Here is a 54,235-nt window from a genome sequence, read left to right on the forward strand (position 1 = left end):
GATGCGGACCCGCGCCGAGACCCCCGCGCTGCTCAAGGGACTGTTGTTCGGGCCGGACGGCGCCGCGTTCTCGCCCACCCACACACGCAAGGGCGACCGGCTCTACCGCTACTACGTCAGCCAGACTGTGCTGAAGCACGGCGCAGGATCCTGCTCGGTCGGCCGTGTGCCCGCCGGCGAGATCGAGGCCGCCGTCATCGACCAGCTACGCGCCGTGTTCCGCCAGCCTGAGATCGTGGCGGGCACATGGAAGGCGGCGCGCACGCATGCCGACGACATCACCGAGGCCGATGCGCGCACGGCCCTGCAGCGGCTCGATCCGCTGTGGGACGAACTCTTCCCTGCCGAGCAGGCGCGTATCGTGACGCTGCTGGTCGAGCGCGTCGACATCGGCACGGATGGACTGAACGTCCGGCTGCGCGTGGACGGCCTCGCGGGCCTCGCACGCGAGATGCTGGCCGGTGACATGGGCGCTGCTGCATGAGCCGCGCGACGCCGATCCCGGAGACTGTGACGCTCCATGTCCCCTTCCGCATCGTGAAGCGCGGCGGACGGAAAGAGATGCAATTGCCGGATGGCGCGATGCTGTCGCGGCGGACCGACAACACGCTGGTCAAGGCGCTGGCGCGGGCGTTCCGCTGGAAGCGCATGCTGGACTCGGGCGACTTCGCAACCATCGCCGATCTCGCTGAACATGAGCGCATCGCTGCGCCGTACCTGACCCGCACACTGCGGCTGGCGTTTCTCGCCCCGGATCTGGTGGAGGCGATCCTTGATGGGCGTCAGCCCAGCAACCTGTCGCTCGAGATGCTGCGCAAGCCATTGCCGACCGGCTGGTCAGAGCAGAGGGAGGTGTTGTCATCCGATGGCCACTGCGACAATCCCAAGTGAATCAAGGGATTCACGAGCCGGAGTCCCCGTGTTACGGTAGGAAAAACGAGGCAGGCATGAGCGTACTCTTCACAGTTGGCTACGAGGGCACCGATATTGATCGGTTCGTCAGAACGCTGAAGGCGGCCGGTGTACGGCAGTTGGCTGATGTTCGTGCGGTACCCGTCTCCCGCAAGGCGGGGTTCTCGAAGAAGAAGCTGGCGGCGCGCCTAGCCGAAGAGGGCATCGAGTATTTCCATTTCGTCTCCCTCGGAGACCCCAAACCAGGTCGGGATGCAGCGCGTGCCGGGGAGTTCGATCTGTTCCGGTCGATCTATGGTACCCACATGCAGACCGAGCCAGCGCAGGACGCTTTGCGCGACCTCACCGACACGGTGCAGGCGGCACCGACCTGCCTCCTTTGCTTCGAGCGAGATCCCGAAACGTGCCACAGGACGATTGTCGCACGCGAGATCTCGGAAGAGGTTGGATTCGACATTTTCAATCTGTTCGCTGACGATCCTGATCGCTATGTCCGTAACGCTGCAAAATTGCCGCGTTTCCATTCTGGTGAAGGCGCTACCGCAGCGTAGTACCGCTCACGGGGAAACGGTCTGCTGCGCCGGGGTGACTGCCCGAGGCGAGTTCAAGCGGCTTTATCCTGTGCGATTCCGCCACCTTTCCGATGAGTCCGCCTTCAAGCGTTGGGATTGGGTGGATTTCAAGTACCGCAGACCGACACGAGACAATCGTGGCGAAAGCTGTCATGTCGCCGAAGAGTCGATCAAGCGGGATGGGCGCATGCCGCGCAAAGATCGAGCCGCCTTCCTTAACCCGCTTGTCTCGAAGTCCGTGGCGGAAGCTGCGGAAGCCGGTAGGTCCTTGGCGTTGATCCGACCAAGAAACACACGCTTCTACTATAAGGCGAAATCGCCCGAACAGATTGAGGCGGAGCGCGAGACTTATCGGCAGGCCGCAAGCCAGGGCGATTTTTTCGACGAAGAACTAAAGGCGCTGGAGCCAAGCCCCTACGAGTTCCGGTTCAGTTTCGAGGACGGCACTGGGCCGCACGATTACGCGAACGGCGATTGGGAAGCCCATGCCATGTTCTTCTTTGGAAAACGTCGCGAGGGGTCAGAGCGCGCGGCGCTTGAGTGGATGAGCACGACTTTCAACGATGAATACCCAAAGAAGGGCATGCTCTTCTGCGTCGGGAACAAGGCCAAACACCCAAAGACCTGGCAGCTGCTGGGGGTTCTGCGGGTGGACGACACGGGCCAGGACGCGCTTCCCCTGTAGCCGTGAGACGCCGAGCGAGGATGAAATGCGCGACGTCATCGGTTCCGAAGCGGCTTCGTCTGGCCATTCGACTTGCGGAAGGAGGCCGGCGCGGCTTAGTCTGCAGGCGTAAACGGCGGGAATGTCAGCTCAAATCCGGGGCGTCCGGCAATGCCGCCGCCTGCTGGGAAATGAGAGCGACCACGATGACCGCCATGCGCGCGATCCCTCCAGCCTCGTCCGATCTTGGGCCAGCCAGCCCAAGGGTCTCCGCGCGTCGGGGCGCCACGGACCTGCTGGCGTCAAGGCGCATGGTGGCCATCCTGGTCAGCAAGTATTGAGAAAGAAGAGGTTTCAGCGTGTCGCGACTGACGGATCTGATCGCACGGGCGAAGGCGAAGGATCGAGCTCTCGGAGACGAGCTGGAGCGTGAATTCAAGGCGCTGGCGTCGCGGCGCGCCTTTGGTCTCAACTTCGAACGGCACCGGCCCGAGAGCGTGGAACTGCCGGGTCGGCCGATCCGCCGGGGGGACAAGGTACGCATCCTGCCGCCGCGCGGGTCCACGGCCAAGGGCGACGCGCGGCTGTGGAAGGTGCTCCGCATCGACGAAGCCGACGGCAAGCGCACCGCGCATGTCTCGCTGATCGACGCCGCAGAGCCCGAGACGGCCGACGTCGCGACCGACGACATCGTCGTTGTCGCGGAGTTCCGCGACTACATCTATCCGGGGCTGGTCAGCACCGGGAAGGTCGAGCGCGGGGCCGACAAGCCCTACCACACCGTGATCAACGGCGAGAATTTCCATGTTCTGGAGGCGCTGACATTCACACATCGAGGAAAGATCGATGCCATCTACATAGATCCGCCCTACAATACCGGCGCGCGAGACTGGAAATACAATAACGACTACGTCGAGGAAGAGGATCTATACCGTCACTCTAAGTGGCTGGCATTCATGGAACGTCGACTTTTGGTCGCGAAGCGGTTGTTGAACCCAGACGCAAGCTGCTTGATTGTGTCGATTGACGAGAAGGAATACCTGCGCCTCGGCATGCTTCTCGAGCAGATGTTTCCAGAGGCGAGCATGCAGATGATTTCAAGCGTAATAAACCCGAAGGGCACTGGCAGGTTCAACGAATTTTCGCGAACAAATGAATACATCTATATGCTTTGGTTTGGCGATGAACGTGTCAAACCCTTGAAGGTTACGGCAGCGGGGAAAGCTCCGAAGGTAGAATGGCAGACCTTCAGAAGGCGTGATTTATCGTCTGTGCGGCATACCCGGCCGGGGCAATTCTATCCAATCTACGTGAACGAGGAGTCCGGCGAAATCGATCACATTGGGGAGCCGTTGCCCCACCATGTGCCAAGAGACGAAGCCCCAAAACGGAAAGGCTGCATTGCCGTATTTCCCGTGCGCCCTGATGGGACAGAAATGAACTGGGCGATTACAGTTCCAGCTCTGAAGAATAGGCTTGCAAAGGGGTATGCGCGCGCCGGAAAGTTTACTGGAGAGGCACAACCTTACATCATTCAATATCTGAAGTCTGGTCCGATCAAGGATATCGAAGAGGGGCGAGCAACCATTGTTGGCAGAAACCCGGATGGTTCGGTCATAGCTGAATATCAGCAAGGCACCAGAAAGCTCCCGACGACACAGTGGGAGTTTACGTCTCACAGTGCAGAGCATTATGGGACAAACCTCCTGAAGAGACTTCTTCCAGACCGACGTTTCCCATTTCCGAAATCGATGTATGCGGTAGAGGACTGCCTCCGTTTCTTCATTGAAGACAAGCCGCACGCTATCGTGCTCGACTTCTTCAGCGGCTCCGGCACCACGGCCCATGCCGTCATGCGCCTCAATCGCCAGGACGGTGGCAGACGCCAGTGCATCTCGGTCACCAACAACGAGGTCGCCGCTGACGAGCAGGCCGCGCTCCGGATGTCAGGCCTTCGTCCTGGCGATCCCGATTGGGAGAAGTGGGGCATCTGCGACTACATCACCAAGCCCCGGATCAGAGCCGCTATCACAGGCAAGACGCCCGAGGGCGAGGACATCGACGGCGACTACAAGTTCACCGACGAGTTCCCGATGGCCGAGGGCTTCGAGGAGAACGCCGAGTTCTTCACGCTGACCTACGAGACGCCGGTCGCGGTGCATCACAACCTCGCCTTCCAGCGCATTGCGCCGCTCCTCTGGATGCGTGCGGGCGCGGAGGGACCCCGGATCGATGCGCTGCCGGATCAGGGCTGGGCCGTCGCCGAGACGTATGGGCTGCTGGTCGACCTGGACCGCTCGGCGGAGTTCTGCGACGCGGTCGATGCCTGCGAGAGGCTGCGCATCGCCTATATCGTTACCGACGACGACCGGCGCTTCCAGTCCGTCGCGCGCAGGCTGCCCGACTCGGTCGAGCCGATCCGGCTCTACGAGTCGTACCTTTCCAATTTCCGCTTTTCGATGGGCCGCTAACCCATGAAGTTCACGCTCAAAGATTACCAGGAAGATGCCGTCAAGGACGTGCTCACCAACCTCCGCAAGGCCGCTAAGCGCTGGCACGAGGATGGGGATCGGCACGCCTTCTCGCTCACGGCGACTACCGGCGCCGGCAAGACCGTCATGGCCGCGGCCGTGTTCGAGGCACTGTTCCACGGCGATGACAACTTCGACTTCGAGCCCGATCCCGGCGCGGTCGTGATCTGGTTCAGCGACGACCCTGCGCTGAACGCCCAGTCGCATTTCCGTCTGCGTGAGGCATCCGACCGTCTGACGCTGTCGGATCTTGTGATCGTGCAGAACACCTTCAACCGCGAGAAGCTTGAGGCTGGGAAGGTCTATTTCCTGAACACGCAGAAGCTGAGCAAGTCGAGCCTGCTGGTGCGCGGCCACGACCCTGACGACCCGGGCGTCGAGACGGACGGCCGCCAGACCGTCATGCCCGACATGCGCGCCTTCACGATCTGGGACACGATCCAGAACACGATCGAGGATCCCGATCTGACCCTCTACCTCGTCCTCGACGAGGCACACCGCGGGATGAAGGCCTCGGGCGGGAATGGCGGCGGCGAGAAGCCAACCATCGTGAAGCGACTGATCAACGGGTCCGGCTCGGTGCCCGGTATCCCGATCGTCCTCGGCATCTCGGCGACGGTCGAACGCTTCAACGCCGCCATGGCCGACATGCAAAGCCGGGCCACTCTTCCCAACGTGGTGGTCGATTCCGGCAAGGTGCAGGCCTCGGGCCTGCTGAAGGACACGATCATCCTCGACGTGCCCAATGAGGTCGGCCAGTTCGATACCGTGCTGGTCCGGCGCGGCACCGACAAGCTGAAAGAGATCACGGCCGCCTGGGAGGAGTACGCAAAGCAGCAGGATGACGCGGACACCGTGGCGCCGCTCATGGTCCTGCAGGTGCCGAACTCGCCAGACCCCGATGACATTGGGCGCGCTCTCGATACGATCTACGAGCGCTGGCCCGAGCTCGGCGACGACGCGGTGGCCCATGTTTTCGGGGACCACACGACCCAGACCTTCGGCAGCCACTCGATTCCCTACATCTCGCCGGAGCGCGTTCAGGAGTCGATCTGGGTGCGCGTTCTGATCGCCAAGGACGCAATCAGCACCGGCTGGGACTGCCCGAGGGCGGAGGTGATGGTGTCGTTCCGTCCCGCGAAGGACAGAACGCACATCACGCAGCTTCTCGGCCGGATGGTCCGTACGCCGCTTGCGAGGAGGATCCCTGGTAACGAGCGGCTCAACGCCGTTGACTGCCTCTTGCCGTTCTTCGACGCGCAATCGGTGAAGGATGTAGCCAAGGCGCTGATGTCCGGCGGCGACGGGGGCGAAGAGCTTCCCGGCCGGCGCGTGCTGGTAAATCCCGACGAAATGAAGCCGAATCCGGCCATTCCGGAGGCGGTCTGGGGCAAGCTGCTCTCTCTCCCGTCGCAGTCGCTGCCGAAGCGCCAGGCCAAGCCCGTGAAACGCCTGACCTCGCTGGCCCACGAACTCGCTGCTGACGGGCTCCTGCCGGGAGCCGGCAAGAAGGCCCACGCCGAGATGCACAAGGTGCTGAACGCCGCGCGAGAGCGATACAAGTCGGAGATCGCGAAGGCGCGCAAGACGGTCCTGACGGTCGAAGGCAAGAGCCTCAAGACCGATCTGGAGACACGAGAGATGTCGTTCGACGACTTCCTCGAGGCTGCGGATTTCGCGGTGATCGATGATGCATACCGCCGTGCAGGGCGCACCATTAGTCCGGATCTTGCAACGTCCTACAGTGAAGCTCTCGCGAAGGCAGAGGGCCACGATGACGACCTTGAAGCCGCGTTGATCGAGGCGCGCGTCACGGTAGCGGCGCTCGGGTTGGTACCGGAAGTGAAGGAGTACCTAGAGTCAGAGGCAGAGAGCCTCGCAAACAAGTGGCTCACGAAGCACCGGATCGAGATCAAGAGCCTCTCGGACGAGCGCCAGGAGGTCTATCGCCAGATCCGTGAGATGAGCGCTCATCCTCTGGATGTCGATCTGGCCAAACCAACTTCGTGGATGCAGCCCACTACCGTGCGAGAAGCGGATGGCTCGGAGACCCCGCTGCCACGCTTCGAACGGCACCTGCTTTGCGCAGCGGATGGCATGTTCCCAGAGGATTTTAACTCGTGGGAAGGAGACGTTGTGTCCGCAGAGCTGAAGCGCGCGGGAACAATCGCCTGGTATCGGAATCCGTCTCGGTCCAGCCAGGACTCCCTCGGCGTGACTTACGAGGACGGCGGAGACGTCAAGATCGTGCGGCCGGACTTTATCTTCTTCGCGGAGCTGGCAGATGGGTCCATTGCCGCCGACATCGTCGACCCGCACGGGACACAGTTCGGTGACTCGATCCCGAAGCTGAAGGGGCTTGCGAAGTACGCTGCGACATACGGCGAAACCTTCCGCCGGATAGATGCGGTCGCGAAGGTGGGCGAGAGTTTTCGCGTTCTGGATCTTAAGGAAGAGGCGGTGCGAGCCGCCGTGGAAAGCGCGACGTCCGTCAAGGCGCTATACGAGAGTGCCGTCGCGGATGACTACACCGTATGAGCCCACGGGTTCGTTGTCGGTCGCGAACGCAGAGAGACGGCCCATTCGAACCAGCCGATCCCGCGGCTGCGGGAATACGCCGCAAAATCAGATGCTTGGGGCTCTTAACCGCCGGGGCGCGGTTAAGAGGTCGGGAGAAACCGGGAAAATAGAGACGCCAGACCCGGCGCTCTTGGGCTCTGCCGGTTAAGAGCCGCACCTGCATAACCCTCGAAAACAACGAGAAAATCCGGCCGCGGCCGGATCGGGAGAACGCTTTCGCGAGGGCAAGTGGCGGAGACGATGGGATTCGAACCCACGAGACCCTTTCGGGCCTACTCCCTTAGCAGGGGAGCGCCTTCGACCGCTCGGCCACGTCTCCGCCGACGGTCTTAACCGTCATGGCGGCAGGAGCGCAAGGCATCATCGTCCTGCCGGTCGCGGAGGTGGTGGTATGGGGCCGCAAGGCCTGCGCGGTCCGGCCGTCGCGGCATGGCTGCGTCGGCGAACCGTCTGCGCTCACCTGGCCTTGGCGCCGCGGTGAAAGCTGCCCGCGGCGGCAAAGCTTCCGCCCGCGATGCGCCGCCGTGTGATCTAGACATCCTCCCGCGGCGCGAGGCCCCCCGAACGCGCGGAGTCGGCGGCGAGTTCTTCCAGCAGGTCGAGCAGCCGGTCGAGGCGCTCGCGCCCGTAGCGGTCCTCGAGCTCGGCGAGAATGCGGTTGCTCTCGTCGAGGTGGGCCGCGATCAGTGCCTCGCCCGCCTCGGTGATGCGCACCCAGAAGGTGCGGCGGTCGCTCTCGTGCGGCGTCCGCGCGACAAGGCCCTTGGCCTCGAGGCCGCGCAGGATGCGCGTGAGCGAGGGCATGAGCAGGCAGGCGTCGCGGGCGATGCTGGCCGGATCGCTGGGTCCGCGCTCGTGCAGAACGCGCATCACGCGCCATTGCTGCTCGGTCACGCCGGCCTCGGCCAGCATCGCCCGGATCGGCACCATGACGGCCTCCCGCGCGCGCAGCAGCGCGATGGGAAGCGAGCGCGAGGTCGCGCGCGGCGGAGGGCGGGTCGAGCTGTCCATGGCGGCGGAGTATCGCCGAAGCGGGTTTCGTTAACAAGTGCATGAAATCGGGCTTGACGATGCGACGCCACCCTCATTAACACGTTAATGAGTTGCGCAGGGAGCCGCGGGCCATTGCCGCATATCTGCTTCGAATATTCGGCCAATCTGGAGGAGCTGGTGGACCTTTCGGCCCTCGCCGGCGCGTTGCGGTCGGCCGCGCTCGAGACCGGCCTGTTCCCCGAGGCGGGCATCCGCGTGCGGGGGCTGCGGGCCGATCATGTCGCCATCGCGGACGGGCATCCCGACAACGCCTTCATCGACATCTCCATCCGTCTGCGCGCCGGCCGCCCGCAGGAGGCGAAGGCCGCCGCGGCGGCGCATGTCTTCGAGGCGGCGCGTCGGTTTCTCGGCGAGGTGATCGCGCGGCATCCGATCGCGCTCTCGCTCGAGATGCGCGACATCGACCCGGAGCTGAGCCCGAAGCTCAACACCATTCGCGACCACCTGAAGGAGCGGCGCTAGATGGCTGATCTCGAAACCAATCTCGCCAGGCTCGACGACCATCTCGGGCGCTTCCGTTCCGAAGGCGTTCTCAACCGCATCGCCGGCGCGGACCGCGCCGCAGCCTCCGGCGCGCGGTTCGAGACCCGCTCGCCAGTGGACGACAGCCTGATCTGCGAGGTCGCGCGCGGCGGCGCCGAGGACATCGACGCGGCGGCGCGCGCGGCAAGGGCGGCCTTCCCGGCGTGGCGGGACATGACAGGCGCCGAACGCAAGCGGATCCTGCACCGCATCGCCGACCTGATCGAGGACCGCGCCGAAGAGATCGCGCTCTGCGAATGCTGGGACACCGGGCAGGCCTGGCGCTACATGTCGAAGGCGGCCCTGCGGGGGGCCGCGAACTTCCGCTTCTTCGCCGACCGCGCGCCGGCGGCGCGCGACGGGCAGGTGCTGCCCTCGCCCACGCTGATGAACCTGACCACGCGGGTGCCGATCGGACCGGTGGGCGTCATCACGCCGTGGAACACGCCCTTCATGCTCTCGACGTGGAAGATCGCGCCGGCGCTCGCCGCCGGCTGCACTGTGGTGCACAAGCCGGCCGAGTTCTCGCCCGTGACCGCACGGATTCTCATGGAGATCGCCGAGGAAGCCGGCCTGCCGCCGGGCGTCTGGAACCTGGTGAACGGCTTCGGAGAGGATGCCGGCAAGGCCCTGACCGAGCACCCCGACATCAAGGCCATCGCCTTCGTCGGCGAATCGCGCACCGGCTCGATGATCATGAAACAGGGCGCCGACACGCTGAAGCGGGTGCATTTCGAACTGGGCGGCAAGAACCCGGTGATCGTCTTCGACGACGCCGACCTCGACCGCGCCCTCGATGCCGCCATCTTCATGATCTACTCGCTCAACGGCGAGCGCTGCACCTCGTCGTCCCGCCTGCTGGTGCAGGACACCGTCGCCGGGGACTTCATCGCGCGCCTCGCCGACCGCGTGAGGAAGATCCGCGTGGGCCATCCGCTCGACCCCGACACCGAACTGGGCCCGCTCATCCACGGGACCCATTTCGACAAGGTCACGGGCTATTTCGATGTGGCCCGCGCCGAGGGCGCGCGGATCGCCGCGGGCGGGCGGCGCCACGGCGAGACGGGCTGGTATGTCGAGCCCACGCTCTTCACCGGCGCGACGCCGGAGATGCGCATCGCGCAGGAAGAGATCTTCGGCCCGGTGCTCACCGCGATGACCTTCTCGACCGAGGCGGAGGCGCTCGAGATCGCCAATGGCGTGCCCTACGGGCTCACCGCCTATGTCTGGACCAACGATCTGACCCGCGCGCTGCGCTTCACCGACGGGCTCGAGGCGGGCATGATCTGGGTGAACTCGGAGAACGTGCGCCACCTGCCCACGCCCTTCGGCGGCATGAAGGCCAGCGGCATCGGCCGCGACGGCGGGGACTGGTCCTTCGAGTTCTACATGGAGCAGAAGCATATCGGCCTGGCGACCGGCCGCCACGCCATCACGCAGCTGGGGATGTGACCAGCGCCCGAGGGAGGAACCGCCATGCCCGTGCCCGCGCCCAATCTCTACCCACCGTTCAACATCGTGCGTCTGAGCCATGTCGAGTATCGCGTGACCGACCTTGAGGCGGCGCGCGCCTTCTACGTGGACACGCTCGGGCTTCAGGTCAGCGGAGAGGGGCCCCGTGCGCTCTACCTGCGCGCGATGGAGGAGCGGGGCCATCACTGTGTGGCGCTGCGCCAGTCCGCGGAGCCGGGCGTGGGCGCGCTCGCCTTCAAGCTCTTCGACGAGCCCGATCTCGACCACGCCGAGGCCTTCTTCCGCGCCAGGGGGCTGCCGGCCGAATGGGTCGAACGGCCCCACCAGGGCCGGACCTTGGCCGCGCGCGACCCCTGGGGCATCCCGCTCGAGTTCTACGTGCACATGGACCGGCTCGAGCCGATCCATCAGAAATACGGCCTCTACCGCGGCGTCAAGCCGCTGCGCATCGACCATTTCAACATGTTCTCGGCCGACGTGGACGCCTCGGTCGCCTTCTACAACGAGATGGGCTTCCGCACGACCGAATACACCGAGGATGCGGAAACGGGGCGTCTCTGGGCGGCCTGGATGCACCGCAAGGGCGGCGTGCACGACGTGGCCTTCACCAACGGCATGGGGCCGCGGCTGCATCACACCGCCTTCTGGGTGCCCACGCCGCTCAACATCATCGACCTGCTCGACCTGATGTCCACCACCGGCTGGGTCGGGCACATCGAGCGCGGGCCGGGGCGGCACGGCATCTCGAACGCCTTCTTCCTCTACGTCCGCGACCCCGACGGGCACCGGATCGAGCTTTACTGTTCGGACTACCAGACGGTCGATCCCGACCACGAGCCGATCAAATGGGATCTGAAGGATCCGCAGCGCCAGACGCTCTGGGGCGCGCCGGCGCCGCGGTCATGGTTCGAGGAGGGCAGCCTCTTCGACGGCGCGGTACCGCAGGAGGCGGCGCTCAAGGCGCAGCCGATCGTGGCGCCCTGACATGAGGTTCGCCACATACACCGCTGATGGCGCGACATTCTACGGCGCCGTGGCCGACGAGGGAATGATCGCGCTCTCGCCCGATTTCCCGGCCTGGCCCAGCCTGCGCGAGGTGATCGCGGCCGACGGGCTGGACGCGCTGGCCGAGGCCGCCGCGGACCTTTCGGTCACGCACCCCGAGGGCAGCTTTCGCTACGCGATTCCAGTGCCTTCTCCGGAAAAGATCATCTGCGTGGGCGTGAACTTCCCCGCGCGCAACGAGGAGTACAGGGATGGCCAGGATCTGCCGCCCTATCCCTCGCTTTTCGTGCGCTTCCCGCGCAGCTTCACCGGCCACGGCCGGCCGCTGATCCGGCCGAAGGCCAGCCGACAGCTCGACTACGAGGGCGAGATCGCCGTGGTGATCGGCAAGGGCGGCCGGCACATCGCCGAGGCCGAGGCGCTCGACCACATCGCGGCGCTCACGCTCGCGAACGAGGGCACGCTGCGCGACTGGGTGCGGCACGCGAAGTTCAACGTGACGCAGGGCAAGAACTTCGACGCCTCCGGTGCCATGGGCCCCTGGATCGTGCCCTTCGAGGACCCGGCGCAGATCGCGGACGTGCGGCTCACCACCCGCGTCAACGGCGAGACGCGCCAGGACGACCGGACCTCGCGGATGATCTTCCCCGTGGCGCATCAGATCGCCTACATCTCGACCTTCACCACGCTGGTGCCGGGCGACATCATCGTGACAGGCACGCCCACCGGTGCGGGCGCGCGGCTCGACCCGCCGCAGTATCTGCAGCCCGGGGACGTGGTCGAGGTCGAGGCCGAAGGCATCGGCGTGCTGCGCAACACGGTCGCGGACGAAACATGAGCCTCGACGCGCAGTCCATTGAAAAAGCAGCTTCTGACCTGCTGGAAGCCGAGCGCACGCGACGCCAGATCGGGCTGCTCTCGCTGCGCCACCCCGGACTGACGATGGACGACGCCTACGCCATCCAGACCGCGGCGATGGAGGCGAAGCTGGCCCAGGGCCGCCGGATCCTCGGCTGGAAGATCGGCCTGACCTCGCGCGCCATGCAGGACGCGCTGCAGATCGACACGCCCGACAGCGGCGTGCTCTTCGACGACATGGCCTTCGCGGACGGCGCGACGGTGCCCGAGGGCCGCTTCATCCAGCCGCGGATCGAGGCGGAGATCGCCTTCGTGCTGAAATCGGACCTGGCCGCAGAGGGCGTCACCCGCGACGCGGTGCTGGCCGCGACGGACCATGTGGCGCCCGCGCTCGAGATCCTCGACACGCGCATCCTGCGCGCCGACCCCGAAACCGGCCAGCCCCGCCGCGTGACGGACACCATCGCCGACAATGCCGCCAATGCCGGCGTCGTGCTGGGCCAGCAGCGCCACGACCCCCGCGCCGTGGACCTGCGCTGGACCGGCGCCATCGTGAAGCGTGACGGCGTGGTGGAGGAGACGGGCCTCGGCGCGGGTGTGCTCGACGACCCCGTGGCCGGCATCGTCTGGCTCGCCAACCGCATGGGCGCCTACGGGCAGCGCATGAAGGCCGGCCAGGTGATCCTGTCGGGCAGCTTCATCCGGCCGGTCGAGTGCCCGCCCGGCAGCCGGATCGCGGCGGATTTCGGCGCCTTCGGCGCGGTCTCCGTGGCCTTTGCCTGAGCCGCGCATCCGGCGTATCCCTGTCGCATGGCGGGACAGACCGAGATCATACTGGCGGCGATCGTGGAGCGGATCGAGAGCGGCGCGCTCGCGCCGGGCGATCCGATCGACGAGGCGGAGCTGATCGAGACCTACGGCGTCTCGCGCACGCCGCTGCGCGAGGCGCTGATCCGGCTCGACGCCGCGGGGCTGATCCGCCGCGAGAAGCGCAAGGGCGCGACGCTTTTCCGCCCGACGCTGGAAGAGTTCCTCGCCATTCTGGAGGTGCACGCCAAGCTCGAGGGACAGGCCGCGGCGCTGGCGGCGCGGCGGCTGTCGCGCGCCCATCATGCCGCCATCGAGGCGGCGGTTCAGGCCTGTGAACAGCACCACGCGCGGCTTGGCGACGGGTCGCCCGACGCCTACTACCGGCTCAACCTGGCCTTTCACGCGGCGGTGGCCGAGGCGGCGGGCAATCCCTTCCTGCTCGAGATGATCAAGACGAACGCGCGCAAGCTCATGGCCTATTACCGCGCCCGGTATCACTATGCCGGCACGATCGGCGCCTCGGCGCAAGACCATCGCGCGATCGCGCAGCGCATCTTCGCGCGCGAGCCGGACGCCGCCGAGGCGGCGATGGCGCGGCATGTGCAATTCGACCAGGTCACGGCGATGGACCTGATCGCCGCGCTGGGCTAGGCGCGTCGGGCCGCGCCTTCGAAGAAACGCGCCACCCAGCCGGCGAAGCGGTCGGTCTCGGCCGCGCCGCGCGCCAGCGAGGCGCGCGCCTGCGCGATCACCTCGGCGGGCAGCTCGTCGGCCAGTTCCTCGACCAGCCCGGACATGAAGTCGTGCGACATCTCGGGGTGATACTGGGTCGTGAAAACGTGATCGCCGATGGCGAACCCGCTCACCGGGCAGTCGGGCCGGCCGGTCAGCACGGTGATCCCCTCGGGCGGCTCCAGCACCTGCTCGGAATGCGAGGCGTAAAGGCGAATCGCGCCCCCCTGCCCGTCCATCCAGGGCGCGGCATGCCGGATCTGCGCGTCGGTGAGCCCGAAGACCCAGCCGCCGGGGTTCCTGCCCACCCGGCCGCCCAGCGCCCTGGCCACCGCCTGATGCCCGAAGCAGGCGGCGAAGAGCGGGATGCGTCGCGCCACGGCGTCCCGGATCAGCTCCTCGAGCCGCAGCATCCAGTCCTCGCCGTCATTGACCGAGGCGGGGCTGCCCGTGATCATCAAGCCGTCGAAACGGCCGATGTCGTCGGGAAAGATGCCGTCCTTCACCCAGAAGCCTTCGACCCGCCAGTCGGGCCGCGCGCGATGGACGAGCTCGGCGAACTTGGCGTCGTCGCGCGGGTTGCGATGGGCGAAATCGGATTCGTCGGTGTTCGTGACGAGCGTGGCGAGGTGCATGGGCGCTTGACCTGTGGATTTTTATGGGGCCTATATGAATACATTAACATGTGAACGACAAGCCCCTTCAGGGAGGGCGCCGATGACGATCTGGGTGCCGGAGGACGACGGCCACGCCGACCTCGCCAGCCACGATACCTTCGCCGCGGGCGCGCCGCACAACACCTTCGCCCGCCTGCGCCGCGAGGCCCCGCTGCACTGGCAGGACTGGGAGGGCGGCGAGGGCTTCTGGAACGTGACGCGGCATTCGGACGTGGCGCGGCTGATCGCGGACTGGAAGCGGCTCTCCTCGGCCCGCGGCATCCGGATGGAGGATCAGAGCTACGAGGAGTATCTCGCCCGCCGCACCTTTCAGGAGACCGACCCGCCCGAGCACACGCGCACCCGCGCCAAGCTCGTCCGCGCCTTCTCGAAGAACACGATCGCGGGATTCGAGGACCAGATCCGCGAGCTCTGCGCGGAGATCCTCGACGCGGCGCTCGAAAAGGGCGACTTCGATGCCACGAAGGAGATCGCGCGCGAGCTGCCGATGCGGATGCTGGGGCGGATCATCGGCACGCCCGACGCCGACCTGCCCTGGCTGGTGGAAAAGGGCGACGCGCTGATCGCCAATACCGATCCCGACTTCACCGATCACGTGCTCGACAAGCTCGAGACCGACGAGTTCCGCATGATGCCCTTCAATTCGCCGGCGGGCGCGGAGCTTTACGCCTATGCCAAGGATCTGATGGCCTCCAAGGCGGCGCGCGGCGACACCGAGGGTGTGCTGCACCTGATCCTGCAACCGGACAAGGACGGCAGCGTGATCTCGGAGACGGAGTTCCGCAACTTCTTCTGCCTGCTGGTCGCCGCCGGCAACGACACCACGCGCTATTCCATCGCCGCCGGAATCCACGCGCTCGCGCACCGGCCCGAGCTGCTGGCGCAGATGCAGGCCGGCGAGGTCTGGGAGACCGCGGCCGACGAGATCATCCGGTGGGCGACGCCCACGCTCTACTTCCGCCGCACGGCGACGGAGGATTTCGAGATGCATTCGGCCCGCGTGCGCGCGGGCGACAAGGTGCTGCTATGGTTCGCCTCGGCCAACCGCGACGAGACGGCGTTCGACGACCCCTTCGAGGTGAACCTCGCACGCGACCCCAACCCGCATCTCGCCTTCGGCCAGGGCGGCCCGCATGTCTGTCTGGGCAGCCATCTGGCGCGGCTCGAGGTGCGCGTCCTTTTCCAGGAACTCGCGCGGCGCGTCCGCGCGATCGAGCCGGCCGGGCCGCACCGCTTCCTGCGCTCCAACTTCGTGGGCGGCATCAAGGAGCTTCCGGTGCGCGTGACGGCGGCATAACCAAAAGACGGCACAACAGGGATCAAGGGACATGACGGAACGGCTGCGCCCCCTCTTCTGCGACCACCTGAGCATCATGCGGGGCAAGTATCTGCCCGCGACCTACCACGCCTCCGAGGCGCGCTTCTGCCGCTCGGCCTTCGGCGTGCATTTCGACAAGGATCTGCTCCCCGCGCCGGGCTCGATGATGATGGAGGGCCTGCCGGACATGGTGCTGAAGTGGGAGCCCACCCATGTCCGCGACAGCTGGCACGAGGACGTGCGCGTGGTCGTGGGCGACCTCTACGACGAGCACGGCGCGCCCCTGCCCCTTTGCGGGCGCGGCGCGCTGCGCCGGGCGGTCGAGGCCTGGAAGGGGCTGGGCTACACGCCCAGGATCGGCATCGAGTTCGAGTGCTTCGCGCTGCAGCGCGCCGAAGACGGCTCGCTCGTGCCCTACGACAATCCGGGCGGCGTGGTCTATGGCACGGGCCCCTTCACCGATCCGGCGCGCTTCATGGACGCGATCTGGGAGACCGCCGAAGAGCTCGATTTCCGCCTCGAGATGATGACGGCGGAATACGACGCCCCGCAGTTCGAGTTCACCCTGCGCCACGACGACGCGCTGGCCGCGATGGACGAGGCGGTGCTCTTCCGCCTCATGGCGCGCGAGATCGCGCTCGAGCACGGGGTGCTGCTCACCTTCCTGCCCAAGCCGCTCGAGGACCGCGGCGGCTCGGGGCTGCATTTCAACGTCTCGCTGGACGACGAGCGCGGCGAGAACGCCTTCGCCACCGGCGCCAAGGGCGGGCCCGGGCACATGACCGACCTGATGAAGGGCTGCGTCGCCGGCCTCGTGCATCACCACAAGGGGCTCGCGGGGCTGCTCGCGCCCACGGCCAATTCCTATCACCGGCTGCAGCCGGCCTCGCTGTCGGGCTACTGGAAGAACTGGGGCGGGGATCACCGCAACGTCACCACCCGCGTGCCCGCCGAGGGCGGCGCCAAGGCGCGCTTCGAGCACCGAATGGCCGACGCCGCGGCGAATCCCTATACCGCCGCCGCCGCGGTGCTGCAGGCGGCGCGGCTGGGCGTGACCGAGGGATACGATCTGCCCCCGAAGGAAACGGGCGACGGCTTCGAGCACACCGACGCGACCGAAGGCGTGGCCGGCTCGCTGGCCGAGGCGCTCGACGATCTCGAGGCGGACACGGCGCTCGCCGAGGCGGTGGGCGCCGATCTCGTCGCCAACCAGCTCTTCATGCGCCGGCAGGAGGTCGAAAAGACCGGCGGGCTGGAGGGCGCGTCGCTGCGCGACTTCTACGTCTGGTATATCTGAGCGGCCAAGGCCGCTCAGAGCCCCAGCCGGTCCCGCAGAAAGGCCAGCGCCACGCTCAGCCCGTCGGGCGCGATGCCGTGGCCCGTGCCCTTCATGACGTGGGCGTAGACCTCTTCCCAGCCCGCCTTCTGCAGCGCCTCGGCCGCCTCGGGCAGCGCCTGCACCGGCACCACGTCGTCGGCGTCGCCGTGCACCAGCAGCACCGGCGGGCGCACGCGCACCTCGTCGGCCAGAAGCTCGGGGCTCAGCAGCCGCCCCGAGAAGCCGACGATGCCCGCCACGGCGTCCTCGCGCCGCGGCGCGACGTGCAGCGCCATCATGGTGCCCTGGCTGAAGCCCAGGAGCGCCACCTGCTCGGGCAGCAGATCCTCGTCCACCATCACGCCGTCGAGGAAGGCGTCGAGATCGGCGACGGCCGCGCGCATCCCCTGCTCCGCCGCCTCCTCCGAGGAGCCGTCGATCCAGGGGATCGGGAACCACTGGAAGCCCATGGGCGAGGCCGCGCAGGTCTCTGGCGCGTCGGGCGCGATGAAGAGCGTATCGGGCAGATGCGGGGCCAACGGCTCCGCGAGGCCCAGAAGATCGGCGCCGTTGGCGCCATAGCCGTGCAGGAAGATCACCGCCGAGCGGGTGGCGCCCGATTGCGGCTCCACCCTGCCTGCCTGCAACGCTCGCGTCATGCCACGCCCTCCCGGTCCTTCTCGACGCGGTAGTAGGCCCACAGCGCGCGGGCCGCAACCGCCCGCCAAGGCGACCAGGCGCCGGCCATCTCGCGCAGCGCGCGTTCCTTCGGCCGCTCGGGCAGGCCGAAGAGCATCCGCGCCGATTCCTGCAGCGCGAGATCGCCCGGCGCGAAGACATCCGCCCGGCCCAGCGAGAACATGGCGTAGATCTCCGCCGTCCAGACGCCGATGCCGGGCACGGCGGTCAGCACCTTCACCACCTCGTCGGTCGGCGCCCGCCGCAGCGCGGCGTAGTCGATCTCTGCCGCCGCCAGCGCCCGGGCATAGCGGATCTTCTGCCGGCTGAGGCCGGCGGCCCGGAGCGCCTCGTCCTCCGCGTCCAGGATCGCGGCCGGCGTGGTCAGCCCCGCCGCCTCCATCCGGCCCCAGATCGCGCGCGCGGCGGCCACGCTCACCTGCTGGCTCACGATCGCGCCCAGAAGCTGGTCGAAGCCGTCGGGCCTGCGCCGCAGCGGCAGGGGTCCCGTCAGCTCCAGCGCGTGGGCGAAGCGCGGCTCGGCGCGCGCGAGCCAGTCCGCGCCCTCGGCCACGCAGGCCTCGGTCTCGATGATCCGTCCCACCATGGCGAACTCCCTTTCGCGGCCGGACCATAGCGGCCCGGCGCGCCCGCGGCCATCGCTGCGGCGACGCATCGCATATGCTGCATGTGACGTCTTGCCACCGCGCGCGCGACGGCGTAGGCCTCGGCCATGACCGACGCCACCGCCCCCGCCATCGACGACTCCCGCGCCAGGCGCAACGTCGCCGTGCTCGTCGCCGCCCAGGCGCTGCTCGGCGCCCAGATGCCGATGATCTTCACCGTGGGCGGGCTCGCCGGGCAGTCGCTCGCGCCCAACGCCTGCCTCGCGACGCTGCCCATCTCGCTGATCGTGCTGGGCTCGATGCTCTCGGCCACGCCGCTGTCGGCCGCGATGCAGCGCTGGGGGCGCCGGGCAGGCTTCTTCATCGGCGCCTCGGGCGGCGCGGCGGGCGGAATCATCGGCGCGACCGGCCTCTGGCTGGGCTCCTTCCCGGTCTTCCTCGCCGGCAGCCTGCTCACCGGCCTCTACATGTCGGCGCACAACTTCTACCGCTTCGCCGCGGCCGACACCGCCTCGGCCGCGTTCCGGCCCAAGGCGATCTCCTATGTCATGGCCGGCGGGCTGCTGGCGGCGATCATCGGCCCGCAGCTCGTCAAGGTGACGAGCGATGCCTTCGTCATTCCCTTCCTCGGCACCTACATGGCGGTGATCGCGGTCAACGTGCTGGGCGCCTTCCTCTTCTTCGGGCTCGACATCCCCCGCCCCCCGGTGCCCTCCGAAGACGCGCCGCGCGGCCGCAGCCGGCGCGAGCTGATCACGACGCCCGCCATCGCGGTCGCCGTGATCTGCGCGACGGTCTCCTACGCGCTCATGAACCTGGTGATGACCTCGACGCCGCTCGCCGTCGTGGGATGCGGCTTCGGGGCCAACAACGCGGCCGATGTGGTCACGGCCCATGTGCTGGCCATGTATGTGCCGTCGTTCTTCACGGGCCACCTGATCGCGCGCTTCGGGACGCGCACCATCGTCGCCACGGGCCTCGCGATCCTGGCCGCGGCCGGGGCGGTGGCGCTCTCGGGCGTCGAGCTCGAGCATTTCTTCGTCGCCCTCGTGCTGCTCGGCATCGGCTGGAACTTCGGCTTCATCGGCGCCACCACCATGCTCGCCGGCCAGCACGAGCCGCACGAGCGCGGGCGGATGCAGGGGCTCAACGATCTGATCGTCTTCGGCGGCGTGACCTTCGCCTCGCTGTCGTCGGGCGGGCTGATGAACTGCACCGGCGGCACGCCCGAGGCGGGCTGGACCGCGGTGAACCTCGCCATGGCGCCCTTCCTCGCGCTCGCGGGCGGCGCGCTCATCTGGCTCTGGCTGCGCCCGCAGGCCCGGCCGATCTGACGCCGCCGGCGGCCGCCCGCACCGCCGCCGCAAGGCGGCCCCAGTAAAGCTGTCGCGCCGCAGGCGCGTCCGCTCGATAACCGCCCGCTACCACCGGCCGGCCGCCGCCGCGATCAATGCCAGCCGCGCGCGCATCGGGCCCGAGCGCAGACGCCCCGCGGCGACGCGTGCGGGCTCGGCCGCCGCCCGCGCCAGCATCGCGCCGGCGCCGCCCACGTCGATCAGGGCCGCGCGCGCCGCGCGCGACACCCGCGCCCGACGCCTGCGCGCATGGGCGAGCCGGGCCAGCCCCTCCCGTGCGAGCGCCGAGACGGCCTCGGGCCGTCCGTCCGGCAGCGGCAACCGCCCGCGCGCCTCCAGCTCGGGGACGGCGGCCAGCCAGGCCGAAAGACCCTGCGCCTGGCCCGCCGCGCGCACCACCTCCTCCTCGGCTGGGCCCAGCGCACGCGCCGCAACCCAGTGCAGCGTGCCGGCCGTGGCATCGAGATAGGTCCAGAGCGCCGCCGCATCCGCGAAGGGCGCGCGCTCCAGATCGGCGCGCCGCGCGGCCACCAGCCCGTCGAGGAGCCGCGCCCCCTCGGCGTCGAGCGCCCCTGCGAGCGGCAGCGCCACCTCGTGCCGCCGCGCGGGCTGGCCCTCGGCGATCTCCTCGAGCGCCTCGCGCCACCATTGCAGGCGGATCTCGGCGAGCATCGGCTCGGACACGACCCAGGGGGCGCGCGCCACCTCGAGGTTGAAGGCGAAGAGCGGGAAGAGCACGCGACGCGCCTGCGGCGGCGCGGCCATCGCCGCGCGGAACCGGTCCGGATCGCCCCGGCGAAGAAGCTCGGCACAGGCCTGAAGCGTCACGCCGGCCTCGCGAGCACCAGCGCGTAGCCGATGTCCCCGGGCGCGGCGCGCCAGGCGGCCACTTCGGCGCGCGCCTCGGCCATGGCCGCGGCGAGGGCCGGGTCGTCCGGACGCGCGCCCGACGCCTCGAGCTCGCCGATTCGGCCTTCGAGCGCATCCATGTAGCCCCGCCATGCCTCGGGGCCGAGGTGCCGGACCGCCTCCACAGCGTACCCCGCCGCGCGCACCCGCACCTCCAGCCCCGACAGGTCGGTGATCGCGGGATAGCCGGCCCAGAAGGCCCGTGCGGCCTCGGACGGCGGATCGGTGAGATAGACGGGCTCGGAGAAGGCGACCGCGCCTCCGGGCGCCAGCGCGCCGCGCCAGGCCCGCAAGCCCTCGGTCACGCCAAGGAAGTAGAGCGCCCCGGCGCACCAGATCAGGTCGTAGGGGCCTTCGACGCGGGCCATGTCGCCTTCGCGGACGGTGACGCGCGGCCCGAACCGGGCGAGGCGGGCGCGCGCCTCCGCCACCAGCGCGGGAGAGGCGTCCACCGCCTCGATCCGCGCCTTGGGCAGCGCCTCGGCCAGCGTCTCGGTATCCGCGCCGGACCCCGCGCCCGCATCAAGGACGCGGGCCTCCCCCGAGACGCCCAGCGCCTCCAGCGCCCAGCGCACGTCCTCGGCCGTGCCGGGCCCCTGGCGGGGCGTGCCCCGGTGCAGGCGCATCACAGCCGCGCGTTCCTCGTCCTCGGTCGTCATGGCCTGCCCTCCGGCTCAGCCCGCGTCGCGCAGCAGCTTCCAGGTGATCGCGTCCAGGAGCGCCTCGAAGCTCGCGTCGATGATGTTGGCGCTGACGCCCACGGTGGACCAGCGCCGCCCCTGCCCGTCCTCGCTGTCGATCATGACGCGGGTGACGGCTTCGGTGCCGCCCTGCGTGATGCGCACCTTGAAGTCCACAAGCCGCATGTCGTCGATCGCCGTCTGGTAGGGTCCGAGGTCCTTGCTCAGGGCCTTGGCGAGCGCGTTGACGGGGCCGCGGTCATTGCCCGCCGCGTCCATCGACTCGCTCACCGAGAGTTTCTTCTCGCCGCCCACCTTCACCACGACGACGGCCTCGGAGAGACTCACCATCCGGTCGTACTTGTTCTTGCGCCGCTCGACGGTGACCTTGTAGCGCTTGACCTCGAAGAACGCGGGCAGAAGGCCCAGCGCGCGCCGCGCGAGGATCTCGAAGCTCGCCTGCGCGGTGTCGTAGGAATAGCCTTCCGACTCGCGCGCCTTCACCTCTTCCAGGATGCGGGGCAGTTCGGGCGCGTCGCGGTCGACCGTGAGCCCCGCCTCGGCGAGCCGGCCGCGCAGGTTCGACAGCCCCGCCTGGTTCGACATCGGCACCACGCGGGCGTTGCCCACGCGGGCGGGGTCGATGTGTTCGTAGGTGGCCGGGTCCTTGAGGATCGCGCTCGCGTGCAGCCCCGCCTTGTGCGCGAAGGCCGAGGCGCCGACATAGGCGGCCTGCTTCATGGGCACGCGGTTGAGGATCTCGTCGAGCATCCGGCTGGTGCGGGTGAGCCCCTCCAGCGCGGCATCGCTCACGCCCGTCTCGAAGCGGTCGGCCCAGGGCGCCTTGAGCTTCAGCGTGGGGATCAGCGCGATGAGGTTCGCGTTGCCGCAGCGCTCGCCCAGCCCGTTGAGCGTGCCCTGCACCTGCCGCGCGCCCGCCTCCACCGCGGCGAGGCTGCCGGCGACCGCCGTCTCGGTGTCGTTGTGGGTGTGGATGCCGAGGCGGTCGCCGGGGACGCCCTCGGCGATCACCGCCTCTACCCCTCGCCCGATCACCGAGGGCAGCGTGCCGCCATTGGTGTCGCAGAGCACCACCCAGCGCGCGCCGCCCTCCAGCGCGGCCTGCAGGCAGGCGCGGGCATAGCCGGGGTCGGAGGCATACCCGTCGAAGAAATGCTCGGCGTCGAAGATCGCCTCGCGCCCCTGCGCCACCACATGGGCGACGGAGCGGCGGATGTTGTCGAGGTTCTCGTCGCGGCTGATGCCCAGCGCGCGCTCGACGTGGTAGTCGTGCGCCTTGCCGACGAGGCAGACGGTGCCGGTGCCGGCGTTCAGCACACCGGCGAGGATGTCGTCGTTCTCCGCCGAGCGGCCCGCGCGCTTGGTCATGCCGAAGGCGCACAGCTTCGCGCGCGTCGCCGGCGCCGCGGCGAAGAAGGCGCTGTCGGTCGGGTTCGCCCCCGGCCAGCCACCCTCGATGTAATCCACGCCAAGGGCGTCGAGCGCCTGCGCGATCTTCACCTTCTCGTCGACCGAGAACTGCACGCCCTGCGTCTGCTGCCCGTCGCGCAGGGTGGTGTCGTAGAGGAAGAGGCGCTCGCGGGTCATGGCCGGCCTCCCCCGGGGTTGCCGGCGGGCGCGCCTAGGGAAGGGCGGCGCCCGGCCGCGGGTGGGCGCCGAAGCGCCCGCCCGGGGGGGCGGCCGGGCGCTGCCCGGGCCGATGGCCCGGGCGGGAGAGCGGAGAGGGGCCTACGACCGCCGCCCAGGCCCTCCGGCAAGGAATGGCGCGCCAAGTCCAGGGCTGCGCCCGCACCGCGGAGTGGGCCGAACGCCCGCCCCGGGGGGGCGGTGCGGGCGTCTCCCGGGCCGCTGGCCCGGGCGGTCAGGACAAGGGATCCGCCCGCGATGCCCATCAGACCGACCATCCTTCTTCTTCCAATGCCTCCAGCTTCGCCGGATCGAAGCCGGCCGCGGGCAGCAACTCGACACCGGCCTTGCTCATCCGCACCTCGACGCCGGCGGCCACCAGCGCGGCCTTCATCCGGTCCACTTCTGAGAAGTCCTTGGTCCGCATGGCTTCAGCGCGCTTAGCAACGAGTGTCTGCTGCAAGGTTTCCAGGGCCGCGCGTCCAACGGCTTGCTGCCGTTCAAGCCGATAAACGTCGAGGTTGTGCAGGCCGAGGAACGCGAGGGTTTCGAAGAACCGTTCGACCTCCGCGCTGTCCACGGACGACATCTTCGCGTCGCGCGCCAATTCGAATAGCCGCCGCTGAAAGATGACCGGTGTGTTGAGGTCGTCGGCCAGCGCCTCGACGACCTGCGGGTCGACATTTTGACCGGTGAAGACTCTCTTCGGGTCCGACAGAGCATGGCGCTTCAGGCGGTGCCACGCCCCAAGGTGTCCCTGCGCCTCGCGCGCCTTTTCCTCCGTCCAGTCCATCGGCTTGCGGTAGTGCGTGCCGAGGAAGACGAAGCGGATCACCTCGCCCGGCACCTTCCAGCCGCCGGACCAGTTGCCTTCCAGCAGATCGCGCACCGTGAAGAAGTTGCCGAGGGATTTCGACATCTTCTTGCCCTCGACCTGCAGCATCTCGTTGTGCAGCCAATAGCGGGCGAAACTCCCCTCGGGGTGGGCGCAGCAGCTTTGCGCGACCTCGTTTTCGTGGTGGGGGAACATCAGGTCGGCGCCGCCGCCGTGGATGTCGAAGCTCGCGCCCAGAAGCGCATGCGACATCGCCGAGCATTCGATGTGCCAGCCCGGCCGCCCCCGGCCCCAGGGGCTCTCCCAGCCGGGCTCGTCCGGCGCCGAGGGCTTCCACAGCACGAAGTCCATCGGGTTCTTCTTGTAAGGCGCGACCTCGACGCGGGCGCCGGCCACCATGTCCTCGACCGACCGGCCCGAAAGCCGCCCGTAGTCCGGGTAGCTCTCGACGGAGAAGAGCACATGCCCCTCGGCCGCGTAGGCGCAGCCGCGCGCGATCAGCGCCTCGATCATCTCGACCATCTGAGGGATGTAGCCCGTGGCGTGCGGCTCGCGCGTGGGCGGCAGCACGCCGAGTGCGGCCATGTCCTGATGATACCACTCGGTCGTGGTGCGGGTGAGCTCGTCGATGCCGATGCCGCGCTCGCGCGCGCGGTCGATGATCTTGTCTTCCACGTCGGTGATGTTGCGCACGTAGGTGACTTTGCCCCAACCGTTTTCTGGCGCCACATGCCGAAGCAGCCGGTAGAGCACGTCGAAGACCACCGCGGGCCGCGCGTTGCCCAGGTGCGCGCGATCATAGACCGTGGGCCCGCAGACATACATGCGCACGTTCGCGGGATCGAGCGGCTCGAAGCGCTCCTTCGTCCGCGTGCGGGTGTTGGTGAGGTGGATCTCGGTCATGCCCTGATGTCTCTCGCGCGGTGGGGCCGCGGCGGGCTTAGCAGGGTCATCTGGGTTTGGAAACGAAAAGACCGGCCCGCCGCGCGTGTGTCAGCCGGTAATGCAGCAGCAGATGATGGCGGCGGTCGTCATGCAGCCCCGTTAGCACGCCCGCAGCCCCGCGGTCCAGCCTCAGGCGTAGCTCGGTTCGCTGCTCGGGGACTCTTGGGCTTGTCATTCATTGCCTCTCCAGCGAGGCGGGGCTGAGCGAACCCAGCCCCTAGCGACGCTTGGAGATTGGGCAACGGGCGATCAATGGTCGCATACTTTAAGTATGGCGCTTCATGGACCCAGACGCAAACGAAAGGCTGAGGGGGGTGCGACAGTCAGGTTCCGAACTGATCCTCTACCCATAGCTCACCACCTCGAACTCGATGCCGTCCGCGTCGCGGAAGTAGAACCGCCGCCCCGGCTCGTAATCGGCGTGGCTCTCCGGGGCGAAGCCCTCGGTCTTCACCTTCGCCTCGACGGCGTCGAGATCATCCACCACCACCGCGATGTGGTTGAGCCCGCCGCGTGTGGCGTAGCTGTCGCCGGGCGGGCGCTGGCCGTCCCCCTCGTAGGCCGCGGGCGCGCGGTAGAGCGCGACGTAGTCGTCCTCGCTGCCCACGTGGATGGTGTAGCCCTCGTGCTTGGCCGGCCCCTCCCAGCGGATGTGCCAGCCGAAGAGCCTCTGCATCAGCCGCGCGGTGGCGTGCGGGTCCGAGACGGTGACGTTCACGTGTTCGAGGCGTCCGGGCATGATGTGCTCCCTCAGGCTTCCGGTGTCGTGCCGAATCATGTGTACTCCTTCAAGTCCACTTGAGGTCAAGCGATGTCCCGCAGCCACGGCCTGACCATCGGCGAGGTCGCCGCGCGCACCGGCCTCGCGCCCTCGGCGATCCGTCACTACGAGGCGCTGGGCCTCGTTCATCCGCTGCGCAACGCGGGCAACCAGCGGCGCTATGACCGCGCCGACATCCGCCGCCTCAGCTTCGTGATGGCGGCGCAGCGGCTGGGCTTTCCGCTGGCGGACATCCGCGCGGCGCTGGCCGACCTGCCCGACGGCCGGCCACCCACGAAGGCGGACTGGGGCCGCATCGCCACCCGCTTTCGCCGCGACATCGACGCGCGCATCGCCGCGCTCGAGCTGCTGCGCGACCGGCTCGACGGCTGCATCGGCTGCGGCTGCCTGTCGCTGGAGACCTGCGCGCTCCACAACCCTGCCGACCGGGCCGGCGCCGAGGGGCCCGGTCCCCGCTACCTCGACCCGATCTGAGCCTTGCCGGATCGCGTGCGCCGGGCGACACTTGGCCCATGACGCGCGAGACGGTCAACGCGATCTGTCGGGAACGGATTGGTCCGACCCCTGGGGCGGCGGGCAAGACGCCTGGAAGGTGGGCGGCAAGATGTTCGCCTGCATCGGCATGGCCGACGACGGCGTGTCGGTGAAGACGCCGGACATCGAGACCGCCACCATGCTGATCGAGGTCGGCGTGGGCCAGCGCGCCCCCTGTTTCCACCGCAGCTGTGTGCGCCTGCCCCGGGGCACCGACCCGGACGAATTGCGCCACCGCCTCACCGCCTCCTACGACCTCGTGCGCGCGCCTCACGAAGACGCTGCAGGCGACGCTGCCGCCCCGCCCGGATTGACAACGGGCGCCGCCCCGTGGCTCTGAGGGTCCGGGCAACGGAGGACGACATGCGGCTATCGCGACGGATCGAGGGCATCACCGGCGGCGGCTCGGACGGGTGGGAGCTCTTCTACCGCGCCCGCGCGCTGAAGGCGGCGGGCGAGGAGGTGCTGGAACTGACCGTGGGCGAGCACGACTGGACCACGCCGCGCCCGATCCTCGACGCGATGCACGCGGCGGCCCTCGCGGGCCACACGGGCTATGCGGTGGTGCCGGGGCTGACGGAGTTGCGCCAGGCGGTGGCGGCACGGCTGGCCGAGCGCACCGGCGTCGCGACAGGGGTGGAGAACGTGCTGATCACCCCCGGCGGGCAGGCCGGGCTCTTCGCCGCCCACATGGCGGTCTGCGACCCCGGCGACCGCGCGCTGCACCTCGATCCCTACTACGCCACCTACCCCGGCACGATCCGCGCGGCGGGTGCCACGCCCGTCGCGGTCGAGACGCGGCCCGACGACGGATTCCAACCCCGCGCTGCCGATCTGGACGCCGCCGCGCAGGGCGCGCGCGCGCTGCTCGTCAATACGCCCAACAACCCCACCGGCGCGGTCTATTCCCGCGCGACGCTCGACGGGGTGGCCGAAGCGGCCCGCACCCACGACCTCTGGCTGATCTCGGACGAGGTCTACGACACCCAGGTCTGGGAGGGCACGCATCTGAGTCCCCGCGCCCTGCCCGGCATGGCGGAGCGAACGCTGGTGGTGGGGTCGCTGTCCAAGAGCCACGCGATGACCGGCTCGCGCCTGGGCTGGGTGGTGGGCCCCGAAGAGGCCATAGCCCGCATGATCGACCTCGCCACCGTGACCACCTACGGCGTGCCGACCTTCATCCAGCAGGCGGCGGTCACGGCCCTTGGCCAGCCCGCGCTGGAGCGCGAGGGCGCGGAGGTGTTCCGCCGCCGCCGCGATCTGGCGGCCCGAACCCTCGACGGCTGCGAGGGCCTGCGGCTCCTGCCCGCGCAAGGCGCGATGTATGTCATGCTCGACATCCGGCCGACAGGGCTGAGCGGCGAAGCCTTCGCCCATGCGCTGCTCGACGCGCACCGCATCGCGGTGATGCCGGGCGAAAGCTTCGGGCAAGCCGCCGCCGGACACCTCCGCGTGGCGCTGACCGTGGCCGACGACCGGCTGGAGGCGGCGCTGGAGACGCTGGCGCGCTTCGCCGCCGCCCTGGCCGCCGAGGCCGCCTGACGCCGGATCGACACGCGGCGCGGCGCAGACGGGGCGGGGGATGGCCCGGACCCGCACGCGCGCCGGGCGGGACGCCGGCGGTCAACACGCGACAGGCTCGGAGACCGGACGCGCCGCCGGCCTGCGAACCCGCAAGGCCGCCCCTTCCCGCCCCGGACACCGGAGCGAAGGCCGCGCAACACAGCCGCTTCAATGCCCGCACGGCCCGTCGACTAACCCGCCCCGCACCAAGGCCCGCGCCAAGCGTCCCCCGCGCGCCGCCCCTTCTTCTTCCTCTTGCCCGAAATACCCCGGGGAGCGCGAGGGGCAGCGCCCCTCGCCCGCACGAAGTGCCAGAAGCTGCGCGGCCGCAAGGCCGCTCCGCCTGGAAAGCGGCCGGTCTTGAGCCTCCGCGCCCGCGCCGCTATGGCCGCGGCGACGCCAGAGCGGAGCCAGCCGATGACCGACGCGCCCGAAACCCGCATCCACGACGACGGCGGCGCCCCGGTGCGCCGCATCACCCTCGACGGCCCCGAGACGCGCAACTCGATCAGCGCCCCGGCCTATCGCGCCATCCAGGCGGCGGTGATCGACGCGGGCGCCGATCCTGCGGTCCGCGCCATTCTGATCGCGGGCGCGGCGGGCTTCTTCTCGTCCGGCGGCAACGTCGCGCGGCTCCAGGCGAGCGCCGAGGGCCGGCTGTCCGAGGCCACCGCCAATACCGACGCGCTCGGCGCGATGATCAAGGCGGTGCGCGCCTGCCCGGTCCCGGTGGTCGCCGCCGTGGAGGGCGGCGCGGCCGGCGCGGGGCTCTCGCTCATGCTGGCCTGCGACATGGTCGTGGCGGCCGCCGGCGCGAAGTTCACCGTGGCCTACGTCAGGATCGGCCTCACCCCCGACGGCGGCGTGACGCATTTCCTCTCCGCGGCCCTGCCCCGGCAACTCGTCACCGAGCTCTGCCTGCTCGGCCGCCCGATCCTCGCCGAACGGCTGGCCGAGGCGGGCGTGGTGAACCTGCTCGCCGCGCCCGGCGACGCGCTGGCCGAGGCCGAAACGCTCGCCGCCCGCCTCGCCGACGGCCCGCGGGCCGCGATGGCCCGGATCAAGGCCGAGATCGCGGCGGCCGGCCGCAACGATCTCGCCGCGCAACTCGATCTCGAGGCGGACGGGATCAACACCGCGCGCTTCGGGCCGGAGGCGCGCGAAGGGCTCGCGGCCTTCCTCGCCAAGCGCAAGCCGGATTTCGGCGGGTCATGAGGCCGCTTCCCCCGCAGCTCTCCGGCCTGCGCCTGCCGGCGGTGGGCGCGCCGATGTTTCTCGTCTCCTCGCCGGAGCTGGTGATCGCGCAATGCACCGCGGGGATCGTGGGCAGCTTTCCGGCGCTCAACGCGCGCGAGCCCGAGGGCGCGCCGGCGGAGCTCGAACGCTGGCTGGAGTGCATCACCGAGGCGCTCGCGGCGCACGACCGCGCGCATCCGGACCGGCCCGCCGCGCCCTTTGCCGTGAACCTGATCGTGCACCGCTCCAACGCGCGGCTCGAACGCGACGTCGAGATCCTGTCGCGCTGGCGGGTGCCGATCTGGATCACCTCGCTGGGCGCGCGTCCCGAGGTCTTCGAGGCCGCCCGCGCGGCCGGCGCGCTCGTCCTGCACGACGTGACGACCGACACCTTCGCGCGCAAGGCCATCGACAAGGGCGCCGACGGGCTGATCGCGGTGGCCGCGGGCGCGGGCGGGCACGCCGGCGCGCAGTCGCCCTTCGCGCTGCTCTCCGAGATCCGGGCCTGGTTCGACGGGCCGCTCCTGCTCTCGGGCGCCATCTCCACCGGCCGTGCGCTGCTGGCCGCGCAGGCGGCGGGCGCGGACCTGGGCTATGTCGGCTCGCCCTTCATCGCGACCGAGGAGGCCGCGGCGCCCGAGCCCTACAAGCGCATGGTCGTGGACTGCGGGGCCGAGGACATCATGAGCTCGGCGCTCTTCACCGGGGTGTCGGGCAACTACCTGCGCCCCTCGATCGCGCGTGCGGGGCTCGACCCGGACGCGCTCCCCGCCGACGCGACCGAGATGGATTTCGGCGCGGGCGGCGCCAAGCCCAGGGCCTGGAAGGAGGTCTGGGGCGCGGGCCAGGGGATCGGCGCCGTGCGGGCGGTGCGCCCCGCCGCCGCGTTCGTCGCGGAGCTGGCGCAAGACTACGCCGCCGCGCGCGCCGAGCTCGAGGCGCGTCTGGCGCGCTGGCCCGGCTGACCTCCCGCGGGGCGCGCAACTCCGGTCGGGCGGCCATGGCGGGTTCACGCGGAAGCCCCCCGCTGCGCCCGCACGAAAGCCGGCGTGCCGGCGCGGTGCGCAGCCATCCGCGGCGTGCGGCGCGACATGCCCCTGCGCCCTCTTCCCCTTCCCCGCGAAAGGGCGTAGCGGGCGCGCAGGAGGCGCGGCGCATGGGCGAGAATCTCAGGGGTATCCTCTTGATGGTGGGCGCGATGGCGGCCTTCGCCGTAGAGGACATGTTCATCAAGCGCATGGGCGCGGCCGTGCCGCCGGGCCAGATCCTGATGATGCTGGGCGCGGGCGGCGCGGCGGGTTTCGCCCTGCTCGCGCGGCTCCGCGGCGAGCGCCTGCTCTCGCCGGTGTTCTTCTCGCGCGCGGTGGTGCTGCGCAACCTGGGCGAGCTCACCGGCACTCTCGGCTTCGTGACCGCGATCGTGCTCACGCCGCTGTCCTCGGCCTCGGCGATCCTGCAGGCCATGCCGCTGGCGGTGACGCTCGGGGCCGCGCTCGTCTTTCGCGAGCCGGTGGGCTGGCGGCGCTGGAGCGCGATCCTGGCAGGCTTCCTGGGCGTTCTGATCGTCATCCGGCCGGGCACCGCGGGCTTCGAGCCCGCCTCGCTCTTCGCGCTGCTCGGGGTCGCGGGGCTGGCCACGCGCGATCTCGCCTCGCGCGCGGTGCCGCGCAGCACCTCGTCGGTCGTGCTCTCGGCCTGGGGCTTCTCGATGCTGCTGCCGACCGGGGCGATCCTGCTGTGGCTGAGCGGCGGGGCGACCGTGCCCTCGGCCGGGGTGCTGGGGCTGCTCGCGGGCGCGGTGCTGCTTGGCATCGCCGGATACTACGCCATCACCCAGGCGATGCGCATGGGCGAGGTCGCGGTGATCACGCCCTTCCGCTACACGCGGATCGTCTTCGCGCTCGTCATCGGCGTGACGGTCTTCGGCGAACGCCCGGACGCCTGGACCCTCGGCGGCGCCGCCCTGATTATCGCCTCGGGTCTTTACACCCTCTGGCGCGAGGCGCGGCTCGGGCGACGGCGCGGCGCGCTCTCCGCCGGCCCCGCGAGCCCGGGTCAGGCGCCGCCCGCGCGGTCGCGCGAGGCGCCCGCCTCGCGACCGTGAGCGCAAACATCCGCTCGCGCCCTTCCTGTCGCGGCAGTGCAGCGCTATGAGGCGCGCGACAGTTTCCAGGGACGGACGAGGCGCCATGAGCACGATCATCGACATCCACGCCCGCGAGATCCTCGACAGCCGCGGCAACCCCACCGTCGAGGTGGACGTGACGCTCGAGGACGGCACGCTGGGCCGGGCCGCGGTGCCCTCGGGCGCCTCGACCGGGGCGCACGAAGCGGTGGAACGGCGCGACGGCGACGCCGGGCGCTACATGGGCAAGGGCGTGCTCGAGGCCTGCGCCGCGGTCAACGGCGAGATCGCCGAGGCGCTGATCGGGCTCGATGCCACCGAACAGGTCGAGATCGACGAGGCGATGATCGAACTCGACGGCACGCCCAACAAGGGCCGGCTCGGCGCCAACGCGATCCTGGGCGTCTCGCTTGCCGTGGCGAAGGCGGCCGCCGAGGCCTCGGCGCTGCCGCTCTTCCGCTATGTCGGCGGCGCGCAGGCGCGGGTGTTGCCGGTGCCGATGATGAACATCGTCAACGGCGGTGAACATGCCGACAATCCGATCGACGTGCAGGAATTCATGATCATGCCCGTCGCCGCGGAGACCATGCGCGAAGCGATCCGCATGGGCGCCGAGGTCTTCCACATCCTGAAGAAGGAACTCGCGGCCACCGGCCTCGCCACCGGGGTGGGCGACGAGGGCGGCTTCGCGCCGAACCTGAGTTCCACCCGTGACGCCCTTGATTTCATTTTGAAATCCATGGAGAAGGCCGGCTACCGGCCGGGCGAGGACATCTGGCTGGCGCTGGACTGCGCCTCCACGGAATACTTCAAGGACGGCAAGTATGTGCTTGAAGGTGAAGGCAAGACCTTGAGCCCTGCGGAAAACGTGGAATGGCTCTCGGGTCTCTGCGCCGACTACCCGATCCTCTCGATCGAGGACGGCTGCGCCGAGGACGACTGGGAGGGCTGGAAGACGCTTACCGAGGCCTTGGGAGAGAAGGTCCAGCTCGTCGGCGACGATCTCTTCGTCACGAACCCGGAGCGCCTTGCGCTCGGGATCGAACGCGGCTGCGGCAACTCGATGCTGGTCAAGGTCAATCAGATCGGCTCGCTCACCGAGACGCTGGCGGCCGTGGAGATGGCGCATCGCGCCGGCATGACGAACGTCATGTCGCACCGCTCGGGCGAGACCGAGGACGCCACGATCGCCGATCTCGCGGTCGCCACCAACTGCGGTCAGATCAAGACCGGCTCGCTCGCGCGTTCCGACCGACTCGCGAAATACAATCAGCTCATCCGCATCGAGGAGCTGCTGGGGACGGCCGCGCGCTACGCCGGCCGCGAAGTGCTGCGCGGCTGAGCCGTCGCGAAACCCCCGCGGCCGCGCCGCGGGGGTCATTCACGCCTTACGGGCAGGGCGCGCGATAGTAGGTACCGTCGCCGCGCGCGTAGGCGCACATGCCGGTCTGCTGATTCTGCGCCACGACCGTGCCGGCCGCCGCGCCCGCAAGCGCCGAGATCAGCCGCCAGTCGTCATCTGCCTCGAGCACGTCGGCGGCGATCAGCCCGGCCGCCGCGCCGCCCGCGACACCGGCCACCGTGCGCTGCTCAGGCGTCAGGTTTTCGCAGGCGGAAAGCGCCATGACCAGTGCGCCCAGCATGGCGATCAGCGGAATACGCATCGTGAAACCTCCTCGTTCCGTGCATGCAGGCCCGGCCCTTGCACGAGCCGTGCCGCCTGCGAGCTAACGCACAGCCGAGGCGCGCGTTCCAGAGGTCGCCGGATCGTGGCGCATGGCTCGGCGGAGAGCCGCCGGGTCAGGGCAGCGTACGGAATACCGAGCGCGTCGCATCCTGCGACTCGAGCGCCTCGATCAGCGCCGCGCCCTCGTCGGTGGGCCGCCCCGCGGCATCGAGCCAGCCGCGCAGGCGGGCGGTGTCCCCGGGCGCGCCGTCCCCCTCGCCGCAGTGGCGGGCGAAGGCGAGAATCCGGCTGGCGAGGCTATCGTCGGTCATGTCGCATCACTCCCTGTCGGCGATCTGGTCTGATACTGCGCTCCGAGATAGCCTGCCCCGAGGCCCCGTCAGCCCTTTTCAGCCATTCGTGAGATGCCCATGCCCCTTGCCGACGCAGACCCGGACCGCATCGTCGAGACGCTCGGCCTCGCGCCGCATCCCGAGGGCGGGTGGTATCGCGAAACCTGGGTCGCGGCGGCGGAGGACGGCGCGCGCCCGGCCGGCACCTGCATCTGGTTCCTGCTCAGGGCAGGCGAGCGCAGCCACTGGCACCGGGTGGACGCGGCCGAGATCTGGCATTTCTACGCCGGAACGCCCGTCACGCTCTCGGTCGCGGCCACGGCTGAGGGGCCGGCCGAGGATCACCGTCTCGGGCCCGACCTCTTCGCAGGCGAGCGTCCGCAGATCCTGGTGCCTGCGCATCACTGGCAAGCCACGACGGCCGGAGACGGCTGGGCGCTGATGGGCTGCACGGTCTCGCCCGGCTTCCGCTTCGAAGGGTTCGAGCTGGCGCCGCCGGAGTTCGAGATCCCGCGCGGCTGAGGCTTGCGCATCGCCGCGGCCGGGGCTAGCGAGCGGCGCATGACGCTGCGCTATCACACACCGCTCACGGCCGACGAGCAGCTCGCCGCGGGCCTGCCCGCGCCCTGGCCCTTCGCCATCGCGGACCGCGTGCGCTGGGGCGAGCTCGATCAGCTCGGCCACGTCAACAACGCCGCCTACATGGTCTGGTTCGAGACCGCGCGGATCCGCTATTTCGAGGAATGGGGCGTCACCGGGCCCGCCGCGCCGCACGTCACCGTGATCCGGCGCGGCGAGATCGACTGGCTGGCCGAGATGCGGGGCGAACCGGACTACGTCGTGGCCATCCGCTGCACGGAGCTGCGCCGCACCTCCTTCACGCTCGACTGCGAACTCTGGTCCGAGGGTGCCTGCACGGCGCGCTTCCGCTGCGTGATCGTGCTGATCGCCGCCGACCGCGCGGGCAAGGCGCCGTTGCCCCCGGAGCTGCGGCGGCGGTTCATCGAGGTCGACGGCGCGGCGGAGGGCTGACGCGCATCCGGAGCGAGGACGGCCCGCAAGGGCCGGAGGAGCGGCCGGCTCACGCCCCCCGCAGGAAGGCCGCGAGCGCACGGGTCGAGCCCGACGCCGCGACCTCCTCGCCGCGCAGCGCGGGCTCGAGCGACTTGGCCAGTTCCTTGCCGAGTTCCACGCCCCACTGGTCGAAGGAGTTGATGCCCAGGATCGCCCCTTCGGCGAAGACGCGATGCTCGTAGAGCGCCAGGATCCGGCCCAGCATCTCGGGCGTCAGCTTCGGATAGGCCAGCGTGACCGACGGCCGGTCGCCCGGAAAGACGCGATGGCGTGCCTGCCGTTCAAGCGCCTCGCCGGCGTAGCGCCCGTCGAGCATCTCCCGCGCTTCCTCGAGGCTGCGTCCGCGCATCAGCGCCTCGGCCTGCGCCAGGCAATTGGCCACCAGCAGGCGATGGTGATGGGCGAGCTCGGGCTCGTGCCCCTCCGCCGCCACGAGGAACTCGCATGGAACGACCTGCGTGCCCTGGTGGAGGAGCTGCATGAAGGAGTGCTGCGCGTTCGTGCCCGGCTCTCCCCAGATCACCGGGGCGGTGGATGCGCGCGGCGTCGCTCCATCCATCGTCACGCCCTTGCCGTTCGATTCCATCTCGAGCTGCTGCAGATAGGCCGGCAGCCGTGCGAGGCGCTGGTCGTAGGGCAGCACCGCGCGGGTCGCGTGGCCGCAGACCTGCGCGTGCCAGAGGCCGGTGAGCGCGAGCATCAGCGGCATGTTTTCCTGCGGCGGCGCCTCGATGAAATGCCGGTCCATCCAGTGCCCGCCGGCCAGGAAGTCGCGGAAGCGCGCGGGCCCGATCGCGATCATCAGCGCCAGGCCGATCGGCCCCCAGACCGAATAGCGCCCGCCCACCCAGTCCGCGAAGGGAAAGACGCGGGCCTCGGGGATGCCGAAGGCCGCCGTTCGGTCGAGCGCGGTGGAGAGCGCGGCGAACTGCGCCGCCGGATCGGCAACCGCCCGCCCCATCCAGTCGCGCGCCGTGTGCGCGTTGGTCATCGTCTCGATGGTGGTGAAGGTCTTCGAGGCCACGATCACCAGCGTGCGCGCCGGATCGAGCCCGGCGAGCGTGTCGGCGATATCGGCCCCGTCCACGTTCGACACGAAATGGCAACGCGGCCCGTCGGCGTAGGGATGAAGCGCGCGCACGGCCATCGCCGGGCCCAGATCCGAGCCGCCGATGCCGATGTTGACGATGTCGGTGTAGGCCCCGCCCTGCCCCCGCTCCCGCCCCTCGCGCACGGCGCCCGCGAAGGCCTCCATCCGCCGCAGCGTCGCGTGCACGCCGGGCAGCACGTCCGCGCCGTCCACCCGGACAGGCCCCGCGCCCTCGGGCGCACGCAGGGCGGTGTGCAGGGCGGCGCGGCCCTCGGTCTCGTTGATCTTCGCGCCGGACATCATCGCGCGGGCGCGCCCGGCGAGATCCGCCTCTTCGGCCAGCTCGATCAGCGCCGCGCGAAGCGCGTCGTCGACCTGCGTCTTGGAGTAATCGAGCAGCATCCCGCCCGCGCGAATCGTAAAGCGCGCGGCGCGCCCGGGATCCTCCTCGAAAAGCGCCGCGATCCGCCGTCCTGCCCGCGCCCGGCGCAATGCCTCGAGCCGGTCCCACATGCCGCCTCTCCTCTCAGGGCGCCCAGTGCACGGTGAGCCCGCCGAAGAGCGCGCGCACCGGCGCCTCGGACTCGGGGCGCCCCTGGGCGCGCTCGAGCGCCTCGCGCTTGGCCGCGCCGGTGATCGCCAGATGCTTGGAGAGCGCGCCGTCGAGCACGGGGCGGGTGAGCGTGAGCCGGGGCTCCTCCGCCTCGGGCGGGCGCAGCGCCACCACCGGCGGCGCATCCTCGGCAAGCGCGGCCTCCAGCCCCTCGGACCCCGGAAAGAGCGAGGCCACATGCCCGTCCTCGCCCATGCCGAGCAACAGCACCGCGATCGGCAGATGCGGGGTAATCGCCTCGATGACGCGCGCGACGGCCGCCTCTGGGGTATCGGTGGGCTGATACATGGGCAGCAGGGTGGCCCTCGCCGCGCGATCGACGAGCAGCCGCTCGCGCACCAGCCGGGTGTTCGAGCGCGGATGGTCCGGCCGCACCCAGCGCTCGTCGGTCAGCAGCACGTCGACGGAGGCCCAGTCGATCTGCGCCGCGCAGAGCGCGTCGAAGACCGGCCCCGGCGTCGAGCCGCCCGGTACCGCGAAGAGGACGCGCCCGGAATGCGACAGAGCCGCGCGCAATTCGCCCGCGAGCCTGTTGGCGAGGTCGATCGCCATCAGCTCAGGGTCGACATACTCCACGATTTCCATGGCTGCGCTCTCCCTTGCCGCGTTCCCATTCCTGACCGGCGGTTCGCCGGCTGGCAAGGCCCCGCGCGCGGCCTGCGGGGGCGGGCGGTCAGGGCGCGATCTCGCGCCAGAGCCGCTGGTCGCGCGCCATCATGCGCTCGGCGCCGCGCGGCCCGTCGCTGCCGGCGGGATAGATTTCGGGCCGTTCGCCCGCCCGCTCCCAGGCCGCGATGGTGGCGTCGGTCCAGGCCCAGGCGGCCTCGACCTCGTCGCCGCGCATGAAGAGCGTCTGGTTGCCGCGGATCACGTCCATGATGAGACGCTCGTAGGCGTCGGGGATCTCTTCGGCCTCGGGGCCCAGCGTCTCGGCGAAGGTCATGTCGAGGGGCACGTCGAGAAGCCGCATGCCCCCCGGCCCCGGTTCCTTGATCGTGACCCAGAGCTTCATGCCCTCGTTGGGCTGGAGCTGGATGGCCAGCACGTTGCGGTGCGCGCCCGCGTCGATGCCGAAGATCGAATGCGGCGTGTCCTTGAAGACCACGGCGATCTCGGAGGAGCGTGCCGAGAGCCGCTTGCCGGTGCGCAGGTAGAAGGGCGTGCCCACCCAGCGCCAGTTGCCGACCTCGGCGCGCAGCGCGACGAAGGTCTCGGTGGCGCTCGCGGGGGCGCCCACATCGTCGACATAGGCGACCGCCCCCTGCCCCGCGCCATACTGCCCGCGCACCTGCCAGCGCGGCGGCTCGAGCGCGCGGATCACCTTGAGCTTCTCGTCGCGCACCGCGCCCGGCTCGAAACGCGCGGGCGGCTCCATCGCGATCAGGCAGAGCAGCTGCATGAGGTGGTTCTGCACCATGTCCCGCATGGCGCCTGCGCCCTCGTAATAGCCCTCGCGCCCCGCGACCCCCACCGTCTCGGCCACCGTGATCTGGATGTGATCGACGTATTGCGCGTTCCACAACGGCTCGAAGAGCATGTTGCCGAAGCGCACGGCCATCAGGTTCTGCACCGTTTCCTTTCCGAGATAGTGGTCGATGCGATAGATCTGTTCCTCGTCGAACTGCGCCGCGAGCGCGGCGTTGAGCGCGCGCGCCGAGGCGAGGTCGCGGCCGAAGGGCTTCTCGACCACCACGCGCGTCTCGGCGTCGGCAAGACCGTGGGCCCGCACGCGCTCGGCCAGGGGCGCGAAGAGCGCGGGCGCCACGGAGAAGTAGAAGGCGCGGATCGCGGGCGTGCCGCAGGCGGCCCGCAGGGCCGACCAGCCCATCTCGCCCGTCGCGTCCAGCGTGACATAGTCGAGGCGGCCGAGAAAGGCGTCCAGCCCCTCGGCCGGCCCGATCGCCTCGGCCACCATCCGCCGCCAGCCGTCGGCGTCGAGCTCGGTGCGCGCAGCGCCGATGATGCGCGCAGCCTCCGGCATCTGGCCCGAACGGAAGCGCCGCCAGAGCGCCGGCAGGATCTTCTTGCGCGCGAGATCGCCCGTGGCGCCGAAGATGACGAGTTCGAAGGGATCGACGGGGATGACGCGCGAGACCATGCGCCGACTATAGGGGAGCGCGGGCCGGGCGCACAGGGGGCGCTCATCGGTCCCTGCGGTCCCTCTTCGCCGTCCAGCGCCCGGGACCAAGCGCCGCCCCGCGCGAGGAGCGCCCGAAGGGCGCGACGAGCGCGCCCCTACTCCGGGCGCGAGATCGTCCCGCCGCCCACTGCGGCGCGCACGCCGGTCGTCCCGGGCGCCGAGGTCGGCAGCCCGCGCGCCACCCGGACGGCGAGAAAGGCGAAGGCCTGCGCCTCGAGCATGTCGCCGTCGAGCCCCGCCGCCTCGACCGGCGCCACGGGGCAGTCGAGCGCGGCGGCCAGCATCTTCATCATCACCGGGTTGTGCCGCCCGCCGCCGGTGACCAGCACGCGCTCGGGCGGGACGGGGCAATGCTCCATCCCCCGCATCACCGAGGCCGCGACGGCTGCCGTGAGAGTCGCCGCCGCATCGGCGTCGGAAAGCTCCGCCACCAGATCCGAGAGAAAGGCGAAATCGCCGCGGTCGAGCGACTTGGGCGGCATCCGGTCGAAGAAATGCGCCGCCATCAGCCGCTCGAGCGCGCCCTCGGCGACCGTGCCCTTCGCCGCGAGCCGCCCCCCCTCGTCCTGCCGCTGCCCCCGCCGCGCCTGCATCAGGTCGTCGAGCGGCGCGTTGGCGGGTCCCGTGTCGAAGGCCAGGAGCGCCCCGTCCTCCTCCGGCGCGCTCTTGGCCGGGTCGATCCAGGTGAGGTTGCCCACGCCGCCGAGATTGAGCAGCGCGAGCGGGCGCTTCAGGCCGAGCTTGCGCGCCAGGGCGAAGTGGTAGAAGGGCGCGAGCGGCGCGCCCTCGCCGCCCAGCCGCACGTCGGCCGAGCGGAAATCCCACACCACTGGCCGGTTCAGCGCCCGCGCCAGTGCCGCCCCGCAGCCCAGCTGATGCGTCCCCCGCCCCTTCGGATCATGCGCCAGCGTCTGCCCGTGAAACCCCACGATCCCGGCCTCGGGGAACTCGGCCAGCAGCACCTCGTGCGCGTGCTGCACGACGCGCGCCGCCGCGTCGAGATCCGCGCCCGGCCACTTGCCCAGCGCCGCCCGCAGCACCGCGCGCTCGGGTCCGGAGTACTCGCGATAGTCCGACCGGCCGAATTCCAGCACGCGCTCGCCGTCGGTGCGCAGGAGCGCGGCGTCCACCCCGTCGAGCGAGGTGCCCGACATCGCGCCCAGCGCCCAGACAGGTCCGTCGATCATCGCCCTTCCCCTCGCTGGCTCAGGCCACTATAGACGCTCCGCGCAGCAGACAAGAGGGCCGGTGCCCGATGACCTACCATCCGAAATCAGACTTCCTGCACGTGATGGCCGAACGCGGCTTCCTGCACGGCTGCACCGACCTGGAGGGCCTGGACGAGGCGCTGCGCGCCGGCCCGCTCACGGCTTATATCGGCTTCGACGCCACCGCGCGCTCGCTGCACGTGGGCAGCCTCATCCAGATCATGATGCTGCGCTGGTTCCAGAAGACCGGCCACCGGCCGATCACGCTGATGGGCGGGGGCACGACCAAGGTGGGCGACCCGTCCTTTCGCGCCGAGGAGCGGCCCCTGCTCACGCCCGAGCAGATCGCCGAGAACATCGAGGGCATCCGCCGCGTCTTCGCCGCCTACATCGACTACGGCGCGGGCGAGACCGACGCGCTGATGATCGACAACGCCGAGTGGCTCGACGGGCTCAACTACCTCGAGTTCCTGCGCGACGTGGGCCGGCATTTCAGCGTGAACCGGATGCTGAGCTTCGAGAGCGTCAAGTCGCGCCTCGACCGCGAGCAGTCGCTGAGCTTTCTCGAATTCAACTACATGATCCTGCAGGCCTACGATTTCGTCGAGCTGCACCGACGCTACGGCTGCCGGCTGCAGATGGGCGGCTCGGACCAGTGGGGCAACATCGTCAACGGCGTGGACCTGGGCCGGCGCGCGGACGACGCGGAGCTTTTCGGGCTGACCTCGCCGCTGCTGACGACCGCCGACGGCAAGAAGATGGGCAAGACCGCGGAGGGCGCCGTCTGGCTCGACTCCGAGATGAAGTCGCCCTACGAATTCTGGCAGTTCTGGCGCAACACGGCCGACGCCGACGTGGGCCGCTTCCTCAAGCTCTACACCGAACTTCCGGTGGAGGAGTGCGACCGGATGGGCGCGCTGGGCGGGGCCGAGATCAACGAGGCCAAGATCGTGCTGGCGAACGAGGTGACCACGCTGCTGCACGGCGCCGGGGCCGCGCGGGCCGCCGAAGAGACCGCGCGCGAGGTCTTCGAGCGGGGCGGCGCGGGCGACGACCTGCCGCGGCTGGAGCTGGGCGCAGAGGAAGTCGAGGGCGGCATCTCGGTCGCGCAGCTCTTCGTGCGCGCGGGCCTCGCGAAGTCGGGCAAGGAGGCGCGGCGGCTGATCACCGAGGGCGGCGCGCGGCTCGACGACGCGCCGCTGGCCGATCCCGGCCTGATGCTCGACCGCGCGGCGCTGGCCAGCCCGGTGAAGCTCTCCGCCGGCAAGAAGCGGCACGCGCTGGTAACGCTGGCGGGGTAAGACCGGCGCCGGCAAGGCGGCGCGCCGCTCTGCGCCGTCGCGTTCACGCGGGGTTGCGCGGCCACGACGGGAACGATGCGCGAAGGGCCGCGCCCGACCCTGGGAGGGCGCGGCCGCCCCCCTGAACGACTCGCAGAACCGCGGCCTCCGTGCCCTGATGTTCCGCGCGCCTGCACCTCCGTGCGCCCTCCCGGTGGGAGGGTCGGGCGCGGCCCGGCCTCGCGGCCGGGCGGGGCGGTTCGGCCCGTCGCGTGGTCCCGGTGGCCTCCGGCGCGGCAACACGCCGCCCGATTGACGCCGCCCCTGCCCTGCGTCACACCCCGGCCCATGCTGCGGATCGAGGACATCTCCTATTCGGTCGAGGGCCGGCCGCTTTTCGAGCGGGCCTCGGCCATCGTGCCTGCGGGCCACAAGGTGGGCATCGTCGGCCGCAACGGGACAGGCAAGACCACGCTCTTCCGCCTGATCCGCGGCGAGATCAGCCTCGACGGCGGCGAGATCGCGCTGCCCCCGCGCGCCCGCGTCGGCGGCGTGGCGCAGGAGGCCCCGGCCAGCGACATCTCGCTGCTCGACACCGTGCTCGCCGCCGACACCGAGCGCGCCGGGCTGCTGGCAGAGGCCGAGACCGCCACAGACCCCGCGCGGATCGCCGAGATCCAGACGCGGCTCGCGGACATCGACGCCTGGTCGGCCGAGGCGAGGGCCGCCTCGATCCTGTCGGGCCTGGGCTTTTCCGAGGCCGAGCAGGCGATGCCCTGCGCCGCCTTCTCGGGCGGCTGGCGGATGCGGGTGGCGCTGGCCGGCGTGCTCTTCGCGCAGCCCGACCTGCTGCTGCTCGACGAGCCCACCAACTACCTCGACCTCGAGGGGGCGCTGTGGCTCGAATCCTACCTGCAGCGCTACCCGCACACCGTGCTGCTCATCTCGCACGACCGCGAGCTTCTCAATCGCGCGGTGGGCCACATCCTGCATCTGGAAAACCGCAGGCTCACGCTCTGGACGGGTGGCTACGACGCCTTCGCGCGGGGCCGGGCCGAACAGCGCGCGGTGCAGGCGGCTGAGGCCCGCAAGCAGGAGGCGCGGCGCGCGCATCTGCAAAGCTACGTCGACCGCTTCCGCTACAAGGCCGACAAGGCCCGCCAGGCACAGGCGCGGATCAAGATGCTCGCGAAGATGGAGCCCATCACGCCGCCCGAGGAAGCGGCGGAGCAGCGCTTCACCTTTCCGCAGCCCGACCAGCTCTCGCCACCGATCCTGCGGATCGAGGGCGGGGCCGCGGGCTATGACGGGCGCGCCGTGCTCAGGCGGCTTGACCTGCGCATCGACCAGGACGACCGCATCGCGCTGCTGGGCCGCAACGGCCAGGGGAAATCGACGCTGGCCAAGGTGCTGTCCGACCGGCTGCCGCTGATGGAAGGACGGCGCGTCGCTGCCTCCAAGCTGCGCATCGGCTATTTCGCCCAGCATCAGCTCGACGAGCTGCGCGCCGAGGAGACGCCGCTGCAGCACCTCGCGCGCTTGCGCCCGGACACGCCGCCCGCCCGTTTGCGCGCGCGGCTCGCGGGCTTCGGACTGCACGCGGCGCAGGCCGACACCGAGGTGGCGCGCCTGTCGGGCGGGCAGAAGGCGCGGCTGGCGCTGCTGATCGCGACGCTCGACGCACCGCATCTGCTGATCCTCGACGAGCCCACTAACCATCTCGACATCGAAAGCCGCGAGGCGCTGGTCGAGGCGCTCACCGAGTACTCGGGCGCGGTGATCATGGTGGCGCACGACTTTCACCTGCTGAGCCTCGTGGCCGACCGGCTCTGGCTGGTCTCGAACGGCACCGTGCAGGCCTACGACGGCGACCTCGAGAGTTATCGGGCCGACCTGCTCGCACCGGAGCGGACGCAGCCGAAAAAGCCGGCGAAGCCGCGCCCCGGCCCCTCGAAGGAGCGGCTGACCGAACTGCGCTCGGAGGCGCGGCGCTGCGAGGCGCGGGTCGAGAAGCTCAACGAGATGCGCGACAAGCTCGCGAAGAAGCTGGCCGACCCCGATCTCTACGCGCCCGAGCGCGCCGACGAGGCCGCCGTCTGGCAGCGCAAGTATGCCGAGGTGATGGAAGGGCTGGAGCGCGCCGAGGGCCTGTGGATGCGCGCGATGGAGAAGCTCGAGGCCGCCGAGACCGCCTGAGCGGCTTGCAGCCGCGCGCCGCCCGCGCGAGACTGCCGGGCGTGGAGCCCGCCTTTCTCATCACCGCCTTCACCACGCTTTTCGTGGTGATCGACCCGATCGGGCTCACGCCGATCTTCGTGGCGCTCACCGCGGGCGCCCCCGCGGCCGAGCGGCGGGCGATCGCCGCGCGCGCCTGCCTGATCGCGGTGCTGGTGCTGGCGCTCTTCGCCGGCTTCGGCGAGGCGGTGCTGGGCTTCATCGGCATCTCGATGCCGGCCTTCCGCATCGCGGGGGGCATTCTGCTCTTTCTCACCGCGCTCGACATGCTCTTCGAGCGGCGCACCCAGCGCCGCGAGGACCAGACCACCGAGGACCGGCCCGATCCGTCCGTCTTTCCGCTGGCGATCCCGCTGATCGCGGGGCCGGGCGCCATCGCCTCGATGATCCTGCTCGCCGGGGCGCGGCCGGGGCTGGCCGGGCTGGCGATGGTCTCGGGCGTGATGCTCGCGGTGGTCGCGCTCGCCTTTCTGCTCTTTCTCGCCGCGCCGCTGATCGAGCGCGCTCTGGGGCGCGTCGGCGTCAACGTGGTCACGCGGCTTCTGGGCATGCTGCTTGCCGCGCTGTCGGTGCAGTTCGTGCTCGACGGCCTGCGCGAGACGGGGTTTCTGGGGGCGTGAAACTCACGCGTCGCAGCCCTACATCAGACTCGCTGCGATGGAGTGCGCATGACCGGAGACCAGATCGCCCAACTGACCTATCTCGCGCTGCTGGGCGGCGCGATCGCCTTCTGGCTGCTCGTGCAGACGCGCGGCGGCTTCGGCCGGCTCGCCCAGTATGCCGCCGTCTGGGGGCTGATCTTTCTGGGCGTGGTCGCGGCCGTGGGCCTCTGGGGTGACATCCGCCAGACGGTCGCGCCGCAGCAGTCCGTCGCCCTGGACGAGGGCCGGCTGACGGTGCCGCGCGCCCCCGACGGGCACTACTATCTCACGCTCGAGGTCAACGGCACTCCCACACGTTTCGTGGTGGACACCGGCGCGAGCCAGGTGGTGCTGACCCGCGAAGCGGCCGAGCGCGCCGGCATCGACACTTCCGAGCTCGCCTATTTCGGCCGGGCGATGACTGCCAACGGCGAGGTGGCCACGGCGCCGGTGCGGCTCGAGAGCCTCGGCGCCGGGCCGCTGCGCGAGCAGGGCTTCCGCGCCTGGGTCAACAGCGGCGAGATGCCGGAGTCGCTGCTCGGGATGACCTACCTCAACCGCTTCGAGCGCATCGAGATCACCGGCGGCGAACTGGTGCTGACCCGCTAGGACGCGATCCGACGGCCGCCGCGCCAGACGGCCTGCAGGTTCAGCCCGTCGTCCAGGTGCACCAGATCGGCCGCCGTGCCGGGCGCGATCGCCCCGGCGTCGAGACCGGCCACCCGCGCCGGTATCGCCGTGGCCATCGCGAGCGCGCCCTCCGGCGCGGCCCCCGCGGCGGTCATCACCCGCACCGCGCGGGCAAGATCCAGATCGGCCCCCGCCAGCGTGCCGTCCGACAGGACGAGCCGCCCCCCGGCGCGGCGCACCGCGCGCCCGCCCAGCTCGAAGCGCGCCGCCTCCGTCCCGGCGGGCGCCATGGCGTCGGAGACCAGAAAGAGCGCACCGGGCCCCGCCTTCGCGCGCATGGCGACGCCCAGCATGAGCGGGTCCACATGGTGGCCGTCGGCGATGACGCCGGCGTCGAGGCGGCCCTCGGAGAGCGCCGCGCCCGCGAGCCCCGGCGCGCGGTGCCCCATCGGCGCCATGGCGTTGAAGAGATGCGTCACCACCCGCGCACCCGCATCGACATAGCGCCGCGCGGTCGCGGCGTCGCATCCGCTGTGGCCGAGCGCGACAACCGCGCCGGATCCGGCCAGCGCGCGCACCTGCGCCTCGGTCGCGGCCTCGGGAGCCAGCGTGACCATGAGAGCGGGCAGCGCCGCGGCGGCGGACTGCAACCGGTCCAGATCGTCCGCCTCCATCGGCCGCAGGTGGCGCGGATCATGCGCGCCGGCCTTGCGCGGGTCGAGATGCGGCCCCTCCAGATGCAGACCGGCGATGCCCGGCACGCCCGCGCGCACAGCCTCGGCCACGAGGGCGACAGCCCGCTCCGTCGCGTCCGGCGTGTCCGAGATCAGCGTGGGCAGGATCGCAGTGGCGCCGCGGCGGGCATGGGCCTCGGCGATGCGGCGCAGGTCGTCCACGCCGCCCGCCTCCCCCAGCATCAGCCCGGCGCCGCCGTTCACCTGCAGATCGACGAAGCCCGGCGCGAGGATGCCGCCCCCCAGCGCCTCGCGCGGCACATCGGGCGGCAGCATCGCCTGGGGCACCACATCGGCCACACGGCCCCCGTCGAGGCAGAGGGCGTGCCCGCCGAGCATCCGGGCCCCGTCGAAGATCCGCGCGCCGATGAGCGCCAGCATCGCCTGCGCCTCAGGTCATGCCCAGGGCGGCCTTGTACATCTCCAGCACCGCCTCCTCCTCGGCGATGTCGTCGGGCTCGCGCTTGCGGAGCGCGATGACCTTGCGCATCACCTTGGTGTCGTAGCCGCGCGCCTTGGCCTCGGCCATGACCTCCTTCTGGCGGTCGGCGATATCCTTCTTCTCGGCCTCGAGCTGCTCGAACTGCTCAATGAACTGGCGCAGTTCCTCCGCGGCGACGCTGCCGCCCGATGTCGCGCCCGGCTGAAAGGTGTCCGTCATGGGGGGTCTCCGCCTGTCTTGCCGCGCGTTCCCTAGCCCCCGCCCCACGCCCCCGCAAGGGGTTGCCGCGCGCCCGGCGATCGTCTAGCGCAGGGCGCGGCGCGGCAAGGGAGAAGGGCATGGAGGCGCTCGTCTGGATCGGCGCGGGGCTCTCGCTCCTGGGGCTCGCCGGCGTGATGTGGAGCATCGTCACCGTGGCCCGCGCCAAGGGCCGCAACCTCTCGGACGACGCGCTGCGCGAGGTGATGCGCCGCACGCTGCCCTGGAACATCGGCGCGCTCTTCGTCTCGGTGCTCGGGCTCATGACCGTGATGGTGGGCCTCGCGCTCGGCTGAGGCAGCGGCCCGCGGCAGGTCATGCCGCGCTGCGCCCGCGTGGTGCGTCGAAGCCGCGCACGTCCTTGAGCGCCTCGTCCCAGAGCGGCGCAGGTTCGAGCGCGCCGGGATCGCGCGCGGCGTTCCGGGCGAGTCGCTGGCGCATCCCCGCCAGACCCGCCTGCCGCGCCGCCTCCAGCGGACCGCCCAGATGGCGCGGCCAGCCGCCGGCATGCACCATCGCGAGGTCGAGCAGCGCGGCCTGCGCCACCGCCCCCTCGCCCAGAACCCGTGCGGCGGCGTTGGCCTGCGCCGCGTGCCACAGGCGGGCCGCCTCGGCCGGGTCGATCGTTTCCGCCGTGAGGCCCTGCGCCTCGCCGAGCGCCTCGAGCAGCGCAGGCAGCGCCGCGTCGGGAACGGCGCGGCCCTCCGGCCCTTTCGCGTAGAAGCCGAAGCCGCCGCCGGCGAGCGCCGCGATCAGCTGGGCGGTGCCCTCGGGCAGATCCGCGCCCAGCCGCGCCGCGAGCCTGCCCGGGCCGGCCGCCTGCATCCGTGCGAAGGGACCGGCCCCGTGACCGGACGCCGTCAGGGCGGCATCGAGCGCGAAGGGATCGGCGCCCGCCGCGGCGAGCGCCAGCGCGGCGCGCCATCCCGCCGCCTCGATCACGGCGCTTGCCGGCGGGCCTGCCGTCGCCTCGACCACGGTGCAAAGCCCCATCCGCGCGCAGAGGTCGCCGAGCGCCTCGGCCGACGGCCGCGCGCCCGCGGGCACGGCGATCTCGGCCAGCCGCGCCCCCCACGGCGAAGCGGCCAGGGCGAGGCCCGCAGCCCGGTCGGGCGCCGGGCCGGCGCGCGGCCAGATCTCCGCGCGCAGGGTCGGGCCTCCGCCACCGGCAGACGGCTTTGCCCCGGGGCCGGCGGCGTCGAGCAGAAGCGCCTCTCCCGGCGCCTCCTCGGGCGCGCCGACGAAGCGGCAAGCCTCCCGCCGCGCCTCTGCCTCGGTGGCGTGCGGACTCCCGCGCGCCCGCGCCCCCTCGACGGCTCGGGCCAGAGACTCGCGCGCGGCGGCCGGGTCCGGGGCGACCCGGCACACCGACAGGCCCGCCGCCAGCGCGCGTCCGGTCAGAGCATCGGCAAGCCGGCCCTCGCCGGCGATCGCGAGCGGCCGGACCGCCGCCCGCCCCGCGCCGGCGGACGGGATCGTCCGGCGCTCGGCGCGCCGCAGACGGGCGAGCGCCGCAAACGCCGGATCGCCCGCACAATCCTCGAGCGCGGCGTCCTCCAGATCGCGCGCCGCTTCCGGCGGCAGCAGCAGCGCCGCCTCGACCGCGCGCAGGATGCGCCCGGGCGCGGCGTTCGGAAGCCCATCGAGCCGCGCCTTTCGCCGGGCGAGCGCTGCGCTGGCCTCGGCGCCGTAGGGCACCGGAGGGCGCGGCCCGGGCGGGGCCGCCGTCAGGCCTCGCGCCTCGGTCACCGCCGCGTCCAGCACGTCCTCTTCCACCACGCGATCCATGAAGCCCGCCCCCGGCGCGCGCGTGACCGGACAGGGCTCGCGGGCCAGCAGCAGATCGAGCGCGGGGCCGGCGCCGGCCAGACAGGCAGCGCGCTGGATCACGCCCGCGCCGGGGACGAGGCCGATGGCCGCGCCGCCGGGCGCCAGCCGCGTGCGTGCCGTGGCGAGACGCAGATGTGCCGCGAGCGCCAGCGCGAGCCCGGCGCCCGAAACATGCCCGTCGAGCGCGGCGACCACCGGCTTCGCGCTTCGCGCCAGCCCCTCCGCGATCGCGCCGAGCCCGGCCCAGTCGGCCACCGGATCCGCGCACGCCTCGCCGTCACCCTCAGCGAAGAGGCCGGCCTGCCCGCAGAGCACCAGCGCGCGCACCTCCGGGTCGCTCTGCGCCGTGCGCAGGGCGTCGGACAGGTCCGTGCGCACCCGAGGATCCAGCGGGCGCGGGTCGACAAGCCGCAGCACGGCGACCCCCTCGCGCCGGTCGAGGCCCACTCGCTCTTCGCTCACACCGTCGATCCCTGACCACGGACGCACCGCGCGCGTCCGGGGCCAGTGTGACGCGACGGCAGGCGTCCGGGCAAGCCCGCCCTGCAGCGATCAGATGGGCATGTTGTCGAAATCGCCGTCGTCGCCGGGCTCGTCCTCATCCTCGCCGAGGGCGGCGTTGGCGGCCTTGAGCTTGCGCAGCGCAGCCTCGAGATGGGTCTGCAATTCGGCGCGGTCGGCGCCTTCCGCGGCCTCGATCTCGGCTTCGATCTCCTCGATCTGCGCCTCGAGGCGGCGGATCTCTTCGCGGTCCATGGCGGAGCTCCTTCGCGGCCGGGTGATCAGTGCTTCGCCGCGCAGGCCGCGCAGAACGGGGTCGCGGGGAGAAGATCGAGCCGCGCCGGGGCGATCTCCGTGCCGCATTCGACGCAATAGCCGTATTCGCCCTTGCGGATCCGGTCGAGGGCCGCGCGGATTCGGCGCACCTCGGTGCGGCTCTGCTCACCCAGCGCCTCGAGCACCTCGTCGTCCTCCTGCTCGACCGCGGCCTCCTCCCAGTCCTTCGAAACCGGCACGTCGAGTTCGGCCTCGATGGCGTGCAGGCGGCTGTCGAGTTCGGCCAGCCGGGCGAGCAGCGCCTCGCGGCGCTCTTCGAGGGTGGTCATGGGGCTCCTCCTTCGTCCCGTTCGCGGTCGCGCGACGGCACTCTCGCACCGCAGCGGATCACGAAGCCTTGATGCAGGTCAACACGCCGGGGCGCGTCGGGTTGCATCATGGGACTTGAAACGTATTCCAGAAACCGTATATGTCGTCCCAAACGGAGGATAGCCCATGAAACCCGACGTCAAAGCCTTCTTCGACGAAGCGACCAACACCATCTCTTACGTCGTGCGCGACCCCAACGGGTCGGCGGCGGCGATCATCGACAGCGTTCTCGACTTCGACTACGCGTCCGGCCGGACCGACACGCGCTCGGCCGACGCGATCATCGACTATGTCGAGAAGGAAGGGCTCGAGCCCGTCTGGATCCTCGAGACCCACGTCCACGCCGACCACCTCTCGGCCGCGCCCTACCTTCAGGAGAAGCTGGGCGGCAAGATCGGCATCGGCGAGAACATCCGCGTCGTGCAGGACACCTTCGGCAAGGTCTTCAACGAAGGCACCGAGTTCCAGCGCGACGGCTCGCAGTTCGACGCGCTCTTCAAGGAGGGCGACAGCTTCCACATCGGCCAGCTGCGCGGCGACGTGCTGCACACGCCGGGCCACACGCCCGCCTGCCTGACCTACGTCATCGGCGACGCGGCCTTCGTGGGCGACACGCTCTTCATGCCGGATTTCGGCACCGCGCGCTGCGACTTCCCCGGCGGCTCGTCGGAGACGATGTACGAGTCGGTGCAGAAGATCCTCGCCCTGCCGGACGAGACCCGCATCTTCGTGGGCCACGACTACAAGGCGCCGGGCCGCGAGGACTACGCCTGGGAAAGCACGGTGGGCGAGCAGAAGGCGAAGAACGTCCATGTCGGCGCCGGCAAGTCCAAGGAAGAGTTCGTCAAGATGCGCGACGAGCGCGACGCGACGCTGAACATGCCCAAGCTCATCATCCCCTCGCTGCAGGTGAACATGCGCGCAGGCCAGATGCCGCCCGCCGACGATCAGGGCGACGTCTTCCTGAAGGTGCCGGTCAACAAGCTCTGACCGGCGTGCTTCGCGCCCCGGCCGGCCCGCGCGCGACCGGGCGGCCGGGGCGTGCTTCCGACGAACGAAAGACAGGGATATTCGATACATGGAACAGGACTGGATCTGGGGCCTGATCGGCGGGCTGCTGATCGGCTCGGGCGGCGCGGTCTATCTGCTCGCCAACGGGCGGATCATGGGCGCGAGCGGGATTCTCGGCGGGCTGGTGGATGGCTCGGGCAAGTCGAACTGGGTCGAGCGCGTGGCGTTTCTCGCCGGGGTCTTCCTGCTGCCCGTCGCGCTGCTGCCGCTCTACGGCGCAGTGGACACGCATATCACCTCCAACTGGTGGGTGCTGGTGGCCGCGGGCCTGCTGGTCGGTCTGGGCACGCGGATCGCCAACGGCTGCACCTCGGGCCACGGCGTCTGCGGCATCTCGCGCCTGTCGCTCCGAGGGCTCGCCGCGACCGGCTTCTACATCTTCGCGGGCGGGGCCACCGTGCTGCTCTTCCGCCATGTCTGGGGGATCATCTGATGCGCAATCTCTTTGCATTCCTTGCCGGGGGCCTCTTCGGCGCGGGTCTCTTCATCTCGGGCATGACCGACACCGCGAAGGTGCAGGGCTGGCTCGACATCTTCGGCGCCTGGGATCCCACGCTGGCCTTCGTGATGGGCGGGGCGATCATTCCCATGGCCATCGCCTGGCAGCTGGCGCGGCGGCGTTCGACGCCGGTGCTGGGCGGCACCTTCCCGCCGCCGGCGCCGATGCGGCTCGACACGCGGCTCGCGGTGGGGTCGGTGATGTTCGGCATGGGCTGGGGGCTCGCCGGGCTCTGCCCCGGTCCCTCGGTCGCCTCGCTCAGCTACGGCGGAGTCGAGCACTGGGTCTTCTTCGCCGCGATGATCGGCGGGATGCTGGCGGCGCCGCCGGTGCTGGCGCGGTTGACCCGGCCGGCACAGGCCGCATAGGAGGTCACGCCATGGAACTTCGTCAGATCACCGAGACCTATCACGTCTCGCCCCAGATCGACCCGGAGGACGCGCCGGCGATCGCCGAGGCGGGGGTGAAGCTGGTCATCTGCAACCGGCCCGATTCCGAGGTGCCCCCCTCGCATCAGGCCGAACAGGTGGAAAAGGCGGTGCGCGCGGCGGGCGTCGATTTCGCCGCCCTGCCGCTGACCCATCAGACCATGACGCCGGAGAACGTGGCGAAACAGGCCGAGCTGGTCGAGAGCGCTGGCGGCAAGGTGCTGGCCTACTGCGCCTCCGGCACGCGCTGCTCGGTGGTCTGGGCGCTCGGCCAGGCCGGCGAGCGCCCCACCGACGAGATCCTCGCGGCCACGGCGCGCGCGGGCTACATGCTCGACGGTCTGCGGCCGACGCTGGACGCGATGGCGGCGCAGAAGGGCTGAACGCCCCGGGGAAAAGGGGCGGCGGAAGCGCCCCTGCCCCCATATGCCGGGCGGACGGCATGCGTCAGCCCTGCTCCGGCGCGGCCTGCTCTTCCTCGAAGTCGAGCGGCGGGAGATCCGGCAGATCGGGGAGATCCGCCAGATCCGGGATGTCCGGGGCGCCTTGCGCCGCCTCGGAGGGGGCCTCCGCCGCCGCAGGCGCCGCGCCCGGCGGCAATCCCGCTTCCTGCTGCGGGGCACTTGGCGCAGGCGCCGCTGTCTCCTGCTGTATCAGACCCGGCGCAGGTGCCGCTGTGCCCTGCCCGGACTGCTCCTGCGTCTCGGCCGGGACGCCCGGCGCCGGTAGGCGGATGGCCCGCATCCCGTCGAGCCGGCCCAGCTTGGCGCAGGCGACCCGCTGCCCGTCCCGCGTGCAGAGTTCCACCCGGCTGAGCACGTCTGCGGGCAGCGTCAGAAGGCTGCCCGCCTCGAGCGCACCGGCCTCGGCCAGCGGCAGGCGGAGCCTGTGCAGCACGGCGACCAGAGGGACCGGCGCACGTTCCGCTGCCGCGGCGAGGCCCGGCGCGGGCGCCTTGGCCGGCACGGCCCGCGGCCGCGGCGCAGGCTCCGGCAACGCCAGGGCGATTTCGCCGCACCGCGCCCCGCCGCACAGCTCCGTCGTCAGGCGGAAGAGCCGGAAGGCCGAGGCCCCGAGCGTGAGCCCCAGTTGTCGCAACCCGTCGAGCCGGGCACCGAAGCGCAGCCCGTCGGCCCAACCGTCATCCGGCCCCTTCGACAGTTCCGCGGTGGCGCGCTCGAGCATGCCCTCGAGCAAGGGGGCGAGGATGGCGGCATCCGTGGCGGTGAAGTTCCGCGACTCCGAGGTGGCTTCGGTCACGCGGCCGGTGGTCTGATGCTGCACGATACCCGCAACGAGCGCGCCGCCGATCACCGCCGTCCCCGCGCGCCCGTCGGCTCCTTCGATCAGAACGACGAGCCCGGAGTCGTCGAGCGCCGCGAGCAGCCCCTCGTGATCGACCTCCTCTTCGGTGACGGATGTCACCGAGAGCGCGAGGTGCAGCCGTGTCTCGGCCGTGCGCTCGAGGCTGCGGCGCAGGGCGCGCGCTGCCGAGGGCGCGCGCGCCTCCTGCTGCCGGCGTCCCGCGCTCGTCTTGCGGCGCAGCCCCGGATTCCCGTGTCCGCCGCCCATCGGCTCCGCCCCGTCGCCCGTCATGCGCCCCAGCCTAGGCGCAAGGGGGTTAAGCGCGCCTTACTGCGCCGCGAGCGCCGCGCGCGCAGGCAGGCGCACGCGAAAGGCCGCGCCGCCCTGCCCCGGAAGATAGGCGATCGTCCCGCCCAGCCGCGCCATGATCTCGCGGCAGATCGCCAGCCCCAGCCCCGCGCCACCGGCCTCCTGGTCGCCGATCCGGGCGAATTTCTCGAAGATCATGTCCTGCTGCTCGCGCGGGATGCCCTGCCCGTTGTCGATGAAGTCCACGGTGATCCAGGCGCCCCCGCCGCCCGCACGGATGGTGAGCTGCGGCGCCTCGGAGAGACAGTATTTGCGGGCGTTGGCGATGAGGTTGATGAAGACCTGGCTCAGCCGGTCGAGGTCTGTGACGAGCGGAAGGCGTTCGGCGCCGCGATCGCGGCGAATCCGCAAGTCCGGGCCGTCCTCGCCGGCCGCCGCGGTGGCCACGGCATGATCGATGAGGTCGGAAAGCGTCCCCTCGCGGATGTTGAGGCTGACCTGCCCGTTCTCGAGCACGCTGAGATCGAGCAGATCGTCGAGCAGCCGCGTGAGGCGGATCGCCTCGTCGTGGATGATCGAGGCGTAGCGCGCCTGATCGTCCGGGTCGAAGGGGCCGTCCTTGCCCATCTCGCGCAGGATCTCCGAGAACGCGCGGATCGAGGTCATCGGCGTGCGCAGCTCGTGGCTGATCTGGCTGAGAAAGGCATCCTTCTGCACGGACAGGCGCGTGAGCTTCTCGTTGGCCTCGCGTAGCTGGCGCGCGGTGCGGGTGAGCTCCTCCTGCTGCGCCTCGAGCCGGGCGGAATACTCCATGATCTGCGCCGTCTCGTCGGCGACGGCCAGAAGATCCTGAACCGAGACCTGCATGCCCCCCACCATCTGCGCGAGCATCGCGTGCGCGGTCGCCGCGCCGACGGAGCCCGACAGCTCGCGCTCGAGCACCTCGAGGAACTCGGGGCTCGCCTCGGGCAGATAGCCGCCGAGGCCCTGCCGCGCCGCCTCGCGCCGGAACAGCGCCTGCGCCTCCGAGGGGCCGAGGATGCGCTGCGCCATCACCATCAGATCCTCGGTCTGCACCGCGCCGCCCTGCCAGCTGCGCGCGCCGCCCGGCGTGCCCAGCGCGCTGACGAACTGCGCGCCCTGCAGCCGCTCGAGCGGTTCGGGGAAACTCGCGAGCGAGACGGCGAGGAACAGCACCGTGTTGATCGACAGGCTCCAGAGCACCGAATGGATCAGCGGATCGAGCCCCTCGATCCCGAAGAGCGCGTAGGGCCGCAGCCAGCCGATGCCGAAGGGCCCCTCGGCCATCAGCGCCGCCGGCAGCACCACGTCCGGCCCGAAGCTCGGCAGGAAAAGCGTGTAGAGCCACAGCGCAAAGCCCCCCGCGATGCCGGCCATGGCGCCGTTGCGCGTCGCGCCGCGCCAGAAGAGCCCGCCGATCATCGCGGGCAGCACCTGCGCGATGCCGGCGAAGGCGATCAGCCCGATCGCGGCGAGCGCGGCCCCGCCGCCGGAGAGCCGGTAGTAGAGATAGCCCAGGAACACCACGCCCGCGATCGACAGCCGCCGCGCCAGCATCACGACGTGGCGCACATCGCCCGAAACGCTCGCGCCCCGCCGCGTGAGGCGCAGCCAGATCGGCATGACGATATGGTTGGAGACCATCGTGGAGAGCGCGATCGCCGCGACGATCACCATCGACGTGGCGGCGGAGAACCCCCCGAGAAACGCCAGAAAGGCGAGCCCCTCCTGCCCGAAGGCGAGCGGCACGGTGAGCACGAAGAGATCCGGGTTGGCCCCCGCAGGCAGCGCCTCGAGCCCCACCACCGCGATCGGCACGACGAAGAGGCTTATGAGGAAGACATAGAGCGGAAACGCCCAGGAGGCGGTGCGCAGGTGGCGTTCGTCCTCGAGTTCGACGACCATGACCTGGAACATCCGCGGCAGGCAGAGGAAGGCCGCCGCGGCGAGAAAGGTCAGCCCGGCCCAGCGCGCGCCGTCGATGCGCCACGCCGAAAGCTCGGGGCTGGCCTGGATCCGCTCGACGATCGCGCCCGCGCCGCCCGCGATTCCCCAGACGACGAAGACGCCGACGGCGAGGAGCGCGAAGAGCTTGACCACCGCCTCGACCGCGATGGCCATGACCACCCCGTGATGCCGCTCGTTGGCGTCGAGATTGCGGGTTCCGAAGATCACGGTGAATATGGCGAGGCCGACCGCCACCCAGACCGCGGTGGCCGAGGGATCGGCGGGCACCGGCTGCGCCGGATCGGGCTGCGCGAAGGCCGCGACCGAGAGCGTCACCGACTGCAGCTGCAGCGCGATATAGGGCGTGGTGCCCACC

55 protein-coding genes and 1 tRNA gene (1 of these 56 cut by a window edge) are annotated in these 54,235 nt (G+C 70.5%); 33 read left to right on the top strand and 23 right to left on the bottom strand.

From position 1 onward, the window contains the following. From DRV85_RS17555 to DRV85_RS17580, 6 genes are all read left to right on the top strand, one after another. On the top strand, positions 1-484 hold a 484-nt coding region (locus DRV85_RS17555), incomplete at its 5' end, for a recombinase zinc ribbon domain-containing protein (RefSeq protein WP_233495574.1). Further along, complete coding sequence (locus DRV85_RS17560; protein ID WP_113290777.1) at positions 481-891, top strand: hypothetical protein; 411 nt, start codon at positions 481-483, stop codon at positions 889-891. The genes DRV85_RS17555 and DRV85_RS17560, both read left to right, overlap by 4 nt. A 56-nt stretch (positions 892-947) precedes the next feature. After that, complete coding sequence (locus DRV85_RS17565) at positions 948-1,463, top strand: DUF488 domain-containing protein (RefSeq protein WP_113290778.1); 516 nt, start codon at positions 948-950, stop codon at positions 1,461-1,463. Beyond that, complete coding sequence (locus DRV85_RS17570; protein ID WP_233495575.1) at positions 1,402-2,169, top strand: hypothetical protein; 768 nt, start codon at positions 1,402-1,404, stop codon at positions 2,167-2,169. The genes DRV85_RS17565 and DRV85_RS17570 overlap by 62 nt, the downstream gene beginning before the upstream one ends. A gap of 338 nt (positions 2,170-2,507) precedes the next feature. Beyond that, positions 2,508-4,619 carry a site-specific DNA-methyltransferase gene (locus DRV85_RS17575; RefSeq protein ID WP_113290780.1) on the top strand — a complete coding sequence of 704 codons (2,112 nt, stop codon included), beginning with the start codon at positions 2,508-2,510 and terminating at the stop codon, positions 4,617-4,619. A 3-nt stretch (positions 4,620-4,622) separates the two neighbouring features. After that, positions 4,623-7,217 carry a DEAD/DEAH box helicase gene (locus DRV85_RS17580; RefSeq protein WP_113290781.1) on the top strand — a complete coding sequence of 865 codons (2,595 nt, stop codon included), beginning with the start codon at positions 4,623-4,625 and terminating at the stop codon, positions 7,215-7,217. Positions 7,218-7,488: 271 nt separating this feature from the next. Here the strand turns inward: DRV85_RS17580 and DRV85_RS17585 are convergent. Both DRV85_RS17585 and hpaR read right to left on the bottom strand, forming a co-directional pair. Further along, positions 7,489-7,578, bottom strand: a tRNA-Ser gene (locus DRV85_RS17585). Between the two features lie 212 nt (positions 7,579-7,790). Continuing rightward, positions 7,791-8,270: a homoprotocatechuate degradation operon regulator HpaR gene (hpaR, locus tag DRV85_RS17590; protein WP_113290782.1), complete on the bottom strand. Its 480-nt coding sequence runs from the start codon at positions 8,268-8,270 to the stop codon at positions 7,791-7,793. A gap of 114 nt (positions 8,271-8,384) precedes the next feature. Here hpaR and DRV85_RS17595 point away from each other — a divergent pair, with 114 nt between their 5' ends. From DRV85_RS17595 to DRV85_RS17620, 6 genes are read left to right on the top strand one after another with little or no spacing between them, the layout of a single operon-like run. Then, positions 8,385-8,774, top strand: coding sequence for a 5-carboxymethyl-2-hydroxymuconate Delta-isomerase (locus DRV85_RS17595; RefSeq protein WP_113290783.1), 390 nt, complete (start codon positions 8,385-8,387; stop codon positions 8,772-8,774). Next, on the top strand, positions 8,775-10,286 hold the full coding sequence (gene hpaE / locus DRV85_RS17600; protein ID WP_113290784.1) for a 5-carboxymethyl-2-hydroxymuconate semialdehyde dehydrogenase: 1,512 nt from the start codon (positions 8,775-8,777) through the stop codon (positions 10,284-10,286). Positions 10,287-10,310: 24 nt separating this feature from the next. Continuing rightward, positions 10,311-11,291, top strand: coding sequence for a 3,4-dihydroxyphenylacetate 2,3-dioxygenase (hpaD, locus tag DRV85_RS17605; RefSeq protein ID WP_113290785.1), 981 nt, complete (start codon positions 10,311-10,313; stop codon positions 11,289-11,291). A 1-nt stretch (position 11,292) separates the two neighbouring features. Next, a complete protein-coding gene (locus DRV85_RS17610; protein ID WP_113290786.1) occupies positions 11,293-12,150 on the top strand; it encodes a fumarylacetoacetate hydrolase family protein in 858 nt (285 codons plus the stop codon). Beyond that, positions 12,147-12,953: a 2-oxo-hept-4-ene-1,7-dioate hydratase gene (hpaH, locus tag DRV85_RS17615; RefSeq protein ID WP_113290787.1), complete on the top strand. Its 807-nt coding sequence runs from the start codon at positions 12,147-12,149 to the stop codon at positions 12,951-12,953. The genes DRV85_RS17610 and hpaH overlap by 4 nt, the downstream gene beginning before the upstream one ends. A 27-nt stretch (positions 12,954-12,980) precedes the next feature. Then, positions 12,981-13,631, top strand: a complete 651-nt coding sequence (locus DRV85_RS17620) for a GntR family transcriptional regulator (protein ID WP_113290788.1) — start codon at positions 12,981-12,983, stop codon at positions 13,629-13,631. On the opposite strand, the gene DRV85_RS17625 is transcribed toward DRV85_RS17620, so the two are convergent. Continuing rightward, the gene (locus tag DRV85_RS17625) at positions 13,628-14,347 is read right to left on the bottom strand and encodes a type 1 glutamine amidotransferase (protein ID WP_113290789.1); all 720 of its coding nucleotides are present in this window, start codon (positions 14,345-14,347) and stop codon (positions 13,628-13,630) included. The two genes, DRV85_RS17620 and DRV85_RS17625, sit on opposite strands and share 4 nt — an antisense overlap. 82 nt (positions 14,348-14,429) lie before the next feature. On the opposite strand from DRV85_RS17625, the gene DRV85_RS17630 reads away from it, so the two are divergent. Both DRV85_RS17630 and DRV85_RS17635 read left to right on the top strand, forming a co-directional pair. Further along, entirely contained in the window at positions 14,430-15,686 is a 1,257-nt protein-coding gene (locus DRV85_RS17630) for a cytochrome P450 (protein ID WP_113290790.1), read from the top strand. 31 nt (positions 15,687-15,717) lie between these two features. After that, complete coding sequence (locus DRV85_RS17635) at positions 15,718-17,004, top strand: type I glutamate--ammonia ligase (protein WP_113290791.1); 1,287 nt, start codon at positions 15,718-15,720, stop codon at positions 17,002-17,004. Between the two features lie 14 nt (positions 17,005-17,018). Here DRV85_RS17635 and DRV85_RS17640 read toward each other — a convergent pair whose 3' ends face one another. Next, entirely contained in the window at positions 17,019-17,684 is a 666-nt protein-coding gene (locus tag DRV85_RS17640; RefSeq protein WP_113290792.1) for an alpha/beta hydrolase, read from the bottom strand. Beyond that, entirely contained in the window at positions 17,681-18,310 is a 630-nt protein-coding gene (locus DRV85_RS17645) for a DNA-3-methyladenine glycosylase family protein (protein WP_113290793.1), read from the bottom strand. The genes DRV85_RS17640 and DRV85_RS17645 overlap by 4 nt, the downstream gene beginning before the upstream one ends. A gap of 126 nt (positions 18,311-18,436) precedes the next feature. Between DRV85_RS17645 and DRV85_RS17650 the strand changes: the two genes are divergently transcribed. Beyond that, positions 18,437-19,663 carry an MFS transporter gene (locus DRV85_RS17650; protein WP_113290794.1) on the top strand — a complete coding sequence of 409 codons (1,227 nt, stop codon included), beginning with the start codon at positions 18,437-18,439 and terminating at the stop codon, positions 19,661-19,663. A gap of 87 nt (positions 19,664-19,750) precedes the next feature. Here DRV85_RS17650 and DRV85_RS17655 read toward each other — a convergent pair whose 3' ends face one another. From DRV85_RS17655 to DRV85_RS17675, 5 genes are all read right to left on the bottom strand, one after another. After that, complete coding sequence (locus DRV85_RS17655; protein ID WP_233495576.1) at positions 19,751-20,512, bottom strand: squalene/phytoene synthase family protein; 762 nt, start codon at positions 20,510-20,512, stop codon at positions 19,751-19,753. Next, the gene (locus DRV85_RS17660) at positions 20,509-21,252 is read right to left on the bottom strand and encodes a class I SAM-dependent methyltransferase (RefSeq protein WP_233495577.1); all 744 of its coding nucleotides are present in this window, start codon (positions 21,250-21,252) and stop codon (positions 20,509-20,511) included. The genes DRV85_RS17655 and DRV85_RS17660 overlap by 4 nt, the downstream gene beginning before the upstream one ends. A 15-nt stretch (positions 21,253-21,267) precedes the next feature. Further along, complete coding sequence (gene cimA / locus DRV85_RS17665) at positions 21,268-22,881, bottom strand: citramalate synthase (protein ID WP_113290795.1); 1,614 nt, start codon at positions 22,879-22,881, stop codon at positions 21,268-21,270. A gap of 304 nt (positions 22,882-23,185) precedes the next feature. Beyond that, a complete protein-coding gene (cysS, locus tag DRV85_RS17670; protein WP_113290796.1) occupies positions 23,186-24,658 on the bottom strand; it encodes a cysteine--tRNA ligase in 1,473 nt (490 codons plus the stop codon). Positions 24,659-25,043: 385 nt separating this feature from the next. Further along, positions 25,044-25,439: a VOC family protein gene (locus DRV85_RS17675; protein WP_113290836.1), complete on the bottom strand. Its 396-nt coding sequence runs from the start codon at positions 25,437-25,439 to the stop codon at positions 25,044-25,046. A 72-nt stretch (positions 25,440-25,511) separates the two neighbouring features. Between DRV85_RS17675 and soxR the strand changes: the two genes are divergently transcribed. From soxR to eno, 7 genes are all read left to right on the top strand, one after another. After that, positions 25,512-25,955, top strand: coding sequence for a redox-sensitive transcriptional activator SoxR (gene soxR / locus DRV85_RS17680; RefSeq protein WP_113290797.1), 444 nt, complete (start codon positions 25,512-25,514; stop codon positions 25,953-25,955). Between the two features lie 118 nt (positions 25,956-26,073). Beyond that, positions 26,074-26,355, top strand: a complete 282-nt coding sequence (locus tag DRV85_RS17685; protein ID WP_338066977.1) for an MmcQ/YjbR family DNA-binding protein — start codon at positions 26,074-26,076, stop codon at positions 26,353-26,355. Positions 26,356-26,378: 23 nt separating this feature from the next. Next, positions 26,379-27,557: a pyridoxal phosphate-dependent aminotransferase gene (locus DRV85_RS17690; protein ID WP_113290798.1), complete on the top strand. Its 1,179-nt coding sequence runs from the start codon at positions 26,379-26,381 to the stop codon at positions 27,555-27,557. Between the two features lie 438 nt (positions 27,558-27,995). Next, complete coding sequence (locus tag DRV85_RS17695) at positions 27,996-28,793, top strand: oxepin-CoA hydrolase, alternative type (protein ID WP_113290799.1); 798 nt, start codon at positions 27,996-27,998, stop codon at positions 28,791-28,793. After that, complete coding sequence (locus DRV85_RS17700; protein WP_113290800.1) at positions 28,790-29,779, top strand: NAD(P)H-dependent flavin oxidoreductase; 990 nt, start codon at positions 28,790-28,792, stop codon at positions 29,777-29,779. Before DRV85_RS17695 ends, DRV85_RS17700 begins: the two co-directional genes overlap by 4 nt. Before the next feature lie 191 nt (positions 29,780-29,970). Further along, complete coding sequence (locus tag DRV85_RS17705) at positions 29,971-30,918, top strand: DMT family transporter (protein ID WP_113290801.1); 948 nt, start codon at positions 29,971-29,973, stop codon at positions 30,916-30,918. 85 nt (positions 30,919-31,003) lie between these two features. Next, a complete protein-coding gene (gene eno / locus DRV85_RS17710; protein ID WP_113290802.1) occupies positions 31,004-32,281 on the top strand; it encodes a phosphopyruvate hydratase in 1,278 nt (425 codons plus the stop codon). Between the two features lie 46 nt (positions 32,282-32,327). On the opposite strand, the gene DRV85_RS17715 is transcribed toward eno, so the two are convergent. Next, positions 32,328-32,603: a glycine zipper 2TM domain-containing protein gene (locus tag DRV85_RS17715; protein ID WP_113290803.1), complete on the bottom strand. Its 276-nt coding sequence runs from the start codon at positions 32,601-32,603 to the stop codon at positions 32,328-32,330. 136 nt (positions 32,604-32,739) lie between these two features. Next, positions 32,740-32,937: a hypothetical protein gene (locus DRV85_RS17720; protein ID WP_113290804.1), complete on the bottom strand. Its 198-nt coding sequence runs from the start codon at positions 32,935-32,937 to the stop codon at positions 32,740-32,742. Between the two features lie 93 nt (positions 32,938-33,030). On the opposite strand from DRV85_RS17720, the gene DRV85_RS17725 reads away from it, so the two are divergent. Further along, positions 33,031-33,480 (top strand): cupin domain-containing protein, encoded by a 450-nt coding sequence (locus DRV85_RS17725; protein WP_233495578.1) that lies wholly within the window; start codon positions 33,031-33,033, stop codon positions 33,478-33,480. 39 nt (positions 33,481-33,519) lie between these two features. Then, the gene (locus tag DRV85_RS17730; protein ID WP_113290805.1) at positions 33,520-33,990 is read left to right on the top strand and encodes an acyl-CoA thioesterase; all 471 of its coding nucleotides are present in this window, start codon (positions 33,520-33,522) and stop codon (positions 33,988-33,990) included. 49 nt (positions 33,991-34,039) lie between these two features. Here DRV85_RS17730 and pgi read toward each other — a convergent pair whose 3' ends face one another. The 4 genes from pgi to DRV85_RS17750 all read right to left on the bottom strand — a co-directional run bounded on the left by pgi (position 34,040) and on the right by DRV85_RS17750 (position 39,062). Further along, a complete protein-coding gene (gene pgi, locus DRV85_RS17735; protein WP_113290806.1) occupies positions 34,040-35,635 on the bottom strand; it encodes a glucose-6-phosphate isomerase in 1,596 nt (531 codons plus the stop codon). Positions 35,636-35,648: 13 nt separating this feature from the next. Further along, positions 35,649-36,320, bottom strand: a complete 672-nt coding sequence (pgl, locus tag DRV85_RS17740; protein WP_113290807.1) for a 6-phosphogluconolactonase — start codon at positions 36,318-36,320, stop codon at positions 35,649-35,651. A gap of 88 nt (positions 36,321-36,408) precedes the next feature. Then, positions 36,409-37,833 (bottom strand): glucose-6-phosphate dehydrogenase, encoded by a 1,425-nt coding sequence (gene zwf, locus DRV85_RS17745; RefSeq protein WP_113290808.1) that lies wholly within the window; start codon positions 37,831-37,833, stop codon positions 36,409-36,411. A gap of 137 nt (positions 37,834-37,970) precedes the next feature. Continuing rightward, on the bottom strand, positions 37,971-39,062 hold the full coding sequence (locus tag DRV85_RS17750; RefSeq protein WP_113290809.1) for an anhydro-N-acetylmuramic acid kinase: 1,092 nt from the start codon (positions 39,060-39,062) through the stop codon (positions 37,971-37,973). Between the two features lie 68 nt (positions 39,063-39,130). Between DRV85_RS17750 and tyrS the strand changes: the two genes are divergently transcribed. From tyrS to DRV85_RS17770, 4 genes are all read left to right on the top strand, one after another. After that, positions 39,131-40,384 carry a tyrosine--tRNA ligase gene (tyrS, locus tag DRV85_RS17755; RefSeq protein ID WP_113290810.1) on the top strand — a complete coding sequence of 418 codons (1,254 nt, stop codon included), beginning with the start codon at positions 39,131-39,133 and terminating at the stop codon, positions 40,382-40,384. 327 nt (positions 40,385-40,711) lie between these two features. Beyond that, a complete protein-coding gene (locus DRV85_RS17760; RefSeq protein WP_113290811.1) occupies positions 40,712-42,559 on the top strand; it encodes an ABC-F family ATP-binding cassette domain-containing protein in 1,848 nt (615 codons plus the stop codon). A 41-nt stretch (positions 42,560-42,600) separates the two neighbouring features. After that, positions 42,601-43,218: a MarC family protein gene (locus tag DRV85_RS17765; RefSeq protein ID WP_113290812.1), complete on the top strand. Its 618-nt coding sequence runs from the start codon at positions 42,601-42,603 to the stop codon at positions 43,216-43,218. Positions 43,219-43,266: 48 nt separating this feature from the next. Then, positions 43,267-43,848, top strand: coding sequence for a retropepsin-like aspartic protease family protein (locus DRV85_RS17770; RefSeq protein ID WP_113290813.1), 582 nt, complete (start codon positions 43,267-43,269; stop codon positions 43,846-43,848). Here DRV85_RS17770 and nagA read toward each other — a convergent pair. Beyond that, positions 43,845-44,984, bottom strand: a complete 1,140-nt coding sequence (nagA, locus tag DRV85_RS17775; protein ID WP_113290814.1) for an N-acetylglucosamine-6-phosphate deacetylase — start codon at positions 44,982-44,984, stop codon at positions 43,845-43,847. The genes DRV85_RS17770 and nagA overlap by 4 nt on opposite strands. A 10-nt stretch (positions 44,985-44,994) precedes the next feature. Next, a complete protein-coding gene (locus DRV85_RS17780) occupies positions 44,995-45,264 on the bottom strand; it encodes a DUF2312 domain-containing protein (RefSeq protein WP_113290815.1) in 270 nt (89 codons plus the stop codon). 119 nt (positions 45,265-45,383) lie between these two features. Here DRV85_RS17780 and DRV85_RS17785 point away from each other — a divergent pair, with 119 nt between their 5' ends. Then, positions 45,384-45,599, top strand: coding sequence for a hypothetical protein (locus tag DRV85_RS17785; protein ID WP_113290816.1), 216 nt, complete (start codon positions 45,384-45,386; stop codon positions 45,597-45,599). A 19-nt stretch (positions 45,600-45,618) separates the two neighbouring features. Here DRV85_RS17785 and DRV85_RS17790 read toward each other — a convergent pair whose 3' ends face one another. The 3 genes from DRV85_RS17790 to DRV85_RS17800 form a co-directional block, all read right to left on the bottom strand. Then, entirely contained in the window at positions 45,619-47,595 is a 1,977-nt protein-coding gene (locus DRV85_RS17790) for an enoyl-CoA hydratase-related protein (RefSeq protein ID WP_147238881.1), read from the bottom strand. Between the two features lie 90 nt (positions 47,596-47,685). Continuing rightward, the gene (locus tag DRV85_RS17795) at positions 47,686-47,889 is read right to left on the bottom strand and encodes a hypothetical protein (RefSeq protein ID WP_113290818.1); all 204 of its coding nucleotides are present in this window, start codon (positions 47,887-47,889) and stop codon (positions 47,686-47,688) included. A 26-nt stretch (positions 47,890-47,915) separates the two neighbouring features. Continuing rightward, positions 47,916-48,239 (bottom strand): TraR/DksA family transcriptional regulator, encoded by a 324-nt coding sequence (locus tag DRV85_RS17800; RefSeq protein WP_113290819.1) that lies wholly within the window; start codon positions 48,237-48,239, stop codon positions 47,916-47,918. Between the two features lie 166 nt (positions 48,240-48,405). Here DRV85_RS17800 and DRV85_RS17805 point away from each other — a divergent pair, with 166 nt between their 5' ends. The 4 genes from DRV85_RS17805 to DRV85_RS17820 all read left to right on the top strand — a co-directional run bounded on the left by DRV85_RS17805 (position 48,406) and on the right by DRV85_RS17820 (position 50,660). After that, on the top strand, positions 48,406-49,269 hold the full coding sequence (locus DRV85_RS17805; RefSeq protein ID WP_113290820.1) for an MBL fold metallo-hydrolase: 864 nt from the start codon (positions 48,406-48,408) through the stop codon (positions 49,267-49,269). An 88-nt stretch (positions 49,270-49,357) separates the two neighbouring features. Then, positions 49,358-49,783, top strand: a complete 426-nt coding sequence (locus DRV85_RS17810) for a YeeE/YedE family protein (RefSeq protein ID WP_113290821.1) — start codon at positions 49,358-49,360, stop codon at positions 49,781-49,783. Then, entirely contained in the window at positions 49,783-50,217 is a 435-nt protein-coding gene (locus tag DRV85_RS17815) for a DUF6691 family protein (protein ID WP_113290822.1), read from the top strand. Before DRV85_RS17810 ends, DRV85_RS17815 begins: the two co-directional genes overlap by 1 nt. Positions 50,218-50,228: 11 nt before the next feature. Beyond that, positions 50,229-50,660 (top strand): protein tyrosine phosphatase family protein, encoded by a 432-nt coding sequence (locus DRV85_RS17820; RefSeq protein ID WP_113290823.1) that lies wholly within the window; start codon positions 50,229-50,231, stop codon positions 50,658-50,660. 64 nt (positions 50,661-50,724) lie between these two features. Here DRV85_RS17820 and DRV85_RS17825 read toward each other — a convergent pair whose 3' ends face one another. Then, on the bottom strand, positions 50,725-51,873 hold the full coding sequence (locus DRV85_RS17825; protein ID WP_113290824.1) for a FliM/FliN family flagellar motor C-terminal domain-containing protein: 1,149 nt from the start codon (positions 51,871-51,873) through the stop codon (positions 50,725-50,727). Positions 51,874-51,909: 36 nt separating this feature from the next. Further along, on the bottom strand, positions 51,910-54,235 hold the 3' portion of the coding sequence (locus DRV85_RS17830) for an ATP-binding protein (protein ID WP_113290825.1). The gene runs 377 nt beyond the window's last position; only the last 2,326 of its 2,703 coding nucleotides appear in the window; its start codon lies off the right edge, out of view — the gene reads right to left on this strand; the stop codon is at positions 51,910-51,912.

It is taken from the genome of Rhodosalinus halophilus, from assembly GCF_003298775.1.
Classification (GTDB): domain Bacteria; phylum Pseudomonadota; class Alphaproteobacteria; order Rhodobacterales; family Rhodobacteraceae; genus Rhodosalinus; species Rhodosalinus halophilus.

What these genes read in the sequence shown, in the direction of transcription:
- DRV85_RS17720 (WP_113290804.1), bottom strand. Translation starts at nt 32,937, where the DNA reads ATGACCGACGATAGCCTCGCCAGCCGGATTCTCGCCTTCGCCCGCCAC.
- DRV85_RS17705 (WP_113290801.1), top strand. Translation starts at nt 29,971, where the DNA reads ATGGGCGAGAATCTCAGGGGTATCCTCTTGATGGTGGGCGCGATGGCG.
- DRV85_RS17700 (WP_113290800.1), top strand. Translation starts at nt 28,790, where the DNA reads ATGAGGCCGCTTCCCCCGCAGCTCTCCGGCCTGCGCCTGCCGGCGGTG.
- DRV85_RS17675 (WP_113290836.1), bottom strand. Translation starts at nt 25,439, where the DNA reads ATGCCCGGACGCCTCGAACACGTGAACGTCACCGTCTCGGACCCGCAC.
- DRV85_RS17770 (WP_113290813.1), top strand. Translation starts at nt 43,267, where the DNA reads ATGACCGGAGACCAGATCGCCCAACTGACCTATCTCGCGCTGCTGGGC.
- DRV85_RS17625 (WP_113290789.1), bottom strand. Translation starts at nt 14,347, where the DNA reads ATGCACCTCGCCACGCTCGTCACGAACACCGACGAATCCGATTTCGCC.
- DRV85_RS17795 (WP_113290818.1), bottom strand. Translation starts at nt 47,889, where the DNA reads ATGGACCGCGAAGAGATCCGCCGCCTCGAGGCGCAGATCGAGGAGATC.
- pgi (WP_113290806.1), bottom strand. Translation starts at nt 35,635, where the DNA reads ATGTGGGACCGGCTCGAGGCATTGCGCCGGGCGCGGGCAGGACGGCGG.
- DRV85_RS17750 (WP_113290809.1), bottom strand. Translation starts at nt 39,062, where the DNA reads ATGATCGACGGACCTGTCTGGGCGCTGGGCGCGATGTCGGGCACCTCG.
- soxR (WP_113290797.1), top strand. Translation starts at nt 25,512, where the DNA reads ATGTCCCGCAGCCACGGCCTGACCATCGGCGAGGTCGCCGCGCGCACC.
- DRV85_RS17635 (WP_113290791.1), top strand. Translation starts at nt 15,718, where the DNA reads ATGACGGAACGGCTGCGCCCCCTCTTCTGCGACCACCTGAGCATCATG.
- eno (WP_113290802.1), top strand. Translation starts at nt 31,004, where the DNA reads ATGAGCACGATCATCGACATCCACGCCCGCGAGATCCTCGACAGCCGC.
- DRV85_RS17650 (WP_113290794.1), top strand. Translation starts at nt 18,437, where the DNA reads ATGACCGACGCCACCGCCCCCGCCATCGACGACTCCCGCGCCAGGCGC.
- DRV85_RS17610 (WP_113290786.1), top strand. Translation starts at nt 11,293, where the DNA reads ATGAGGTTCGCCACATACACCGCTGATGGCGCGACATTCTACGGCGCC.
- DRV85_RS17800 (WP_113290819.1), bottom strand. Translation starts at nt 48,239, where the DNA reads ATGACCACCCTCGAAGAGCGCCGCGAGGCGCTGCTCGCCCGGCTGGCC.
- DRV85_RS17620 (WP_113290788.1), top strand. Translation starts at nt 12,981, where the DNA reads ATGGCGGGACAGACCGAGATCATACTGGCGGCGATCGTGGAGCGGATC.
- DRV85_RS17580 (WP_113290781.1), top strand. Translation starts at nt 4,623, where the DNA reads ATGAAGTTCACGCTCAAAGATTACCAGGAAGATGCCGTCAAGGACGTG.
- DRV85_RS17640 (WP_113290792.1), bottom strand. Translation starts at nt 17,684, where the DNA reads ATGACGCGAGCGTTGCAGGCAGGCAGGGTGGAGCCGCAATCGGGCGCC.
- DRV85_RS17560 (WP_113290777.1), top strand. Translation starts at nt 481, where the DNA reads ATGAGCCGCGCGACGCCGATCCCGGAGACTGTGACGCTCCATGTCCCC.
- DRV85_RS17630 (WP_113290790.1), top strand. Translation starts at nt 14,430, where the DNA reads ATGACGATCTGGGTGCCGGAGGACGACGGCCACGCCGACCTCGCCAGC.
- cysS (WP_113290796.1), bottom strand. Translation starts at nt 24,658, where the DNA reads ATGACCGAGATCCACCTCACCAACACCCGCACGCGGACGAAGGAGCGC.
- DRV85_RS17725 (WP_233495578.1), top strand. Translation starts at nt 33,031, where the DNA reads ATGCCCATGCCCCTTGCCGACGCAGACCCGGACCGCATCGTCGAGACG.
- pgl (WP_113290807.1), bottom strand. Translation starts at nt 36,320, where the DNA reads ATGGAAATCGTGGAGTATGTCGACCCTGAGCTGATGGCGATCGACCTC.
- DRV85_RS17690 (WP_113290798.1), top strand. Translation starts at nt 26,379, where the DNA reads ATGCGGCTATCGCGACGGATCGAGGGCATCACCGGCGGCGGCTCGGAC.
- DRV85_RS17730 (WP_113290805.1), top strand. Translation starts at nt 33,520, where the DNA reads ATGACGCTGCGCTATCACACACCGCTCACGGCCGACGAGCAGCTCGCC.
- DRV85_RS17825 (WP_113290824.1), bottom strand. Translation starts at nt 51,873, where the DNA reads ATGACGGGCGACGGGGCGGAGCCGATGGGCGGCGGACACGGGAATCCG.
- cimA (WP_113290795.1), bottom strand. Translation starts at nt 22,881, where the DNA reads ATGACCCGCGAGCGCCTCTTCCTCTACGACACCACCCTGCGCGACGGG.
- DRV85_RS17695 (WP_113290799.1), top strand. Translation starts at nt 27,996, where the DNA reads ATGACCGACGCGCCCGAAACCCGCATCCACGACGACGGCGGCGCCCCG.
- DRV85_RS17815 (WP_113290822.1), top strand. Translation starts at nt 49,783, where the DNA reads ATGCGCAATCTCTTTGCATTCCTTGCCGGGGGCCTCTTCGGCGCGGGT.
- hpaE (WP_113290784.1), top strand. Translation starts at nt 8,775, where the DNA reads ATGGCTGATCTCGAAACCAATCTCGCCAGGCTCGACGACCATCTCGGG.
- DRV85_RS17570 (WP_233495575.1), top strand. Translation starts at nt 1,402, where the DNA reads ATGTCCGTAACGCTGCAAAATTGCCGCGTTTCCATTCTGGTGAAGGCG.
- DRV85_RS17805 (WP_113290820.1), top strand. Translation starts at nt 48,406, where the DNA reads ATGAAACCCGACGTCAAAGCCTTCTTCGACGAAGCGACCAACACCATC.
- DRV85_RS17820 (WP_113290823.1), top strand. Translation starts at nt 50,229, where the DNA reads ATGGAACTTCGTCAGATCACCGAGACCTATCACGTCTCGCCCCAGATC.
- DRV85_RS17760 (WP_113290811.1), top strand. Translation starts at nt 40,712, where the DNA reads ATGCTGCGGATCGAGGACATCTCCTATTCGGTCGAGGGCCGGCCGCTT.
- DRV85_RS17810 (WP_113290821.1), top strand. Translation starts at nt 49,358, where the DNA reads ATGGAACAGGACTGGATCTGGGGCCTGATCGGCGGGCTGCTGATCGGC.
- DRV85_RS17715 (WP_113290803.1), bottom strand. Translation starts at nt 32,603, where the DNA reads ATGCGTATTCCGCTGATCGCCATGCTGGGCGCACTGGTCATGGCGCTT.
- hpaD (WP_113290785.1), top strand. Translation starts at nt 10,311, where the DNA reads ATGCCCGTGCCCGCGCCCAATCTCTACCCACCGTTCAACATCGTGCGT.
- DRV85_RS17565 (WP_113290778.1), top strand. Translation starts at nt 948, where the DNA reads ATGAGCGTACTCTTCACAGTTGGCTACGAGGGCACCGATATTGATCGG.
- nagA (WP_113290814.1), bottom strand. Translation starts at nt 44,984, where the DNA reads ATGCTGGCGCTCATCGGCGCGCGGATCTTCGACGGGGCCCGGATGCTC.
- tyrS (WP_113290810.1), top strand. Translation starts at nt 39,131, where the DNA reads ATGACCTACCATCCGAAATCAGACTTCCTGCACGTGATGGCCGAACGC.
- DRV85_RS17645 (WP_113290793.1), bottom strand. Translation starts at nt 18,310, where the DNA reads ATGGTGGGACGGATCATCGAGACCGAGGCCTGCGTGGCCGAGGGCGCG.
- DRV85_RS17780 (WP_113290815.1), bottom strand. Translation starts at nt 45,264, where the DNA reads ATGACGGACACCTTTCAGCCGGGCGCGACATCGGGCGGCAGCGTCGCC.
- DRV85_RS17660 (WP_233495577.1), bottom strand. Translation starts at nt 21,252, where the DNA reads ATGACGACCGAGGACGAGGAACGCGCGGCTGTGATGCGCCTGCACCGG.
- hpaH (WP_113290787.1), top strand. Translation starts at nt 12,147, where the DNA reads ATGAGCCTCGACGCGCAGTCCATTGAAAAAGCAGCTTCTGACCTGCTG.
- DRV85_RS17785 (WP_113290816.1), top strand. Translation starts at nt 45,384, where the DNA reads ATGGAGGCGCTCGTCTGGATCGGCGCGGGGCTCTCGCTCCTGGGGCTC.
- hpaR (WP_113290782.1), bottom strand. Translation starts at nt 8,270, where the DNA reads ATGGACAGCTCGACCCGCCCTCCGCCGCGCGCGACCTCGCGCTCGCTT.
- zwf (WP_113290808.1), bottom strand. Translation starts at nt 37,833, where the DNA reads ATGGTCTCGCGCGTCATCCCCGTCGATCCCTTCGAACTCGTCATCTTC.